Here is a 57,671-nt window from a genome sequence, read left to right on the forward strand (position 1 = left end):
TGTAATATTTACCGGTTCCCATGCAAGTCTAAGCTCATTCATTTTGCACCCACTGGCACTTGTTGATAAATAAATCTTGAATCTATCTGATTATGGAATAAATACTCCCGCTCAGGCAAGCCAATGCTCGGATTAATTTCGAAGAACGCTTGCGGGTTCTCGTAGTTCTGGACAGCATAGTTCGCAGCATCACGTGACTCCACACGGAACGTAGTGACGAAGCCATTTTGGTTCTGGCTGGGACCACGAGCGAAATACTCCGCAACGGACGGATTGTCCGAGACACCTATTGTAGGTAGGCCTTGGCTGCCTATCCCATGTTCTGCGTAGATATCGTTAAGTTGGGCGGATGAGCGACCACTCAGGAAATCATTGGTTGCCGGAACACCCCGCTCCTGAGCCATTGAAGACAGAAATTCCGATCTTAATGTCGCATCGCCGCGATAGAAATACTTCCATTCCACTGGGCCAACAAAATCGGCCGCATAGAGATCCCCGCTATAGGCCAAAATACGTCCTGCACTTTTTGCACTATTAGTCCATTCAGCAAAATCCGCGACCTTACCCAACGCTCCTATACGACCAGCAGGAATGAGGTAAAGCGCATCTTCAGCAATCTGCTTGCCTTTTAGCTCATTATAAGCCGAAGAGTACCCTTGCAAACTGGCAAGATAGTCAACTATCTGACCCTCGTTGCTTTTTGCTCTATAGCCATCCCAACCGGTTCCCGCAGCAACACCCAAAAGGCCATTTGCAACCTGGGAACTGGTCCCGGAAAAATCGCTTACAAGCCCACTTCCAAGCTCATATATACCTTTCCCCACCCCATAAAACCCGCTCCCTATCCCTTGCACGCCCTCCACCAGCCCAGAACCTAAAGAGCCTACAGATTCTAAAGAGGGAACATTGTACTTTAGATTCCTCTCATAGTAGTCGGCTTGACTATTCACCTCAGAATTTCGGTAGTTAAATACATTCCCGCTTATCAAGTACTCCCCATACACCAGAGGATCGTTATATGAGACAGCATGATTAACTTGATAGCCTTGCAGCAAGGCCGTGGTTTCTGCCGGAGTATAAGTTCTTGGCCCCTCAGACAGTTGAGGAACATCGCCGGTTGTTTGATTGACAGCGTACCGATCCGCCAAAGGTGCTAAAGCCGCCCCCAGATGCTCCAATGTCGACGTTTCGAACTGACTGCCCGCCCCTATCGTTTGTTTCCACTGAGCATCCGTATAGAAAGCAAACGCGCGCGCCATTCGCTGCTCGGCTTCGGCTGGACTGATGCCCAGCTCGACCGCCATTTTGGGGGCCTCCTCTTCAATCAGGCGCGCTTCTGTAGGGTGAGCCTGACGGTTGTATTTATCGATATTGCCAGCAATAACGGCCCCGCTCATCTGCGCAATCGAACCGCTGCCGCCTGCCACCGCAGCCCCCACCCCGGCGGCGATCCAGGTGCCGAGAGCATCGCGATTTTCCGGACCGATACCGTTATTTTTCAGCACCTGATCCAAGGTCGGCATAACGGCTGCCGATGTGCCCGCACTGAGCGCGCCACTCGCCGCCGTACCGCTGGATAAGCCCTGCAATGCACCGGCCAGGCTATGCAGCAAAATACGCGCCGAACCACCTTCAGCCCACACCGCTTGCAGGCTTGTGTCCCTGCTGCGCGTCGCGTCCGCCAATTGCTGATCGGCATAATCGCCGATTTTCTTGTAGGTATCCGCCGCCGTGGTATTGGCCACGATACCCACCGCCGTCGCCCCACCCGTGCCGCCCAACCCCGCAGCGAGCAGGCCCGTGGCGATATCGGCCATGATTCGCTTGTCGCCACCAATGTTCCAACTGGCCGCATCTGCCGCAGCAGCGTTCGCCGCTGGCTCTAGCGTCGTATCAGCTTTCGCCTGTTCTGCCAGTTTACTCGCGGCCTCCGACTTGGCCTTGGCGACCGCGTCTACGATGCCGGTGGACAATTGCACCGTGCTTTGAATAAGGTCGATGCGCTCCTGCATCGCCTTCTGGTCAGGTTTGTCCAGCTTCTGATTGGCGTTCGCGGTATCGCGGTTAAGCCCAACCAGATCATTTGCACCCTCGGCACTACGCACAACTATCGTGCCTTCGCTGACAGCACTGCGGGTTTTGCTGTGATCCGAGTCACTGAGCGCCAGCGGAACACTGCCCCCCACCGTCGACCCGGAGTTGCCGCCATAGGACAACGACAGGCCAGCCGACTGACTCTTGATGTCACTGGTGTTCTTGATGTCGCTGACAATCAACCGATTCGTATCGAGCAGGTTCTTGTCCGCGGACGCTTCACTGGCAATCACCGCGCCTTGCAGTGTGGTCTTGTCAGCGACATGAATGTTGTAACCACCCACGCCCGCGAATAGCCCGCTCTGATCGGTAACGGCCTTGTAGTTGCTGTTCATGTTGCTAGCGGCCAGGCTGGCGGAAGCCGCCACGGTCGAGCCGAAGCAGAACGGCGGAATGCAAATGCTCGCACCAAAACCGGCACTGCCCTGCTTGTTCTTCTGGGTCTCACTGTCCTGGCGCGAGGTGATATTGAGGTTGCCGCCGATATCCGCCTTGATGCTGTCCGCCCGTACCTGCGCACCAGCCAGGGTGGTGTCCTGGCCACTGCGCAGGATCAGCGAACCGGTATCCAGGGTGCTGTTGACCTGGGTGACCGAACCGCCAGTGCCCATGCTCTTGGCGATGGATGCCCCCAGGTCGAGGGTGAAACCATTCTGCTCACCGATATTGAAACTGGCGCCAATAGCAGTTTTGTCGTTATTGCTGTCGTTGGCCCAGTTCGCGGTGTCCTGAGCGCTTTCCAGGGTGATGTTGTTCTTCGCCAGCAACACTGTATCGGCCGCTTTCATACCACTGCCGATGATATGAATATCGCCCGCCGTTCCCGGCGCGCTGCCATCGGCGATGATCGTCAAGGTTTTACCCGCCGTGAGCGAGCTTTGCTTGGCCGTCTGGCTGTCATACTCGCTGGTGCTGGTGGTGTGGGTGCTCGCCAGCTCGGTGCCGATCTTGATCAACGAACCATTGCTGTTAGCACTGCCCGTCTTGTTGGAATAGCCCGATCGACCATCGTAGGCATCCGACGATGCCCCTCCCAGGTTGTAACCGGCCAAAGCCGCCTGCGCCCACTTCACCGCCTTGAGTCGAGGATCGTCCGCGCTGTTCGCGGCTTGTATCGCGCTGCGAATGGTGTTGTAGCTATCAACCACCGTGCCGCCCAGCACGCGACCCACCGCCAGGCTGCGGGTCTCGTCGGTGCTGCTCTGACTCGCGCTCTCCATACCGGCGGCAATAGTCACGTTGGCACCGGTCAGGCTCATGCTCTGGGTACTGACCAGATCGCTGGCGGTCACACTGAGCAAGCGACCGGCATTGAGCGACACATTGCCGGCACTGGAGCCGAGGGTGCTGCCGGTCAAGGTAGTTTCCGAGGACTGGCCGGTATGGTTCTGGCTGCTGATGGACAGGTGCTGGTTGCCGGTCATGTCATCGAGGCCCAGCTTGTTCCCCGTCAGCACACCGGTGAAGTCGTGGCTCTTTTCCTTGTGCAGTTCGTTGCGGGTGAAGGTGTTCTGCGCGGCATCGATCTGCAGGTCGCGCCCCGCGCTCACCGTCATGTCCGCCGTGCTCACCAGCGACGATCCACGGACCCGTCCATCCTGTCCGGCCTGGATATCGACGCTGTTGCCGGAGACCAGGCTGCCGACCGCCGTGGTCTGGGTTTCGCTGACCTTGTCGGTCACTTTGCTGGCCTTGAATCCACCCAGGCTGCGGCTGTTGCTGTCCTTGTCGTGGCGCGTCTGCGTGCTGTCGACAGCGGCAACAATCGAAATATCGTTGCCGGCCAGAAGTTGCGCCGCCCCCTTCTGCGCGATCACCTCGCTACCTTGAAGCACCAGGTTACGCCCAGCCTGGACCGCCAGTTGCTGTGCATCGAGGTGCGAGCCCTGGGCGGTGGTTTCATTGACGGAGTCGCGGGTGGCCGTGGTTTTGCTGGAGAGGAAGCCATTGCTGCCGGTGACCTTGTGCGCTTCATCGGCGCTGCGCATGTTCTCGCCGGAGCTCAGGTTGACGTCGCGCACGGCCTGGGCAATGACGGCACCCGCGGTGCTGCTGAGGCTGGCGGCTCGCGCGTTGAGATCGTTGCCGGCACGAAGCCCCAGGTCACCCTGGGTCTGCAGGCTGCTGCCACTTTCACTGCGGCTCGTTTCGCTACGCCAGTTGTCCGCGTCCCAGTGATTGCTCTGCTCACGGGTCTCGACAACCGTCGTCAGGTTGAGGTCACGACCGGCAGACAGGCTGGTAACCCCAGCGCTGCCGGTATTGACCACTTGCGCGCCCTGCAGGTTGATATCCCGTCCGGCAGTGGCCAGCAGGGTAGCCGCCGGATCGGAAACGAACAGGCCGGCGACCCGCGACAGATTGGTCTGGCTGCCCTGCGCACTCTGGGTGCTGATGGTGCTGGACTGCACATTCAGATCGCGCCCGGCACTGACCATCAGGCTCTTGTCGGCTTTGATCTGGCCACCGAGGTTGTTCACATCCTGCGTCGCATCGAGGCTGACGGTACTGCCTTGAATACGCCCTTCCAGGTTATTGAGGGTGTCGGCCTTGATGGAGACCACCTGACGACCCGACAAGCTGGCGCTGTTGACCAGATTGCCCGTCACGTTCAGGTTCAGTTGCTGTCCGGCCATCAAGCCGCCGGCGCCGTTGATGTCGCCGTCACGTACCCGCACATAGACCTGCGGTACCAGCACACTGCGTACCTCGCCACTGGCCAGCGTCACATCCTTGGCCACCAACCAGACGATATCGCTGGTCAACTGGGCCATTTGTTGCGCGGTCAAGGCCACACCGGGAATCAGCTTCCAGCTACTGGCATAGGTGACGGCGTTGTCGATAAGGCCTCGATACTGCGTTTCGTCACTGGCATAGCCGTCGACAAAACGGCGCCCCGTCAGCTGCGCCACCTGCTCGCGAATCAGTTTCTGCTCGTAGAAACCATCGCCTATTCGTTGCTGGGTTGTCGCCGGGTCCAGGTTGAGCCTGCCGAGCATGTAGTCCGAAGACAACCATTGGCCATAACTGGTGAAGCGCGGATCGGTTTCGATCAGATAACCGGAAGTGCTGCCGGGGACCGGGCGAAACAGTGCGTTGTCCGGCAAGGCACTGTTCACCCCGCCGGTCAGAATACGCTCGGGCACACCCCCGACATTGTTCGTGGAATTGGCCAGCACCTCGCTGATCGGCGTAAGGCTTGGCTCATGAATCGTGCGGCTGGACAGTTCGGTAGGGCCCACGGTCCCAACGCTCAGCTTTGTCAGCTGGGTACCACTGCCTTGAGGAGCTGTGTTCTGCTCATAAACCGTTGGCTGCAAGGAAATGGCCTGCACACCGGCCGCCGGGTTGTAGGCGGCAGCGTCGCTCCCCTGACGGTCGCGGCCTTTGCGCTGGATGCGATAGAAGTGCGTGAGTACGCCATTCTCCGTGGTGACCTGCTGTCCCGCGACTTCAGTGTTGATCAGGCTGTTGGCGTTGGTTTGCAACAAGCCACCGGCGATGATCCGACTGTTATCGTTGAGGACCTGGTTGGCATTGATACGCAGATTGCTGCCGGCGAGTATTTGCCCGGGGTCGGAGCTGGCAATCTGGGTTTGGGTCACGACGCGGGTCAGGTCGTAGCGGTTCCACTCGTCGTTGCTGCCTTCCGGTGTCACCAGAATGTCGACTTCGTTGTTATAGATCGAAATCTGATTGGGATCGTAGCGATTGGCCGAACCCGACAGTTGATACTGTTGCAGCGACTGGCGCGAGAGCTCCACCTCGCGGGTCGAGAAGTGCTCGTTGGTGTTGCGCACCGAGGCCGCGTTCAACGTCAGGGCACCGAGGGCCTCGATGGTCGCGCTCGCGTTATGGAGTTCGAGCGCCTGACCGGTCGCGTGGTAGGCGCTATCCAGCGCCCCGCCGATGGCCATGTCACCGGTGCTGAAGATCAGGCCGTGTTCGCTGTTGTTCAGGTATTGCGCACCGATATCCAGGCTCACGCGAGCGGCGATGACCGCCGCCGTACCATTTTCGACGGTATTGGTCAGGGTGTCCGCCGCCAGCGCCAGTTCGTCACCGTAGATGCGCCCGGTGCCCAGGTTGGTCAAGGTGGGCGCGCTCAGCCGAGTGTACTGGCCATCGATCAGGCCGCGGTTGACCAGCGATTCGCTGGCACTCAGTTGTACCTGCAAGCCACTGATCTCAGCGGCAGCGGTGTTATCGATTTGCCGTGCCGACAAGGTCAGCAGGTTACCCGCCTGCAAGCTGCCCTGGTTGCCCAGTAGCCCCGTAGTTGCCACGCTCAAGTTGCCGTTGGCCTGCAACAGGCCGGTATTGAGGTAATCGCCGTTGAGCGTGAACGACAGATCCCCCAGGCTCAATGCCCGGCCATTACCGGTATAGCCGGCGCTGTTGAGCGTCAACGAGCGCCCCGCAACCAAGGTCCCGCCCTGGTTGCTTACGGTTTGGGTTTTAGCCACCAGGTTGCGGTCGGTGAGCAGGAACTGGGTGCCGGCCGAGATTTTCCCCGACTGGTTGTCCAGCACGCCACTGCCGGTCACGGTCAAGGCCTGATCGGCAATGATCGAGCCGACCTGGTTGCCCAACTGATCGACGCTGAGGCTGATGGTGCGCCCTTCAATACCTTGGTCCAGGCCCTGGGTGCCGGCGTTGTCGATCTGCGCCGCCGTCATCAGCAGATCGGCACCGCTGCGAATCAAGCCGGCGCTGTTGTCGAGTTTGCCGTCAATATCGAACTTGAGGTTGCCCAGTGCCTCGATGCGCCCACCGTGATTGTCAAGGCTGACGCTGGCGAATGTCGCATCGGTACCGCTCTGCAGTTGCCCACCCGCACCATTGCCGATGCTCTGCGCCTTGATGTCCAGGCTCTGCCCGGCGCCGACGAAGCCGGCGTTATTGAGTAACTGCGCCGACACCAGTGCGATCGATTGCAGGGCTTCAAGGTGGCCGTCACTGTTATCCAGCACGCCACCGGTGGCCGTCAATGTCAGGCTCGAACCTACCGAACCGAGGCTGCCTTGGCGGTTGGTCAGTGAACCGGTGGTGATATTCAATGCGCCCTGACTGGCGATCACGCCTTGACTGTTATCCAGCGTCCCCTGCAATTCAATGCTCGTGACTGAAGGACCGCTCTGCAGCACCTGGCCTTTCACGTTGGACAGGTCATGGGCCTTGAGCCGTACCTGGGCAGCACTGACTTTGGCGCCATCGGTACGCAACGCGTTCGCGGCGGTGACGGTCAGCGCGCCCTTCGCAGCCATGCGGGCCCGGCTGACATCGACATCACCCTGGCTGCTGGTAAGCGTCAGTTGGGCCGCGGAGGTCTGGCTGTCGCTCAAGTCGACAGTCGCCGCCTGGGCCTGCAGACTTTCGGCGGCGATATTCTGCCCCTTGGCACTGAGCTGGCCGGAAGCACTCAGGCTCAATGATCCGGTCTGCCCCAGCTTGCCACTGCTGTCGACCCCGGCGGCCAGGGTCGAACCACTAGTGCTGCGCAGGTTCCCGGCTGTCACCCGGGTATTGCCCTGGGCGGCGACGATACCGCTGTTGTCGATATCGGCCGTGGTCTTGAGCGTCAGGTCGCCCTTGGCGTACAGCGTGCCACTGTTCTGGACTCCGCTGCCTGTCTCGACCTGCGTCGAACCGGCACTGCTGATCTGTCCGCTGTTTTCCAGACGCCCGTCGGCGCGGATCACCACGTCGCCGGCACTGGCGCCGATCTGCCCGGCATTACGCACCCCGACACCGGCGCCATTGCCCACCAGGACGATCTTGCCCGCATACATGCCGCCCAGTTGCGCGACATCGATACCGACCACCGGGGCATCGGTCGTGCCCTTGTCGGCGGCGCTCTTGCCGGCCTTGATGCTCAGGTCCTTGGCCCAGATGCCGGCGTTGACCTCGACGGTGCGCGCGATGACTTCGGTGTAATCGCTGTCACGGGTATCCATCCCGGCCCCCTTGATGGATACCTTGCCACCATCGACCTGATAGCCGCGCAGTTCACCGTTCTCGAATTGCGCCTTGCCCGTGGTGAGGGTTGCGCGGTTGGCGTTGATAAAACCGCAACCGTCACAGCTGATCCCGGACGGGTTGGCGATCACCACCTGCGCCCGGGAGCCGGCCACTTCGACATAACCGTTGAGTTGGCTCGGATTGCTCGAATTGACCTCGTTGAGGATCAACCTCGCCGTGCCTGCGCCCAGCGCCGGATTGCCGTCCACCCAGCCGCCGAGTTGGGTCTGACTGTTGGTCGCCGAGTTATTGAGGATCACGCCGCGCCGATCGACGTCGAACTGTTGATAGGTATTGCGCGACACACCGCCCGCGCTGGGCGCGGTGATATTGACCTGGGTGACCCCGCTGCCGGTCACCCCGATGCCCGGTTGCTGCGCGGCAGGCGCGCCTGGGTCGGCGACCACCGCCGCCTGTGCCGACGCGGCGCCCAGCGTGATCAGACCCAGTCCCGCCATCAAGGCAAATCGCAACGGTGTCAGGCGTACCACGCAGCTGGAACCAGACACTGTGCCTGTCACGCCGCCGCCCGCTGATTTCGAGCCGCCGCTCACATTTTCGGCCACGACCATCAACAGGCCACGAGCCTTGTTGAAAATGATCCGATACAGATGCTTGTTAATGTTCAATTCCTTTTGAGCGGCGCCAGGCCGCGAATACGCCGGACGCTGAAATAACGGGGTCGGGGACTACTGAGAGAGCGGGTGGGCGGCAAACCAGGCGCGCGCCTCGGCGGGCATAACGCCAATGCCCTTCCACGTCTTGATACTCAAGCCGCGCTCATTGCCTCGATGCCCCAGATGGCGGCCGACGCGCTGTGCCCAGAGCCGGCCAAGCACCAGCTTCGACAGTTGCCGGGTGTGTCCGAAAGGGGCCACCCAGTCGCTGATCCAGAGACGCTCGCCACTGTTCCAGTCGGCTTCGGGCATGAACACCGGAGGGTTGTTCAGATAGCGCTGTTCGGCCTCCGCACTGAGGTTCATCCAGGACATGAAAAACACCGGTGTGCCCTGCTCGCTGGCGAGCATGAACTGCCGCTGCTTGATCGCCGGCAGCAGCAATGCCGACAAGGTATGCAACGGCGCATCCCGATGGGCCGCCGACTGCATCCACAACCAGACGGCGGCACCGAGCACACTGGCTTCGTTCCAGGGTTCGTCGAACTGCTCGGGTGCAAGGATTTCAAGAGTGCCGAAGTGCATGCCCGTCTCCCTCAAAATGACCAGCTGAGATTAAAGCCAGCGGTCACATCGGCCGTCTCGAAGTGCTTGGGTTTCATCAGCGGTTGGCCGAGGAACAGGTCGTAGGACACCTGCTTGTAGCCACCGCGCATGCCGACTACGGCACCGGCCAGTCGGTTCCCGGACAGGTACTGGGTGGAGTGTCCGCCGACCTCGCCATAGTCGACGCCGAGATAGAGTTCCTGGCTGTTCTGAAAGACAAACCAGCCCAGGTCATTGCGCAAGGTCCAGCCCCGTTCGGCGGACAAGATCTGTTCGCCGTCGAACCCGCGGACGCTATAGCGCCCACCAATGGAAAAGCGATCCTGAGCCACCAGCGGTGAGCGATTCCATTGGCTGCGCCAGGCGCCGATGTAGCGGAATTGCTGCGTCCCTATCCGGAAAGGGGTTTGCAGCTGAGCGCTGGCGTTGATGATCTTCGACCGTGAAGTGCCCTCGTCGAGGTCTTCTTCCGGTGCGCGCAAGGCTTGGAACGCGCCGGTTCCACGTCGATAGCTCAGGCCCAGATCCAGGGTATTGCTGCCAATGAACTCGCGGTGATCAACCCCCAGTTGCCACCCCGCCATGCGCCGGCGCTGCACTTCAATTTCAGTGTCGTCGATATAGTTGCTGGAGGTCCGCGTCCAACCACTGGCCCAGACCGAGGTCTTGCGTACGGCGTCACGGTAGATCAGTCGAGAGAGTTTCAGCTCGTTGTTACGGCTGCGTCCCTGATAGTCATAACTCTGGTTGTTCCCAGCCACGGTCTGGTGATAGTCGTACTCGCTGGAAGTCAGTCCCAGTTGCCAGTAGTCGTACGGTATCGAATAGTACAGGGTGTGCCCTTGCGAACCGCGATCACCACTTTTGCCACCGCCCAGGTTGTGGCTGAAGCTGGCATAGAACAGGTCATTGAGACTCAGCGGGTTATCCAAAGACAGCGCGACGTTGCCCTGGTAGCGACCGGTGTCCTTGCTGCCCGAGTCGTCCGTCGACAGGCTCAGGCGCGCCACGGAAGCTTGCTTCCAGAGGATCACCACATCGCTTTCTCCCGGTTTGGCGTCAGCGTCGGTGGCCGGTGTGATCTGAACGTCGGCGTCGGCCGTGGGCACCCGCTTGAAGTTCTCCAGGGCTTGCTCGATGTCCCGCAGGTTCAACAGGTCGCCGGGTTGGGCCGGCATGGCATTCCACAAGGTCGCTCGCGACGAGGTGCCGTCGGCAAACCGAATGTGTTTGATCCGTCCCGGAATCAATACCAGGGAAAGCGTCCCCCGGCTCAGGTCCTGGGGGGCAGCCAGCACCCGCGTGGTAACGAACCCGCGCGCGATAATCAGGTTCTGTATGCGCTTCATGGTCAGGTTGATGCCCGCGGCCCCCAGGCAACGGCCGAGTGCGGGATCCGACGCGGGGTTGGCGGCACGCAGGGCCCATTGGAAGGCTGCCGACTCCTCGCCTTCGAGCACGATATGGCGAATGCTGAAGCATGGCGTTTCATTTACTGGCAACGTACCCCGGCCATCATCGGCGGAAGCCTTGAGGCGTACGTCAGGGGAAGATTCGAGCTGTTCACGCAGGACCCGCTCGCGCTCTTGCTGGCGCAGCAACGGCTGTTCCGGCGCCACAGGCTCGGCCGCCATGGCCGTGAGGCTGGCAGACAGGCTGAGGATTGCGAAGGGGTACAATGAATGTTTCAAAACTGACCGACCGGTCACATAGGCATGCAACCGGGCACACAAACGAAGCTTGAAAAACACGACACATCCCTGAGAGTAGAACTTCCTGCAACGTGCCGTTAATCAGCGCATTGTCGAACAGCTGTAATTAAAAACCGACAACGTAGAAACAATTAGATACATCGACCCGGAAAAGTTCCGAGTCCCAGAGAAACAAAAGAACCGGCAACGACAAACCGGCACCAACCAAAATCCACCCGTGGCGTCGCAAAGCCCTCCTTAGCCCCTTAGAATGTCGGCATCCGGTTCAGTTCAAGGACAGTGTCGATGTCGAGTTCCTCCCGTGTGCGTACCTATGGCATGCAGCAACGCAGCGACCGCCCGGACTTCTATATCCGTGACAAGCAGGCCCGCCCCGCCATCGTCACCCCGCACCGGCATGACTACTTCCAGATCCAGATCAACCTGGGCGGCGATACCGTGCAGCACATCGGCGGCGCCATCCGGCCTTATCCGCGCCAGGCCCTGGCCTTTATCCTGCCCCATCGCCTGCACCTGATCCCGCACCCGGAAGACGGCAACTTTGTCCTGATCAACTTTTCCCAGGCGTTTTTCCTGCCGCACCTGCACTGCGACCCGCTGGACCTGGAAGACCTGTCCATTCATGACCTGCCGGAGTTGTCGCCGTTCCAGCATCAGGAACACCTGGACTTTATCCTCGCCGACCACGACTTCGCTGAAGTCCTGCTCCTGCTGGAAAAAATGCGCGAGCTGGATCAGGGTCGCGATCTCGGAACCCGGCAAGCGCTCAAGGGCTGTCTGCTGCAACTGACCGGCAAGGTCTGCAGCCTTTATGCAGGCGAGTTGCAGGCCTTGTCAGCGAACAAGGCGGCACGACGTGGCCGACGGGATGCACTGGCGCGGGTCTCGAGTTATCTGCGCGAGCATATCGCCGACCCGGCGCTGAACCTAAAGGACACCGCCGAGGCGGCCTTTTTGTCGCCCAACTACCTGACCCACTTGCTGCGCAAGGAAACCGGCAGCACCTTCTCGGAACTGGTGCTGGAGCGCCGCATGCGCCTGGCCCGAACGCACCTGCTCAACAGCGAAAAGCCGGTGAGCCAGATTGCACAATTGTGTGGTTTTGCCGACGAGGCCTACTTTTCACGCCGCTTCAAGGCCACCCAGGGCCTGCCGCCGGGGCAATTTCGGCGCCGGAGGCAAGAGCCTGGAAGCAACTGAATCCCAACCACTGAGTTTATTTTTTCAAATCTGTAACAAAAAGCTACTCGCCTCTCTCCACAGATCAAACTCCGTGCAACCACGGGGGCCGACGCTCGCGCGGCGGTTCAAAAAAAGCTGGATGAGGTGGCGAGTTGATCAACACACGATTTTCCTGCGTGGGCTGCGGCAAATGCTGCAATGACCACTACGTTCCGCTGACTCTCGCGGAGTCCCGCCAATGGGCGGCGGACGGCGGCACGGTGATCGTCCTGGTGGAGGCGTTCCTGGAAAACGGTCACGGGGTGGCCGAAGCACAATTCGAACACGCCCGGCGCCGTTCGATCCTGGTCTCCAGCGGCACAACCCAGGCCTGGCTGGCCGTCACGTTCGCCGCCTACAACAACGGGCCCTGCCGCAATCTCGATGCCGACAACCGCTGCGGCATCTACGAAAGGCGCCCGCTGGTCTGCCGGATCTATCCGGCGGAGATCAATCCGCATATCCCGTTGCGCACGGACCGCAAGGACTGCCCGCCCGAATCCTGGGAGCAAGGCCCTGACCTGATCGTCGGTGGACAGCTGGTCGACCAGGAACTGGCCGGACTGATCGAGCGCTCGCGCCAGGCCGACCGTGAGGATATCGGTGCCAAAGCCGCCATCTGTGCCCGCCTCGGCATCCGCACCACCGCTCTCAAGGGCAACGGTTTCTCCACTTACCTGCCCGACATGCAGGCGTTCATGGCCGCCATCGACGAGGTTCGCGGGGAGCGGACGCCCAGCACCACTGGACAGCACTGGGCTTTTCATCTGGCCGATGAAAACAGCAGCCGGGCACTGCTCGCCCATGGCGCGGCAGTCACTCAATCGGGTACAGGACACTACCGCTTTATTCCCTTGCGATCGGCCGATTAAGGCGCTTGACTCAGTGAACGGCGGTCATCTGCGACAAAAGATCGGGCAATGACGTTTTTTCAGCCTCTACAGGCCGCTTTCCGCATCGTCTTCGCGGTATCCGTCTACGATTCTGTAAGAGCGCCACGATGGAGTGTGGCCCTCCCAAACAAGAACACCAAGAACAGCAAGAGAGAGCCGTCCATGAAAACCGTCGCAGAGCTGTTGAAACTCAAGGGTAGCCAGCATCAGGGCGTGCATACCATTGCCCACGACCATACTGTGTTCGAAGCCCTGATACTGATGGCCTCGAAAAATGTCGGCGCCCTTCCGGTACTCGAAAACGGCCAGGTCGTGGGCATCATCAGTGAACGCGACTACGCCCGCAAAGTGATCCTGCACGGGCTCAGTTCGGTCACCACCAAGGTCCACGAGATCATGAACGCCCCGGTGATCACTGTGGATTCACGCCAGAGCGTGGAAACCTGCATGAGCATCATGACCGACAAACACCTGCGCCATCTTCCGGTGGTCGAGGACGGGCAACTGATCGGCCTGCTGTCCATCGGCGACCTGGTGAAAGAAGCCATTGCCGAACAGGCCGACCTGATCCGGCAACTGGAACAATATATTCGCGGCGAGTAAGGCCCTCCCCGGGCCATGGAATGGCTCACGGCAGGAACGAGGCCACTCGCTCCTGCCATCTCAATGACCGCCCAATAAAGTATGTCAAAATGTTTATACAACCCAGGTAATACGGGGCTCCTGGCGATATTTCCGATTTTTTCACAACGCTTTCACTTCACTCCCACCTGCACCCCTCTAAATTCCCCCCCTGCCCTCACGCGGCCTTGTCTACTCTTTACAGTTTTAAACATCGAAACTCTGGATCGGACCATCAAGTCCATGCATTGTGCCTGCCCTGCTCAAACCCTAGCTGCGGCGCTTACCGCTAAGGTCGACCCATGAACCCTCACGTGTTTCCACTTTCCGCCGCGACGCTCAGGCGCTGGTCCGTGCCGGTGCTGCTGCTGGCCTTCGCGGTGTTCTACCTGTTGCCCATGATGGGCCACGGCTTGTGGATTCCCGACGAACCGCGCTACGCCCAGATCAGCCAGGAGATGCTGCTGACCGGCAACTGGACCGCCCCGCACTTCATGGGTCTGCGCTATTTCGAAAAACCCATTGCCGGCTACTGGATGATCGCCATCGGCCAGGCCATATTTGGCGAGAACTTTTTCGGGGTGCGTGTGGCTTCGGCCGTGGCCACCGGCCTCAGCGTGCTGCTGACCTACCTGATCGCACGCCGGCTGTGGAACGACCCGCGCAAGAGTTTCGCCTCGGCCTTGCTATTCATGAGCTTCGGCCTGATCGCCGGGCAGGCCGGCTACGCCAACCTCGACCCGCAATTCACCCTGTGGTCGAACCTGAGCCTCTTCGCCTTCTGGTTCGCGGTCGACAGCAAGGAACAACGCCATCGCCTGTACGCCTGGGCCGGACTCGGCGTGGCCTGTGGCATGGGCTTCCTGACCAAGGGTTTCCTCGCCCTGCTGCTGCCGGTACTGATCGCCCTGCCCTATATGATCTGGCAACGCCGCTTCGCTGAACTGTTGCGTTATGGCCCGCTGGCCGTGATCGTGGCGGTGATCATCGCACTGCCCTGGGTGCTGGCGGTCAACGCCCAGGAACCCGACTACTGGAACTTCTTCTTCTGGCACGAACATATCCAGCGCTTTGCCGGCGACAACGCCCAACACGCCCGGCCGTGGTGGTTCTACCTGCCGCTGCTGGTGGTGTCCTGCCTGCCGTGGTCGGTGATGCTGTTGCCAACGCTCAAACAGGCCTGGGAGCAAAAGCACCAGCCCGGCACGGGTTTCCTCTGGTTGTGGTTCCTCTTGCCCCTGGCCTTTTTCAGCCTGAGCCGAGGCAAACTGCCGACCTACATCATGCCGTGCCTGTTGCCGCTGGCACTGATGATGGGCAATGCGCTGATCGATCGCGTGGCCCGCGCCGAAGGCCGGATGCTGCGGATCAATGGCTGGCTCAATCTGATTCTCGGTGTCGCGGCCATGACGGCCCTGATCTACCTGCAAACCAGCCGTTCGATCTACGCCAACAGCCATGCGGAAGTCTTCAACCTCTCGCTGGTGTTCATCCTGCTGATGGGCTGGATCATCGCCAATGCCCTGCAAGCACTCCGTCCGCTCACCCTCTGGGCCATGCCGGCGCTGGGGATTGGCTTGCTGGTAGCGCTGCTGCCGGCAGGTATGCCGGCCAGCATCGTCAACAACCGGATGCCGGATCAATTTATTGCAGAACATGTCAACGAATTGCGCCAAACCAACCGACTGTTGAGCAACGAGCTGGGGGCGGCGTCCGCGCTGGCCTGGCGCCTGCAACGCCCACGGGTGGATTTGTTCAACGCAGCGGGTGAATTGAAGTACGGTCTCGACTATCCTGATGCCGCCGAGCGGCAGGTGAACGCCGCCAACGTCGAACAATGGATGACTGAAGCCCGTAAACAGGGCTCGGTCGGTGTAGTACTACGCGTCAAAAGCGTAGACGAAATGCGCGAAGTCGAGCAGCTCCCGCTGGACGGCAAGCGTTATCAAAAGGGTAATACCATCATCATGATCTTCCCGCAGACCCAACCATGAATCAGAGTTTCTGGAAAACTGACAAAGGCGCACTGACGCTTCTGCTTATCGTATCGGCCATCCTTCTACTGGTGGGCCTGGGCCAACGGGAGTTGTGGGGCGCGGAAACGCGCTGGGCCAACATCGCCCTGCAGATGCTGCAGTCGGGCAACTACTTCGACCCCTACCTCAAGGGCTCGCCTTATTATGACAAGCCGCTGCCTTCCTACTGGCTGATCACCGCCAGCGCCGGCCTGATGGGCGGCCTGGGCAATTGGTCGCTGCGCCTGTCGTCGGTGATTGCCGCCTGGCTGACGGTCTGGCTGGTCTACCTGATCGGCGAACGCCTGTGGCGCAAGGGCACCGGCCTGATCGCCGGCTGGATGCTGGCCACCACCTTCTATTTCGTGTTCTGGGCACGGGTGGCAACCGCCGACATCCTCACGGTGTTTGGCGTGGTCGCGGCCATCTGGTGGTACTGGCGCGGACCGGACGATACCCGTCTGGGTCGCTACACGGTGTTTTTCCTGATCCTGGCCCTGACTTCCCTGCTCAAGGGGCTGATCGGTTTCATACTGCCGGGCCTGATCCTGCTGCCCCACGTGCTGGCTGACGGGCGCTGGAAACGTCACCTCAACCCACGCCTGTTCGTCGCCCTGGTGATTGCCGGCGCGCTGTACTCCATTCCGTTCGTGCTGTCGCATTTCTATGGCTCGCCGACCTATGGCGAGAGCGGCCTGGCGCTGGTGTTCAAGGAAAACGTGGTTCGCTTCTTCAACCCCTTCGACCATATGGGGCCGATCTACACCTACCTGATCTACCTGCCGGCCTACACCCTGCCCTGGGCACCGTTCTGGATCCTCGGCCTGTGGGTTGCCATCCGCCAATGGAAGAAGATCGAGCCCAACACCCGCTGGCTGGTCTGGGCACTGGGACTGCTGTTCCTGTTCTTCACCCTCAGCGGCAGTCGCCGTAGCTACTACGTGCTGCCCCTGGTGCCGTTCGCCCAGTTGCTGGCGGCCTGGTGGGTGACCCGACGCCTCGAAGAGAAGCGTGCGGCCGGCAAGGTTGCGGGCCCGGGTTGGTCGAAAGGCTTCGCGGCGGCGGCGCTGCTCCTGCTGCTGGTGATCGGCGTGCTCTATCCGTGGACCAACAGCGGCGGCGGCGTGACCAGGTTCGCCGACGACGTGCGCACCAAGGCCAGCCAGCAAATGCCTTGGGACGAATGGAAAATCGTCATGATCGAGGTGGACAACAAGCTGCCGATGTACATGAACAACCAGGGCACGCCGTTCTACTATGTCAAAGACTCCCAGGACTACCCACGTACCGGCGACAGCGCGGCGTTCATGGCCTGGCTGGAGAAAACCAGCGGCCAGCGCTGGGACCCGTCGCGTACCCTGATCGTTACCAGCTACAGCAAGCACGACGAGGTGCCGCTGAGTTACCTCTCGGCCGATCATGAGGTGGTCACCACCGAGCTCACCAATGGAGCACGGCTGGCCAAGAAGAAAGAGAGTGGCAGCGTGGCCTATATCCCCAAGGCCAAAGGGATTTAACCAATAAACAAGGGCACCGAAAGGTGCCCTTGTTCATTTCAGCCTCAATAACCCAACGACAGCCCCGTATTACGACGCGGATCGTTCGCGCCATAGAAGCGGTTGTTGCCTACCGGCTTGCCACCGAGGGACGGTGCGCCGACCAGGATAGCCGCCAGGTGGTTGGCGTCCTGGGGACCGGAGAACTTCTGGCCCCAGCTCTCGAGGATCTTGCGGGTATCCGGACTGACCGCGAAGTTCTCCAGGTTGGTGGTCTCCGGCATCCACTGCTGGTGGAAACGTGGCGCGTCCACCGCTTCCTGGATGTTCATCCCGTAGTCGATGACGTTGAGCATGGTCAGCAGGGTCGCGGTGATAATCCGACTGCCGCCAGGCGTCCCCACCACCATGACCGCCTTGCCATCCTTGGTGACGATGGTCGGGCTCATCGACGACAACGGCGTCTTGCCCGGAGCGATGGCATTCGCCTCGCCCTGCACCAGGCCATACATGTTCGGCACGCCGACCTTGGAAGTGAAGTCATCCATCTCATCGTTGAGAATGACCCCGGTCTTGCTCGCCATGACACCGGCACCGAACCAGTCGTTGAGGGTGTAGGTCACCGACACCGCGTTGCCCCATTTGTCGACGATCGAGAAATGGGTGGTGTTGTTGCCTTCATGGGGCGCGACACCCGGCTTGATGTCCTGGGAGATCCCGGCTTTCTGCGGGTCGATGGCCGCGCGCAGTTTCTCGGCGTAGCCCTTGTCCAGCAGGTGCGCTACCGGGTTCTTGACGAAGTCGGGGTCGCCCAGGTAGCTGTTGCGGTCGACATAGGCGTGACGCATGGCTTCGATCTGATAGTGCAGCCCCTGGGCCGAGTGATAACCCAGGTCAGCCATCGGATAGCCTTCGAGGATGTTCATGATCTCGCAGATCACCACGCCGCCCGAGCTCGGTGGTGGTGCCGAAACGACGTGGTAGCCACGGTAATCGCACTCGACGGGCGCCAGCTCGCGGGTCTTGTATTTGTCGAGGTCGGCCTGGGTGATGATGCCCTTGCCGGCCTTGCTCGAATCGACGATGGCCTTGCCGACCCACCCCTTGTAGAAGCCGTCGGTGCCCTTGGCGGAGATTTCCTTGAGGGTCTTGGCCAGGTCTTTCTGCACCAGCTTCTGACCGACCTGCATCGGCTCGCCCTTGTTCAGGAAGATCGAGCCCGAATCGTGAATATCTTTCTTGAATTCATCGGTGGCGGTGTGCAGCAGATCGACATCGCCCTGCTCCAGCACAAAACCTTCGTCGGCCAGCTTGATGGCCGGGGCCATGACCTGCGCGCGCTTTTTCGTGCCGTATTTTTCCAGCGCCAGTTCCATGCCCGAGACGGTGCCCGGTACGCCGACCGCCAAATGGCCTTTCGAACTCAGGTCGGGGACGACGTTGCCGTCCTTGTCCAGGTACATGTTGGCCGTGGCGGCCAGGGGGGCTTTTTCACGGAAATCGAGGAAGGTCTTGCGACCGTCAGCCAGTTGCACGGTCATGAAACCGCCACCACCGAGATTGCCGGCTGCCGGGTAGACCACCGCCAGCGCATAAGCGACCGCGACCGCCGCGTCGACTGCGTTGCCGCCGGACTTGAGTACGTCGACACCGACATGGGTGGCCAGGTGCTGGGCCGTGACAACCATGCCATTTTCGCCCGCGACCGGGGCCTGGGAAGCAGCATAAGCAGGGGAAATAGCCAGAATCAACGCCGTCGCCAGAAGCGAACGCGCAAGGGGTTCAAACGTCATAAGCCGACTCTCTTGTTTTTATTTGCTGGGAACGCAGACTCCTGTCTGCGCAGGCCTCTACCAAGGTAGGCGCTCTCGCGGTATTTACCTAGTACCAATACACAACTTTTTACCGGTACCACGCCCCACCGGGGGGACACGGCAAACCCTTGGTGAAACCGGGAACAATCAACCCTGGCGACCCCAGCGGGCAACAAAACCGACGAACGCTTCGAGCTTGGGTACCGGTGTCCTGGAGCGCGGATAGACCATATGCACCGGCTTGGGCGCCGGGATGAAGGCCTCCAGCAAGCAGACCAGGCGACCCTCGGCGATCGCCGAAGCGAGCAGAAAATCCGGCTGCATCAGGATGCCGTTGCCGGCCAGCGCCGATTGCAGCAACACCTGCCCGTCATTGCTTTTCAGCACGGCTTTTTCCGGCCACGGGACCTCCTCCGTACCATCGCTCAACGGCCAGGCAAAGCGGTTGTGCCAGGAGGTGTGGGTGAGGATGCGATGGCGATGGAGGTCGGCGGGTTCACGCGGGGTGCCGTGCTGTTGCAGATAATCGGGCGATGCGCAGATCAGCATTTGATAAGGAGCCAAGGCCATCGACATCAGGTTGACATCGACCCCCTCCGAGACCCGAAACGCCAGGTCGAAGGCGCGCTCCTGCAGGTCGATGATCTCATTGCCGAGGATCAGCTCGACCTGGATATCCTCGAAGGCACGCATGAACGCCGCCACCAGTGGCGCTACGAAGGAGACCCCGAGCGTCATCGGCGCGGTTATCCGCAGCAGGCCGCCGGGTTTGTCAGCGGAGGACTCCAGGCGGGCAAAGGCGGCATCAACCTGCTCAAGTGCCAACCTGGCCTCGTCATAGAACAGCCGGCCTTCGGCGGTCACCGTCTGGCGCCGGGTGGTGCGCTGGATCAGGCGCACCTTGAGCACCTGCTCCAACTGCTGGACATGCCGTCCCACCATCACCGCCGACATCCCCAGCAGCGCCGCCGCCTCGGTAAAACTCCCCGCCTCCACCACGGCAACGAACACTTCCATTTGCCTGAGCTTGCTCATCACTGCCACCTTCGGCCGGGCAAAAATACGCTCGCCATCATGCCTGGCCGCAACCGCAAGTCAATCAAGCGGACACCTTGTTGATTATTAACCCAAGGTTAGCAATCAGCGAACGCAGGATGCCTTTATCCTCGCCCGGTCGGCCCCTACCCTGAACGGCACACTCACGGGAGACCGACCATGACCGCCTCGCTGGACAACACCCTCGCCACCTTCCCCCGCGCCCGACTGCTTGAAGGGCCGACTCCGATCCAGCGCGCGTATCGCCTAGAGCAGCATTTGGGGGCCGCGGCCAAGGGCGTCGGCCTGTATCTCAAGCGCGATGATTTCATGGCCCTTGGCGGCGGCGGCAACAAGTTGCGCAAGCTCGAGTTTCACCTCGGTGCGGCCCTGCACCAGCACATCGATACGGTCATCACCGTCGGCGGCGTGCAGTCCAATCATGCCCGGCTCACCGCCGCTGCCGCCGCACGCCTGGGACTGGACTGCGAACTGGTGCTGACACAATCGGCAGCGGTTTCCGGCCTCGACTACGAATCCAACGGCAATCGGCTGCTCGATGAGTTGTTTGGCGCCAAATTGCATCTGTTGCCCGCTGGCGCCGACTCTCTGGCTGTCGCCAATCAACGGGCCGCACAGTTGCAGGAGGCCGGACGCAAGGTCCTGGTGATCCCTGTCGGTGGCTCCACGGCACTGGGCAGCCTGGGGTACGTGAGTTGCGCCCGTGAAATCATCCAGCAGGCTGCGCAACTGGAGCTGTACTTCGAGCGGGTCTTCGTCGCTAACGGCAGTGCCGGTACCCATGCCGGGCTGGCCGCCGGTTTCGAGGTGCTGGGCCGGGGCGCGGCGCTGGTAAAGTCCTGGGCGGTGCTGGCCGAAGAAACCGTCTCGGCCGAGCGGACCTGGCAGTTGACCCGCGACACCCTCGACCTGCTGGGACATCCGCACGCATTGGAACGCGCATCGATACAGGTCGACGGCAGCCAACGCGGCTCCGCTTACGGCGTGCCCACCGAGGCCATGCTGGAAGCCGTGCGCCTGCTGGCCCGCAGCGAAGGGCTGCTGGTCGATCCGGTGTATTCCGGCAAGGCCCTGGCCGGGTTGCTCGCCGATCTGCGTGACGGCCGTTACCAGCCCGGCGACAACCTGCTGTTCGTGATGACTGGCGGCTCGCCGGGACTCTACGCCTATCGCGAGTCACTGCAGCAAGCTTGAAGCTGCCGTCAGAGCTGACTCATCCTGCTCGCCCAGCAACCTCCAGCGCCAACTCGGCAAAGTTGCGCGCCGCCACACTGGCCTGGGCCGGCAAGGCCACGCACACCGTGCACGGCGGCATATCGCGAATAATCGGAAACGACAGCCCGGGACGCGCATAAAACCGCGCCGTCGAAGACGCTGTGATGCTGATCCCGCGTTCCGAGGCCACCGCCTGCAACTCGCTCTCGACCGTCGAGGCTTCGTGGATGACCGGCGCACTGCGACCGTCGCGATACGCATCAGCGGTCCAGTAACTGCGCCACACATTGCTACCCGGCGCGGCCACGATCGGATCATCGAGGATGTCGTGGATACTGACGGTTTCCTGCCCGGCCAACCGATGGGTGCTGGGCAGGCAGGCGACGCAATCTTCTTCCACCAGGGTGATCAGCTCGACACCCGGCAACCCCAGGGGCGGACGCAGGATGGACACGTCCATACCCTCGGCGATACCGGCATGGGGTTCGGAAAAATCGAACTCCTTGACCAGCACCTTGACCTGGGGAAAGCGCTTGGCGAACGAACTGAGAATGCGCGGCATCAGGTCGACCCCGGCACCGATCAGGAAACCGACCTTGAGCGACCCGCGTAGCCCCACCGCATGATCGCTGGCGGTCTGGGCCATCTGCGCCAGCTTGGCAAGAATCTCCAGCGCCTGCGGCAACAGCGCCAACCCGGCTTCGGTCAGGGCGACCTTGCGGGTATTGCGCTCGAACAGCGGCACATCCAGCAGCGCCTCGAACTGCCGGATCGTCTGGGACAACGCCGGCTGGGAGACATGCAGACGGGTCGCCGCGCGGACAAAACTCAGCTCCTCGCCGACCATCACGAAAGCCCGCAACTGGCGAATATCCACCCCGTTGATCAACATCTGCCGCCCTCCCGTTCTTCGACGAAATCCGCGTCGATCATGCCACGACTTATAAGCCAGGCCAAATAATCAACGGCCCATCGGTCTTTCTAAAGCCCAGGGCCCCGGCGCTAGTATCGATCCAGCTCGATGCAGGCGAGCCACAAAACCAGTCACTGCAAAACCACGAACACTGCCCCGAACAAAAGAGATAAGCAGATGAATGACGTGATGAAATCCCCCGAGAACCTTTCCCCGACAGCGGCGGCGCATCCCGCCGACAAGATCAACCTGGTCAAGGCCCGCGGCTCCCTGGTCTGGGACGACCAGGGCCGGGAATATATCGACTGCACCGCCCAGGCCTGGTCCAACAACCTGGGGGCCAACGACCCGCGGGTGGTGGAAGCGGCCATTGCGCAACTGCGCGACATGACCCATATCCGCCCCAACTTCGGCTCCCTGGCCCATACCCGGCTGGTGTCCAAGTTGCGTGAAGTCTCCCCCGCCACGCTGAACCAGATGGGCTTCGCCCTGCATGGCAGCCTGGCCGGCGAGATGGCGATGAAACTGGCCTTCAAGAACCGTCCCGGCGCGCAGAACCTGATCGTCCTGCAGGACGGCTACCACGGCCGCTCTCTGGCTACCCTCGGTGCCAGCTGGCCGCACCCGAACAACCCGTTCCTGCCGATCCAGCCGCGCTTTACCCGCGTGCCCCATCCCAACCCCTATCGCACGCGCCTGGGCATGGACCCGGAAATGGAGTCGCAACTGTGCCTGGGGCTGCTGGAGGAAACCATCCTCAAGGGTGTCGACGGCGGCGTAGCGGCGGTGATGATGGAGCCGATCCAGGGCAACGGTGGGCATATCGAATTTCCGCGCTCTTACTACAAGGGCGTACGTGAGCTCTGCGACCGCCTCGGCGTGCTGTTGATCTTCGATGAAGTGCAGACCGGTTTCGGCCGCATGGGCACCATGTGGGCGGCGGATTACTACGACGTGGTGCCGGACATCATCGTCTTCGGCAAGGGCGTGGGCGGCGGTTTCCCACTGGCGGGGATCCTGGCCAACGATCAACTGAAGTGGTTCGACGAAGGCGAGGAAGCCCTGACCTTCGGCCACTTCCCGGTGTCGCTGGCCGCCGGTTACGCGGCGGTGCAAGCGATTGTCAGCGACGGCCTGTGCGAGAAGGCCCGGCTGGCCGGTGAATACACCACCGAACGCCTGCTGGAGATGCAGCAGCGCCACCCGTTGATCGGCGACGTCCGCTGCCCGGGGCTGATGGCCTCGATCGAGCTGGTCAAGGACCGCACCACCAAGGAGCCGGCCTGCCGTGAATCCCACGAGGTCTATCGCCTGGGCGTGGAGCGTGGCGTATTGTTCGGGGAAAGCCGTTACGCCGGGCTCGGCAACCTGATCAAGGTCAAGCCGCCGCTGGACATCGAACGCCCGTTGCTGGCCAAAGCCCTCGACGTACTGGACGAAGTCCTGGGCATCATCGAGGAGCAAGGGGCATGAGCACAGTCCTTGAAAGCAAGCGTCCGCTGAGCGCTGCCGAACCCACCGGGAGCGGACTGTCCAGCGACGATGCCGACCTCGCCAACCTCGGCTACGAGCAGAAGATGCACCGCACCATGAGTGCGTTCACCTCCTTTGCCCTGGCCTTTTCCATGGTCTCGATCAACACCGGCGTGGTCACGCTGTTCGCCGATCCCTTCAACCGGGTCGGCGGTATCGGCATCCTGCTCTGGTTGCTGGTGATTCCGCTGGTGTGCTGCATCGTCATGGTCTACTGCCATCTGGCCGGGCGCATTCCGCTGACCGGCTACGCCTACCAGTGGTCCAGCCGCCTGGCCGGCAATCACTTCGGCTGGTTTACCGGCTGGGTGGCGTTCATCTCCTTTGTCGCAGGGACGGCGGCCACCGCGGCGGCCATCGGTACGGTGTTCGCCCCGGAGATCTGGGCCAACCCGACCCAGGGGCAGATCCAGGGCCTGAGCATCGGCGCGACGCTGGTGGTGGGGTTGCTGAATATCTGCGGTATCCGGCTGGCGACGCGGATCAACGATATCGGCGCGATGATCGAGATCGTCGGCACGGTGCTGCTGGCGGTGGCCTTGTTCCTCGGGGTGTTTTTCTTCTTCGAGCACACCCAGGGCGTGGCGATCCTGACGTCGGCGGCGCCGGTCAGCGGTGGCGAGATCAGCTTTGCCACCCTGGCCCTGGCGACCTTGTTGCCGGTCTCGGTGCTGCTGGGCTGGGAAGGCGCGGCGGACCTCTCGGAAGAGACCAAGGACCCACGCCGGGCCGCGCCCAGGGCGATGATCCGCGCGGTAATGGTGTCCAGCGTGCTGGGCTTCGCGGTCTTTGCCCTGCTGAGCATCGCGATACCCGGCTCGGTGGGCGACCTGCTCAAGCAGTCGGAAAACCCGGTGATCAACATTGTCCGCCTGCAACTGGGCAACGCCGCCGGCAGCGTGATGATCGTGATTGCCTTCGCTTCGATCCTGGCCTGCCTGATCGCCAATATGGCGGTGGCCACACGCATGACCTTCGCCCTGTCGCGGGACAATATGCTGCCGGGGTCCAAGGTCCTGGCACGGATCAACCCGCACTTTGGCACACCGGTGGCTTCCATCGTGCTGATCACCGCCATTGCCGTACTGTTGAACCTGGCCAGCGGCGGTTTTGTCACGGCGATCTACTCGATGGTCGGGCTGACCTACTACTGCACCTACCTGCTGACCCTGATCGCGGCTTACCTGGCGTACCGGAACGGTCGGATGCCGGACGCACCGAACGGGGTGTTCAGCCTCGGGCGCTGGTTGCTGCCGATGATCGTGCTGGGCGGGCTGTGGGCACTGGCGGTGATCCTGACGCTGAGCGTGCCGGAGGAAAGCCATACCGGGGCGATCACCACCGGGATTACCCTGGCGGTGGGCGCGCTGTGGTGGGTGGTTTCGTTGCGCGGCAGATTGAATGCCGGCACGGCCGGGCCGAGCACCCGGCGGCTGGGCAAGTAGCGCTGGTTTGATAAGTGACAAGGCCCCATAAGGGGCCTTGTTCATCGGTTCGAAAACGCCCCGCGTCGCGAGCACGGGGGCACTGTCAAATCAACCGCTCGATCCGTTTGTGTCGCCATACGACCTTGTAGTACCCGGTCTGCAAAATCAGCATGCAGATGTAGGCCACCGGAAACGCCATCCAGACCCCTTCCAACCCGAAACGCACATCGAGCAGGTAAGCCATCGGCAACTCCACCCCGACGATGCAGAAAATCGAGATGATCATCGGCGCCAACACCGTACCGCTGGCCCGCATGATGCCACCCACCACCGCCTGGAAACCGAACACCAGGACACTCCAGAGCATGATGTGCAACAGATGCTCGGCCTGGGCGCGGGTCAGCGGGTCGGTGATGAACAGGCCCAGCAACCAGTGGGACAATCCATACACCAGGACAATCAGTGCACCGGTCAGGCAGGCGTTGATCATCAGGCCCGTGCGCAGGATCGGCCCCAGGCGCTCCAGGCGCCCCGCACCAATGGCCTGGGCCCCGAGAATCGACGCGGTAATGGCAATCGACAGCGCCGGGAACTGCACGTAGTTGACGATCTGGGTCACCGCGCCATACGCCGCCGTCGCCTGGGAACCGTGATGGTTGACCAGGGACAGGATCACCAGCTCGGACAGCGACAACACCACCATCTGCAAACCCGTGGGCAAGCCGATTTTCAGGACTTTGCTCAAGATACTCCAATCCAGGCGCATCGCCATCAGCAACGCCCGGTCCGGGGCCATGACACTGGCTTTATGCCGCAGGCGCAAGGCCAGGAAGAGCATCGCCAGCGCCGTGCCCACCAACCCCGCCACGGCCGCGCTCTGGATGCCGATCTGCGGCAGGCCGAGCCAGCCGCGAATCAGCGCCGGGGTCAGGAACAGGCCGGTGCCGGTGGAGACCGCCAGCGCCATCAGCGGCGACAGCGTATCGCTGATGCCCCGCAGCAACTGGGTGAAAAGCACGAAAACCAGCAACAGCGGCATGATCAGCATCATCACCTGGGCATAGCCGACGGCGTCGTCAAGCACATCGGCGGGCGTGCCCAGGCCGATCAGCGCCGGGCGTGCAAATACGCTGCCGAGCAACGCCGCGACCACGCCGATCAGGGCGCCCAGGGCCAGCGTCGTACCGGCCACCGCCTTGACCGCGTCCAGTTCACGGGCGCCCCAGGCCTGCCCGATCAACACCGAGGCCCCGGCCCCCAGCCCGATAATCAGGGCAATAAAGAAGAACATGATCGGGAACATCCCCGCCACCGAGGCCAGGGCCTGGGTGCCGAGCATCTGGCCGATATAAATGCTGTTGAGGGTGCCGGCGAGCGACTGGAGGAAGTTGGAAAGCACCATCGGTGCCAGAAAAACCAGATAAAGCCGCCAGAGCGGGGGCTGGGCATTTTTTTGCATGAAGGGGTCGAGTTCCGAATGATGGCATCTGCGTGCTCGCCGACTCTACCTTATAGAGACGCCCGTGTTGAGCTTTCATCGCCTTGATCAAGGATGCGGCGTCACTTTCGCCGGCGGCTCGACCAGCACCCGCTGTTCCACCGCCGTAGTCAGATACCCCTCTATCTGGGCCGCCAGGTAGTGAGTCGTGGCCGTCACCCCACCGCTCGGGTCCGACACCAGCTTGAGCCATGCCTTGTCGAAGGCCTCCCCCAGGATCTTGCGAATCCGCACCCGGGTATCCGGCTGCTCATGCTCGTGGACGATCGCGCGAATACCCGCCACCCCGAGGGAAATCATCGCCCCGGCGACCCGCCCGACCGCCGTCGCGACGGCGCCGGCCACCCCGCGACTGGTGAACTCGGACTGAAGCTTCTCGCTGGTCTGCTGGGCGACCGAATTGATCCCCGCACTCGATGTTCCGTCATTTGCGCCTCCGGCCAGGTGAGTACGCGCGTTCAAGGCGATATAAGCCGGCAACTGACTCAATGGCGCGGCATGTAACGCTTGATAGAGTGAGGCGTTGCGGGTGGCGGGCGGGGCCAGGGAGATCGCCGGAATCTGATTGATATGCCGGTCGAGCTGGTCCGCCGGTACGCCATACCGCTGGGCGATGACCGTCAGCTGTTTGCCCATCTGCTCGAGATAAAACTGCGCCGCCTGATCCATGATCGAGTCGGGATCGATCTCCACTGCCACCGGAGCCAGCACCCGCGCGCGATATTGCTCCTGCAGGTAACTCGCCAGGCGCTTGGCCGACGGGTTCTGCTCGCCCTGGTCATTGAGCCGATACCAACCGACCTTGATCGACAACCACTCCTGGGTCCAGTAACCGTCGAACCAGGGGATGAATTTTTCGTCAGTCTGCTGATAGATCAGCGTACGCCAATACTCCATGGTGTCGCGCGCCCAGGTGTCGGCTTGCACGGTGGCTTGCTCGGAAGCCTGGATCAGATCGACATCGACTTGCTGCCAGACCTGCGGCGAAACCACGATCGCCGCCGCTACCCCAGGACCGCGCTCATGGCCGGCGCACGCGGCCAGCAGCACCACCAAGGCAACAACCAGCACACGCGGGCTCAAGGTCGCAACTCCCGAAAACCGGCTCAGGCGCGGACGTGCCGCCGGTATCACCTGCCTTGAGTATAGGTCGTGAACCTGTCGGCCCGAGCGCTTGCCGAACTTGACCTGGCAAGCATGGGTACAGGCAGGTATCAAAAAAGTTACCCAACGGAGAAACGCCTGAAACCTGGCCCCTTGCAGAATGCGCCCACGCCTGAACGCCCAGGCACTCACATCAGCCCATGAGCGAGGCTTTCCATGATGGTGCGCACGCGTCCCCTGCAAGCGAATTACAGCATTGTGCTAGTCAACTATAAGACCCATGAGCTGACGCGGACCTGTCTGGAATTGCTGAAAACCGCTTTGCACGGAACCGATGTGCCGGTATTCGTGGTGGACAACGATTCGAACGACACGAGCACCGACTACTTGAATGGCCTGGACTGGATCAACCTGATCGAGCGCAAAAGCGGCGCACCTGAATGCGGAGCAGCAGCCCATGGACGAGCCCTGGACCTGGCCCTGGCGGAAGTCGAAACCGAATACCTGTTTCTCCTGCACACCGACACCTTTATCCACGACCCGGATGTGTTCAGCCTGATGATCCGGCAATGCTCGACCCCGGAGGACGTCGTCGCCGTCGGCTGCCTGGAGCAGTTGAATCGGGGCATGGTCCGCTCGGCCTGGCGGCTGACCTCACGTTTTGCCAAGCATTACACCCGGCGCGGCCTGCGCGCCCTGGGCCTGAATGCCAGGGCGCCGAGACCGTTCCGGGAAAAGCACCTGAAAAGCTTTTGCACGCTGTGGAACGCGCGGCTGATCAAACATCACGGGCTGCACTTCCATATGAACGGCGGCAACCCCGGCTACGAGCTGCAGGACCGCATGACCGAGCTGGGCTACCGGGTCGAGTGCATTGCGCCGCGCCAGTTGTTTCGTTATCTGGACCATATCCAGAGCGGGACGGTGGCGGCCAACGGCGGTTTTGCCAAGAACCACCGTCGGGTCAGGATGTACAACCGCCTGAGCCCGGAGCCCGTGGTGGCCATGCCCGTTTCGCCGTACATATAACCCGGCGTTTGAATCATCATTTCGATTGATCATTCAAATCGCAAAACAGAATTTTTTATTTTCCCGCGATCCGTCCAGGATGGGCTCGCCCCCAACAGTCCCGGACGAAGCCCCCATGAATCTCAACTTTGCCATTGCCTGCGCCGTCGTCGTGTCCTTCGCCATTGCCCTGCTTCACTCCTGAGCACGACTCAATGCGTGGCCACGGCCTCGCCCAGCCAACTCCTGAACGCCGCCATCGCCGAGGTTTCGGGACGCGACTGCAAACGCGTCAGCCAGTAGCTGCCGGTGGCAATCGCGATATCGAACGGTTGTAGAACAAGCTCCGCCTCCAATTGCCGGGAGAACATCATCACCGGCACCAGCGCCACGCCAGCCCCCTGAAGCGCCGCCTCCATCATCGCCAGCGAGGAATCGAAGACGATGCTCTCCGGCACCCGCCCCTCGTCCGGCAAGCCAGCGGCCTGAAACCATCGCGGCCACTCGTCCGTGCGATAAGAACGCAGCAGCGTCTGCTTCAGCACATCGGCGGGGGCCTTGAGTTGCCGGGCAATCGGCGCGGTGCACAGCACTGAAAGTGGCGTTTCCAGCAAGTGCATGGCCTCCGCCCCGTGCCAGGCCCCGGCACCGAAGCGGATGGCGAAATCAAGGCCCTCGGCAGCCACGTCGACACGGTTGTTGTGGGTCGACAGTCGCAAGTCGATAAACGGATGCCGGGCGCGAAAATCCGCCAGGCGCGGCAACAGCCAGCCCAGCGCAAACGTCCCCACCGCGCCCACCGTGAGCACCTCCCGATAATGCCCGCCCTCGAACCGCCCCAGGGTCTGGGCAATCCGGTCGAAGGACTCGTTGAGCACCGGCAACAGGCTTTCGCCTTCGGCCGTCAGCATCAGCCCGCGGGCAACGCGCTTGAACAGCGTCACCTTCAACTGACGTTCAAGACTCTTGACCTGATGACTCACCGCGGCCTGGGTCACGCACAGTTCAATCGCCGCCCGGGTGAAACTCAGGTGCCGTGCGGACGCCTCGAAGGCGCGCAGCGCATTCAACGGCAAGTGCGGTCGAACCATGATCAAGCCCCTAATTTTTCTAATAGCTAATCCGAAATTTCATTGTTTGTCGATTTCCCGCCCACTGACTACATTCGGCGTCCTGGCACTTGCATGGGCCGCTGAAACTCACGGGAAGCCACGTAAATCGGGGATTCCCCCGATTTATTAGCGCAGCCGGATAATCGCACCGGCGTATTTTCGACACAAAAAACCGCTCCTGGGCGAGCGGTTAACATAATGAAACATAATGGGAGCCTTTGAACCATGTTCAAGAAGAACCTTGCCAAACTGGAAGTCCTGGTGACTTCCCTCCTGCTGGTCGGCGCCAGCAACAGCTTCGCCGCGGGCACGTCCCAGGACAACGTCAAGTCCATTGTCGACGCCGCCATCGTTCCGATCATGCAGGAGCAGAATATTCCCGGCATGGCGGTGGCCGTCCTGGTGAACGGGAAGCCGTATCACTTCAACTACGGAATGGCCTCGAAGAGCAACCATCAGGCGGTGACCGATGACACCCTGTTCGAGATCGGCTCGGTCAGCAAGACCTTCGCCGCCACCCTCGCCGGCTATGCCCAGGCCCAGGGCAAACTCGTCCCGTCGGAGCGGGTCAGCCACTACCTGCCGGAGCTGAAAGGCAGCGCTTTCGACAACATCACCGTGCTGCAACTCGGCACCTACTCGGCGGGCGGCCTACCGTTGCAGTTCCCGGACGCGTTCGACGCCCAGGACAAGATGCTCGACTACTTCAAGCAATGGAAACCGATTTATCCCGCGGGCAGCCATCGGCAGTATTCGAACCCGAGCCTGGGACTCTTCGGTTATGTGGCGGCGAAAAGCCTGGGCGCCCCCTTCGATGAACTGATCGAAAAAACCCTGCTGCCGGCGCTGGGCATGAAGCACACCTATCTCCACGTGCCGCCGGCACAGATGGCCCATTACGCCGAGGGTTACACCCAGGATGACAAATCCGTCAGGGTCGGCCCGGGCGCACTGGATGCCGAAGCCTACGGCATCAAGACCACTTCGACCGACCTGCTGCGATTTGTCGAGGCCAACCTCCAGCCGGAAACCCTCGAAGCCCCGCTGCACAAAGCCGTCGACCTGACGCAAAGCGGCTACTACCAGGTCGAGGGGACCACCCAGGGACTGGGATGGGAGTTCTACCCCTACCCGGTCAAACTTGAACAGTTGCTGACGGGCAACTCCTCGGAAATGGCATACGAGGCCCACAAGATCACGACTCAATTCAACCCCGCGCAGCCACCGCAAAAGAACGCGCTGTTCAACAAGACCGGGGCGACCCGTGGCTTCGGCGCTTACGTCGTCTATGTGCCGGCGAAGAAAATCGGCATCGTGATGCTGGCCAACAAAAACTATCCCAACCCGGACAGGGTAAAAGCCGCCTACCAGATCCTGAACGCGCTGGAGGCCGTTGAGTAAGCGGATAGGCAAAGGCCAGTCGGGTTGGCTATGATCGGAGTCCATGACAGCCCTACCGATCCGTCAGCCCTGCCCACCCGGCGCCTGCATTTGCGAGCGGGAACAACTGCTGCAGATACAAGGCGCCGACCTGCGCATCCTGGGCCTGACCCGTCAGCAGGAAAAGGTTCTGCTCGAGCGCCTGGAAAACCTCAAAAGCCTGGCCGACCTCGAACACCTGCAACAACGGATATACGAGCAGTTGGGCCTGCGGGTCTCCGTCGTCCCGGGTTTCAATGAAGTACGTACCATGCGCGGCATCGACATCCAGATCGCCGAGCACCCCGGCCTGTGCCGCAAGACCCGCCAGTCGATTCCGGCGGCGATCCGCCGTGGCCTGGAGAAAAATCCGCAGATCGCCTACGCCCTGCTCAACGCCAATGACCTGTTGCGTGATGCCTGAGACACAGTCTCAGCGCAGCCGCTGGCCGCGCTTGAGGGTCTCGCTGGGCAGTTCGCCGAACAGCGCCCGATAGCTGTTCGAAAACCGCCCCAAGTGCCAGAACGACCAATTCATCGCCACCTCGGCCACCGTCTTGTCCAGGGCGTTGCGCCCGAGCAGTTCATGGCGGGCGCTGTTGAGCCGGCGCAAGCGCAGCCAATGGCTCGGCGTCATGCCTGTGTAGGCCTTGAAGGTGTGCTGCAACTGACGCAATGAAACCCCGGCGAAGCCGGACAGTTCCAGCAGGTTGAGGGTCTCATCAGGCGAATCGGCCGCCCACTCGCCGATGCGTTTCATGATCGAACGCTCCTCGGCCCGGCGCTGCAAGGAACCCGGGTCCAGACAGACAGCGTTGTCGAGAATGTAGAGACAGTCGTCCAGCAGTTGCTGCGTCAGGCTTTCCCGGCTCGGCGGATCGAAGGTCTGCGCCAGGCGGGTCAAGGTCCCGCTGAGCCAGCGACTGAACAAGCCGTTCTGTTGCGAGTTGAGCGGCGCCATGAACAACCCCTCCAGCCGCGCCACGTCCAGGCCATGGTGCTGCACGAACTCCGGACCGAACACCACCGCCACTTCCTGGTAGTTCTCGGGGGTGATCCAGATATTGCGGCTCTCGCCATTGAGCACATACAAGGCGTTGTCACTGCGATCGAAACAAAAAGCCAGCGCACCCGACGGCGCACTGAAGTTCTGCTCGACCCGGGTGTTCATGCATTCCTCGTAGATCTGCACCCCTTGCAGGTCCAGGTAACGAATCTGCCCGGCGAAATGCCCCGGCGACATCTGCTGGTAATGCTGCACCCAACCCGGCGTCGCACGTATCTGCTCGGCCACATCGGCGGTGTTGAACGCTTGGACCCGCAAGGCGGTTGAGTCTGTCATCGGATGACCGTTCGCACTCATTTGGTGCGTCTTATGCCGTCATAAAGTGGATAGATGGGACCCCCATCGCTCGCCCAAGATAGTCGTCAATGCGCCGCAGGGGAAGTCTCTCGCCGCTCGACCGGGATGCAGACCGATCACCCGGCGCAGAAAAAAACCAATAACGAGGTCTTTATGAATGCCCCTTTCGATCAGCTGTCTTCGTGGCTGAAAGAACACAAGATTACCGAAGTAGAGTGCGTGGTCAGTGACCTGACCGGTATCGCCCGCGGCAAGATCGCACCCACCAACAAGTTCCTGCATGAGCGAGGCATGCGCCTGCCGGAAAGTGTGCTTTTGCAAACGGTAACAGGGGACTTCGTCGACGACGATGTCTATTACGACCTGCTCGACCCCGCTGACATCGACATGATCTGCCGGCCGGATTCGTCGGCCATGTATGTGGTGCCGTGGGCCATCGAGCCGACCGCCATCGTGATCCACGACACCTTCGACAAGCAGGGCAACCCCATCGAGCTGTCGCCGCGCAACGTCCTGAAGAAAGTCCTCAAGCTGTATGCCGACAAAGGCTGGCAGCCCATCGTCGCCCCGGAGATGGAGTTCTACCTGACCCAGCGCTGCGAAGACCCGGACCTGCCGCTGAAGGCCCCGCTGGGTCGTTCGGGCCGCGCGGAAAGTGGCCGGCAGTCGTTCTCCATCGATGCCGCCAACGAATTCGACCCGCTGTTCGAAGACGTCTACGACTGGTGCGAAGCCCAGGGCCTGGACCTAGACACGCTGATTCACGAAGACGGCCCGGCGCAGATGGAAATCAACTTCCGTCACGGCGATGCCCTCGACCTGGCGGACCAGATCACCGTGTTCAAGCGCACCCTGCGCGAAGCCGCGCTCAAGCACAACGTCACCGCGACCTTCATGGCCAAGCCGATCGCCGACGAGCCCGGCAGCGCCATGCACCTGCACCAGAGCGTGGTCGACAGCACCACCGGCAAGCCGATCTTCGTCGATGCCGACGGGCAGATGAGCCAGCTGTTCCTGCACCACATCGGCGGTTTGCAGAAGTACATCCCCAAGCTGCTGCCGATGTTCGCGCCCAACGTCAACTCGTTCCGCCGCTTCCTGCCGGACACTTCGGCGCCGGTCAATGTCGAGTGGGGTGAGGAAAACCGCACCGTGGGCCTGCGGGTACCGACCTCCAGCCCCGACGCCATGCGCGTGGAAAACCGCCTGCCGGGCGCCGATGCCAACCCTTACCTGGCGATTGCCGCGAGCTTGTTGTGCGGCTACCTGGGCATGGTCGAGCAGATCGAACCCAGCGCCAAGGTCGAGGGCCGTGCCTATGAGCGCCGCAACCTGCGCCTGCCGATCACCATCGAGGACGCGCTGGCGCACATGGAAGACTGCCCGACCATCGAACGCTACCTGGGCACCCAGTTCGTCCGCGGCTACGTGGCCGTGAAGCGTGCCGAACACGAAAACTTCAAGCGTGTGATCAGCTCCTGGGAGCGCGAGTTCCTGCTGCTGAGCGTCTGATCCAGAACCTTTATCCAGACCGAAAAACAACCCCAACAAGAGGTGTCGAATGCGTCTATTGAAATCCGTCGTTCCGGTAGCACTGGCCTTGCTGTTCAGCGCCACCGCACAAGCCGAGCCGACCGTCAGCGTCTACAACTGGACCGACTATATCGGTGATACCACCCTCGCCGATTTCCAGGGCAAGACCGGTATCAAGGTGATCTACGACGTCTTCGACTCCAACGAAACCCTGGAAGGCAAGTTGCTGGCCGGCCGCACCGGCTACGACGTGGTGGTGCCTTCCAACCATTTTCTCGGTCGCCAGGTAAAAGCCGGGGCTTTCCTGAAACTGGATCGCTCGCAACTGCCGAACTGGAAGAACCTCGATCCCAAGCTGCTCAAGCTGCTGGAGAAAAACGATCCGGGCAATGAACACTCGGTGCCGTACCTGTGGGGCACCAACGGCATCGGCTACAACGTCGACAAGGTCAAGCAGGTACTGGGCATCGACCATATCGACTCCTGGGCGGTGCTGTTCGAACCGGAGAACCTGAAGAAGCTCACCCAGTGCGGCGTCTCGTTCATGGACTCGGCCGACGAAGTGTTCCCGGCGGTCCTCAACTACATGGGCATGGACCCGCGCAGCTCGAAACCCGAGGACTACAAGAAGGCTGAAGCCAAGCTGCTGACCCTGCGCCCCTATATCACCTACTTCCACTCGTCCAAGTACATCTCGGACCTGGCCAATGGCGATATCTGCGTCGCCTTCGGTTACTCGGGCGATGTGTTCCAGGCCGCCAACCGGGCCAAGGAAGCGAAGAACGGCATCAACATCGCCTACTCGATTCCCAAGGAAGGCAGCAACCTGTGGTTCGACCTGCTGGCGATTCCCGCCGATGCGACCAATGTGAAAGAAGCCCACGCCTTCATCAATTACCTGCTGGACCCGCAAGTGATTGCCAAGGTCAGCGCCACTGTCGGCTACGCCAACCCCAACCCGGCGGCCAAGCAATATATGGATGAGGCGCTGGTGAACAACCCCGAGGTCTATCCGTCCCAGGAAGTCCTCGATAAGCTCTACATCTCCACCACTCCGACACCTGAGATCATGCGCCTGATGACCCGCTCCTGGAGCAAAGTGAAGTCCAACAAATGAGTCAAGCCAGCCCAATGGAACATGCTCGCTCCTATTACGCGGCGACCGCCGGTTCGATGCCGGATTACCCCCGGCTCGAATCCCAGGTGATTGCCGATGTGTGCGTGATTGGCGGCGGATTTACCGGCGTCAACACCGCCATCGAACTGGCGCAGCGTGGGCTGTCGGTGGTGCTGCTGGAAGGCCGACGGATCGGCTGGGGCGCCAGCGGGCGCAATGGCGGGCAACTGATTCGGGGCATCGGCCATGATGTCAGCGGTTTCGCCAAATACGTCGGTGCAGAAGGTGTGCGTTATCTGGAGCGTGCCGGTATCGAGTCGGTCGAGGTGGTGGGCAATCGTATCCGCGAGCACGCCATCGACTGCGACCTGCGCTGGGGCTTCTGCGAACTGGCCAACACCCCGGCACAGTTCGCGGCGTTCCGCGCCGAGCAGGACCATCTGGCGGAATTGGGTTATGCCCATGAAACCCGGATTGTCGCGCCCGAGGACATGGCCCAGGTGGTCGCCAGCACGGCGTATGTCGGCGGTCTGATCGACCGGGGTTCGGGGCATTTGCACCCGCTCAACCTGGTGCTCGGTGAAGCGCGGGTAGCGCAGGCGCTGGGAGTGCGGATCTTCGAGCACAGCCCGGTGCTGGAGCTGATCCATGGCAGTACGGTGGAGGTGCGTTGTGCCACCGGCAGCGTGCGCGCCAACAGCCTGGTGCTGGCCTGCAACGCACACCTGGAAGATCTGGAACCACGTTTGAGCGGCAAGGTGCTACCGGCCGGCAGCTACATCATCGCTACCGAACCGTTGGCTGATGAGGTGTCGGCCGAGCTGATTCCGCAGAACCTGTCGCTGTGCGACCAGAAGGTCGGGCTGGATTACTACCGTCTTTCTGCCGACAAGCGCCTGTTGTTCGGCGGTGCCTGCCACTATTCAGGGCGTGATCCGGCGGATATCGGTGCCTATATGCGACCGAAGATGCTCAAGGTCTTCCCGCAACTGGCGGATGTGCGTATCGACTATCAATGGGGCGGCATGATCGGCATCACTGCCAATCGTTTCCCCCAGGTCGGGCGCCTGCAACAGCATCCGAATGTGTTCTATGCCCAGGGTTATTCGGGGCATGGCGTCAACGTGACCCACTGGACCGCGCGGTTGTTGGCCGAGGCTATCCATGCAGGGCAAAGCAAGGGCATGGATATCTTCAGCGCGGTGCCGCATATGACCTTCCCGGGAGGCAAGGCCTTGCGCTCGCCGTTGCTGGCGCTGGGGATGTTGTGGCATCGGTTGCGCGAGGCGCTGGGTTAATGCCCCCCTTGTAGGAGCCGGCTTGCTGGCGATCCAAGCGACGCGGTTTGACCAGACACCGCGTCGATCCCATCGCCAGCAAGCCGGCTCCTACAGAGGTTGGATTCAGGCCTTGGCCGCAATCACCATGATTTCCACCAACACCTCGGCATGTGCCAGGTTGGCTTCGACCGTGGCCCGGGCTGGCGCGCCGCCTTCCGGCAACCAGGCATCCCAGACCGCGTTCATCGCCGCGAAGTCGCGGTCGATATGCTTGAGCCAGATCTGCGCACTGAGCAGTCGGGTCTTGTCGCTGCCGGCCTGGGCCAGCAGCCCGTCGATCTTCTCCAGCACCTGGCGGGTCTGGGACTCGATATCGCCTTGCAGATCACCCGGCACCTGGCCGGCGAGGTAGAGCACATCGCCATGGCTGACCACACCGGACATCCGCGCATTGCTCTGGAAACGTTGAATCGTCATCGGTCTTTCTCCTTGGATAAACATCAGCCGGCCGCGTGTTCGACCAGCCGCACCAGGCGCTGCGCGCTGCCAAAGGCCAGGGTCATGCCCAGTGCGCCATGCCCGGTGTTGAGGTACAGGTTACTGCCTGCGAGGCGTTCAAGCACAGGCCTTCCGGTCGGTGTCGCCGGGCGCCAGCCGCTCCAGGGCTGGCAATCCGCGGTGTCCCAGCCGCCGCCAAACAACGCCTCGGTCGAGGCTTGCAACTGCTCGATGCGCGCCGCCGGAATCGATGCATCCATCCCGCACAACTCCACCATCCCCGCCACCCGCAGGCGATCACCGATGCGGGCGAACACGGTCTTGCGGCGCATATCGGTGATGCTGACTGTCGGCGCGCGGGTGTGTTCGGTAATCGGCAGGGTAATGCTGTAGCCCTTGAGCGGATAGACTGGCAGACGGCTACCCAGTTGCGCCAGCAAGCCCGTGCTGTAGGCGCCTGCCGCCAGGACCACCGCCTCGCTGTGCAGCACTTCAGTCCCTTTATCGGCATGCCTCAGGTTCAGCGCGGTGATCCGTTCACCACGGCGCTGGAAACCTTCGACCTTGCGCTCGAACAACAGCTGCACGCCCTCCCCGGCCATGATCCGGGCCATTTCGCGACACAGCTTGAGACCGTCCACCGCACACTCACTGTCGGTATGAATAGCGCCATGAAACGCCGACTGATAGCCAGCCAGCGCCGGTTCTATCGCCACCGCCTCACTGGCGCTGACCACCTGCTGTCGCGAACCCAGACCCGCCTGAAAGCGCACCTGACGCTGCGCCTTGTCCATCCCTTCGGCATCCGGGTACAGCACCAGCTTGCCGGTACGGGTGAAATCGCAATCCAGATGCTGCTCCTGCATAAACCCATCCAGGGCCTGGCGACTCTCGGTTGCCAGCGCCAACAACTCCACCGTGGTCTGGCGCGAGACCGAAGTCCGGCAGGCGGCCAGGAACTCCATGCACCAGCGCCATTGCTCCGGGCTCCATTGCGGGGTGAAGCGCAACGGCCCGCTACGGTCGAGCAACAACTTCGGGATCCCCGGCAACAACGACGGATCGGCCAGCGGCTGCACATAGCTGTAGCTCAACTGCGCACCGTTGCCGCTCACCGCGCCCATGCCGGGACCGGACGCCTGGTCGATCACCGTGACGCGATGCCCGGCCCGGTGCAGGAACCAGGCACTGCTCAGCCCGACGATGCCCGCGCCCACCACGCAAATCTCCATTACACCGCCTCCTTGTCCAGGGCCCAGCCGCTCGGCGTCAGTTGATGCCAGTCGGTCTGCTGCTGATAGGCATGACCGATGCGCAGGATCAGCGGCTCGGCGAACGCCTTACCCACGATCTGCATCGATACCGGCATGCCCTGACCGTCAAAGCCCACCGGCAACGCCACCGAACACAGATTGAGCAGGTTGGCGAAACGTCCCAGCAAAGCCAGCGGCGTACCGTATTCATCGACTTGATCCAGGGGCACGCTGCCGACGGCATTGGTCGGGAACACACAGGCATCGACATTCAGCATCGCCTCCTGCATGGCCTTGCGCGCGGCCCGGCGCTGGTTATGCAGATCGATATAAGCCGCCGAATCGATGGCCTTGCCGCTCAATACGCGACGCTGAACGTGGGGGTCGAAACGCAGGTCGCTCTGTTCGAACAGCGCACCGAGGCTGGCATACCCTTCGGCACTCATCAGCCCGCCGGCCACCCGCATGCACAATTCCAGCGAGCGCGGCAGAGGCTGCTCCACCAAATGCATGCCCAGCGCGGCCAGTTGCTCCAGCCCACGATCGTAGGCCGCCAGGATATCGGGGGCAATGGCGGCACGTTCGGCCTGGGGCAACACCCAGATTCTGAGCCCCGCCACCGCTTGATTGAGTCCCGCCGCGGCACTGAACACCGGGGCCTGGGCCGAGACAGGGTCCAGCGGGTCGGGGCCGAGCAAGGCATCGAGCATCCAGGCCGCGTCCTCGACGGTGTGGGTGATCGGTCCCACGGAATCCAGCGATGGGCAGAGTTCGATCAAGCCATGACGGCTGATCAGCCCACGGGTAGTCTTCAATCCCACCAGGCCGCACATCCCGGCGGGAATCCGCACCGAGCCACCGGTGTCGGTGCCCAGGGCGGCACTGGCCAGGCCGCTGGCCACCGCCACCGCCGAGCCGCTGCTGGAGCCGCCCGGCGCCCGATGGACCTCACGATCCCAGGGATTCCAGGGCGTGCCCATCACCGCATTGGTGCCCCAACCACCGAAGGCGAACTCCACCGTATGGGTCTTGCCCAGGATAATTGCACCGGCCCGCTCCAGGCGCTGCACAGCGGTCGCGGTAAGGCGCGAGATGCGCGGACGCTGCGCCAGCGAGCCACCGGTGATGGCCTGCCCGGCAATTTCAAACAGGTCCTTGATGGCCACCGGAATGCCGTGCAGCGGCCCGAGGTCGACCCCGGCGGCCCGCTGCTGGTCGGCAGCGATGGCCGCGCCCAAGGCACGCTGGGTGTACGCCTCGACATAGGCATTGAGCTGGCCGTTGAAGCGTTCGATACGGGCCAGTTGGCCGCGCACCAGGGCCTCGCTGGTCAGGCGGCCACTGCGCAGCGCCTGCTGCAACTGGCCGATACTGTGGAAAGTGCTGTGATCCAGGGAATTCATCCAGTCAACCTCTCAGGCTTTTGCGGCCACGGGAAAAGCGCTTCTCAAGCACTCGCGACAGCAGGGAAAGCGGGAACGCAATCACGAAATAGAACAGGCCGACCAACAGGAAGATGTGCATCGGCAGAAAGCTCTCCGAAGCAATCGCCCGGGCAGCCAGCATCAGCTCATCGGTGGCAATCAGGGCGCAGAGCGAACTGTCCTTGAGGATCGACACATAGGCGTTGAGCAGCGGCGGCAGCATCCCGCGAATCGCCTGGGGCAGGATCACCGCGGTGAACGCCTGGAACGGTGTCAGGCCGACGGCAATCGCCGACTCCCGCTGGCCACGGTGCAAGGCATCGAGGCCGCCGCGCAGGATCTCGGCGATATAGGCACTGCCCTGCAAGCCCAGCCCGAGGATGCCGGCCTCGAAACCGGACAAGGTCAGGCCCAGGCTCGGCAGGGAGAAATACAGCGCCAGCAGCAAAGCCAATAAAGGCAGCGCGCGCATGCCCTGGATGAAATACACCGCCGAGCGCCGCAGCCAGGCAAACGGGCTGCGCAGGGCCCAGGTCAGCAAGCTGCCGAGCAGGGCCGCCAGGGCAAAACCGCCCAGCGACAACTTCGCGGTCACTACGCCGCCTTGCAGCAGGCGCGTGGTCCAGTCGCTCCAGTACTCGGGGTATTGCGCAAAGAAACTGATCATCGTGCGCTCCCCCAATGCCGTTCAAGGCGGATAAAACCCAGGCCGATGGGCAGGATCATCGCCGCGTAGATGCACATCACCGCGAAGTAGATCAGCGAGGTCTGGAAGGTCGAGGTCACCAGGTTGCGCGCCAGGAACATGATTTCCGGCACGGCGATGGCCGAGGCGATGGAGGTGTCCTTGATCAACTGCGTGACGTAGTTGGCGAAGGCCGGCAACGAACGGCGCAGCGACTGCGGCAAGAGAATGTTGGCCAATATCTGCACCCGGGTCAGCCCGACCGCCAGGCCGGCCTCATATTGCCCGACATGCAGGGACTGCAGGCCGGCACGAAAAATGTCGCAGAGCACCGCGCTGCCCACCAGGCTCAAGCCGACGATGGCCGCCAGCCACGCGGGCAGATTGATCCCCAGGTACGACATGCCGAAGTAGATCAGGAACAAATGCGCCAGGGCCGGTACGTTACGCATCCATTCGATAAAACAGGCAATGCCCGCCTGCACCAGTCGCGAACGACTGAAGGTCAGCCACACCGCCAGCGCCAAGCCGCCGATACTGGCCAGCACCAGGGTGCACAGGGCGATTTCCAGTGCGGTCAGGGCACCGCTCAACAGCAGGGGCAACAAGCCGAAAAAGGTCTGGAGGCTGCTCATTCAAGCCTGCTCCATGGCCATGCGCCCGAGGAAACTGCGGGTGCGCTCGTGGCTGGGCGTGTCGATCACCTGGGCGGAAGGCCCCTGCTCGACGATATGGCCGCCGTCCATGAAGATCACCCGGTCGGCCACGTCGCGGGCAAAGCGCACTTCGTGGGTGACCATGATCATGGTCCGGCCCTCTTCCGCCAGTTCGCGGATCACCGCCAGGACCTCGCCCACCAGTTCGGGATCGAGAGCCGAAGTCGGCTCATCGAACAGGATCACCTTGGGTTGCTGCGCCAGGGCCCGGGCAATTGCTACCCGCTGCTGCTGGCCGCCGGACAACTGCTCGGGATAGGCATCGGCCTTGTGCCGCAGATGGACCTTCTCCAGCATCGCCTCGGCCAGCTCGTAAGCCTGCTTGCGCGGTATGCCACGGGCCTTGATCGAGCCCAACGCGACGTTGTCGCGTACGTTCAAGTGCGGCCACAGGTAGAACAGCTGGAATACCATGGCGATCTCCAGCCGCTGCGGGGCCATTTCCCGGTCACCCAGCAAACGCAGGCGCGAACCGTCCCGGGCTTGTCCGATCAGCTCATCGCCGAGCCAGATCTCACCCCGGCTAGGTTTCTCCAGGTAATTGATGCAGCGCAGGCAGGTCGACTTGCCGGAGCCGCTGGGGCCGATCAGCGACAGGGTTTCCCCGGCCTTGAGCTCCAGGCTGATGCCCTTGAGCACCTCCAGGTCGCCATAACTCTTGTACAGATCACACACGCGCAACAGCGCAGGTTCTACCAGGTTGGACATCTTGCTCACCCGCTATCTCTCGGTCTGGCGGTGGCTCGACAACACGAGCCACCGGATCACGCTTTGTTATTGGCAGCCGGGCAGTTTCCAGTCCGCCGGACGGTCGACGCTCAGGCGCAGGTCCTTGCCCTGGGGCATGAACCAGACATCCTGGGTCAGGCCATAGCGAGCGCCGATCTTGCGCATCTCACAGGTCTTCCAGAGTTCCTGGATCTGCGCATTGACCGCCGCCAGCAACTGCGGATTGTCCTTGTTGAAACCGAACACCACCTGCCCCAGCCCGGTCAGCAGGGGGAAATCCGGATCGTTGTCGGTGAAGGCGTTGAAGTGCAGGTGCCACTGGGCATTGCGCGAAATGGCGTACTGCATAACCGGCGGATCACCGATCACCGCGTCGATACGCCCGGCCAGCAGGTCCCGCACGGCAGCGTCCGAGGTGTCGTAGAGCGTAACTTGCAGCCCCTGGATCTTGCGCATTTCAGGAATGAAGGAGAACCCGGTGATGGTCCCGACCTTCTTGCCCTGCAGGTCCTTGAGGGTCTTCCAGTCGGTCTTGTCGGTCTGGGTGATGCCGTTCTTGAAATAGTGGATCGGATCGCTCAGGGCCATGATTTTCGAGCGCTGCTCGGTCCAGCCCATGGTCCCGGCCATGACATCGACACGGCGGGCCTGCACCGAGGCAATGGTCCCCGACCATTCCATCAGCGCCGGTTTGACCTTCATCCCGAGCTTCTCGGAAATTTGTTGAAGGATTTCACCGTCGTAGCCGACCATCTTGCTATCTTGATAACCGGTCCCTGGCATGTCACCGCTGAAGGCGATGGTCAGGCTGCCCGGCTCCACGGTGTCCAGCGCGAACGCCGGGCCCGCGGCCAGCAGGGACAGTATCAATCCGGCGCAAAGGCCGGTAAACCGTTGAATGTCAGGCTTGTTCATCGTGTGCACCTCGTTGGTTTTCTTATTGAACGACAGGATGTTGGGCAGGCCTTCATCCTAGGGCCGAGGGCACATAAATCAGTTGGATGCTTTGCACGAATGATTGAATATTTGCGACATCTGCATGAAACCGCGAACGAGGCCGGCGAGCCGAGCCTGGTGGCGCGCCTTGACCAGCAACCAGCGCCCTCTGCGCACAAGCGTCGCGGAACGGCCGAACTGTCGGTGGGCATCGTGCTCTGGCCGCGTTTTCCCCTGCTGTCGTTGTCCGGGCTGACCGATGCGCTGCGCCATGCCGCCGACACCGGTGACCAGAGCCGGCCGATCCGTTGCGAATGGAAAGTGCTGGGCACACCGGGGCAACGCGTCGCCTCCAGCGGCGGACTGGACGTGCCGATCGACAGCGAGATGGGCGACCCGCAACGCTTCGATTACATCGTGGTGATCGGCGGCCTGCTGGATTCCCTGGCCGATGTACCGAAAAGCTACCCGGCGTTCCTGCACCAGGCCGCGGCGGCGGGCGTGCCCCTGATCGGCCTGTGCACCGGCAGCTTCGTGCTGGCCCGTCACGGGCTGATGGAAGGCCACACCGCCTGCGTGCACGCCTACCATGCCGATGACTGGAAGCGCCTGTTCCCGACCCTGCGGTTTATCACCCATAACGATTTCCTGATCGACAAGGACCGTATCACCTGTGCCGGTGGCGTCTCGGTGATCGAGTTGGCGGTGCATCTGATCGGCATGCACTGCGGCCCGGACCGCGCCGGCAAGGTGGTGCACCAGATGACCGTGGCCAAGAGCGGCACCGGCAGCTTCCTCGAACGGCGCAAGGCCCTGGGTTATGCCAGCTCGTCCAACCGGCGCCTGCACGAGGCGGTGATGCTGATGGAAAAGCACATGGCCGAACCGCTGGAAATCGAGGCCATCGCCCATTGGGTCGGCACCAGCAAACGCCAACTGGAACGGCTGTTCATGGCGGAAACCGACACCAGTCCGGCGCAGTTCTATCGTCAGGTGCGGTTACGCTTCGGACGCTGGCTGCTGGTCAGCTCGGATCGGCAGATCGGCGAAATCGCCTTCGAATGCGGCTTTGCCGACGCGCCGCATTTCATCCGGCATTTCCAGAGCCTGTTCGGCCTGTCACCGGGTAAGTTGCGCAAGGCGTTGCTGAAGCACGCCGGCCCATGAGAGGGAAACAACTCGGTTCAGATTCACGCTGAAGATTTCATGACTGGGGTAATCTATTCTTCCCCGCAGGTCCAGGGTGCTTCGGAGTCAGTATGCTGCGTATCGGCTTCATTACCTTTCCCGGTTTCGGCGTCATGAGTTTCTCGGCCATTTCGGTGTTCGAGACCGCCAACACGCTCGTTGGCAAGCAACACTACGATGTGCGCCTGCTGTCGGAGCAAGGTGGCCTGGTGCGCAGTTCGGTGGGTATCCAGGTGCAGACCGAAGTCTTCGGCGCCAGCACCTTCGACACGGTGATCATCGGCGGCGGCGCCAACCGGCCCTTCACCCCCGCCCTGCTCGCCTATCTGCGCCAGGCCGCGGACAGCAGCCGACGTCTGGCGGCGACCTGTTCCGGCACCTTCTTTCTCGCCGAAGCCGGGCTGCTCGATGGCTCCCGGGCGACCACCCACTGGTTTTTCGCCGAGGAATTCCGCGCCCGTTATCCACGGGTCAGGCTGGAAGAGGAACGTCTGTTTGTGGTCGACGGGTCGCTGTGGACCTCGGCCGGGATGACGGCGGGCATCGACCAGGCACTGGCCATGGTCGAGAAAGACCTCGGTGCCGAAGTGGCCCGCGCCGTTTCGAAAACCCTCATTCTGCAAAACCGCCGGGCCGGTGGTCAGCCGCAGTCCTCGGCGTTGCTGGAAGAGCAGCGTTCCGACCGGATCCAGATCGCCCTGGCCTATGCGCAAAACCACCTGCACACCGAACTCAGCCTGGAGCGCCTGGCCGAAGCCGCGCACCTGAGCACGCGGCAGTTCAGCCGGGTCTTTCGCGAACAGACCGGCACCTCCCCGGCCAAGGCCATCGAAAAGCTGCGCATCGACGCGGCGCTGGTGCTGATCCAGGAAGGCCGGCATCCGATCGAGGCCATCGCCCGCCAGACCGGCTTTGGTGACAGCGAGCGGATGCGCCGCGCCTTTGTCCGGGCGTTCGGCGAACCGCCACGGGCCATGCGGCGTCATGCCCGGGTCAGGACCGAACAGGCACAACAACGCGAAGCCATGTCCTGAAACGAGGGTTAAACGACACTTTTCACGTTCCTCGGACGATTAGGCTGGTTCACAGATGAACACGCACTGTCCTTCGAATTGCAGAATGCCTGCCAGGAGCAACCATGAAGCTGTTTTCCACGACCCGTCTCGCCAGCTGTTCCCTGCTGCTGGGTGCACTGATCACCCTCTCCACCAGCGGCGCCTTCGCCGCCTCGAACGAGGACGAGGTGCGCGGGTTCTTCAGCGATTTCGTCAAGGCGCAGAACGCCCACGACCTCAAGCAGATCCGCTCGATGCTCTGGGATTCGCCGCAGATGCTCTGGTACGCCCGGGGCGGCGCGAGCTGGGGCCCGGATGCGGTGGTCGAGCGCTTGAAAGACTATTACCAGGGCGTCTGGCAACTGGACCCGGACATGAGCAAGTTCCGCACCACGCAACTCAACGACACCGTGGCGCAAATCCTGGTGCCGGTGACTTTTACCCGCAGCCACGCCGGTGAAGCGCCGCAGAAAAACACTTTCCTGATCAGCCAGACCCTGCTGCGCGACGCCAACGGCTGGCATGTCGCGACGATCATGCCGGTGGCCGATACCAACTTCAAATAAGCCCCGCCAGCCGCTCAGCCCGAGATCAAGCCAACCACCAGCGCAGCAGGAAAAAGAACGCCATGCTCAGTAACATGCTGAGCAAGGTGTTGCGGGTGTAGAGCACCAGGCCGATGGCGACCAGCGAACTGAGCAGGTACGGATTGTCGTACTGCAGGTTCAACTGGTGATCGGGCAGGAACACGATCGGCCCGCAGATCGCCGTGAGCATGCCCGGAACGGCAAAGCCGAGGAACTGCCGGGCATTGCTGCTCAGGCGCACCGGCAAGCGCGGTTCGAGAAACACGTAGCGGTTGAGGAACACCAGCAGCCCCATCCCGAAAATCACCGCCCAGACCATCATTCGCGCCCCCGATACAGCTTGTTGCAGAGAAATCCCGCCGTCATTCCCGCCAGCCCTGACAGCACCAGGGCCGAACCCAGCTGCCAGTAGCTGAACAGCACCGAACAGAACAACGACACGGCCACACAGACCACGGTGGGGACATTGCGCACCACCGGGGTGATCAAGGCGATAAAGGTCGCGGCGATGGAGAAATCCAGCCCCAGGTGTTCAAGACCGGGAATACTGCGACCCAGCACGATCCCCGCCAGGGTGAACAGGTTCCAGGCGATATAGAACGTCAGCCCCACCCCCAGCGCATACCAGCGGTTGAACTGTTGCTTGTCGTGCTGGCTGGTCAAGGCGAACAGTTCGTCGGTCAGCAGGAAGCCCAGGCCGATCCGCCAGCGGCCGGGTAAAGGGGAAATCACCGAGCGCAGGCTCATGCCGTACAACAGGTGTTGCGAGGTCAGCAGCGCGGTGGTGAGCAGGATCGAGAAAATCCCGGCACCGCCCTTGAGCATGCCGATGGCCACCAGTTGTGCAGCACCGGCAAACACGATGCTGGACAAACCCTGGCCTTGCAGCGGCGTCAGGTTGGCCTCGATGGCCATGGAGCCGGCCAGCAATCCCCAGGGCGCGGTTGCCAGGGACAACGGCATGATGGCCACGGCACCGCGCAGGAAGGCGGCGCGAGGTAACAGATGATCGGACATAAGACTCGGGCACAAAGAAAAAGACGCTGACTTTGCCAGCCCGCCGCGCGCCTGTCTTGAACATTTGTGCACAACACGACACTTGGGCAGCGCGTCGAATCAAGCGCCGTCCAGGTATCCCCGACCGGTCAGCGAATCGGCGGCACGCGCACCGGCCCTTGGCGGCATTGGTTTTTGACGCCTTTGCCGCACTCGCCAAAACCCAGGTCCCTGGTCAGGCACACACGCACCTCGGCCAGTTCCGGCCCGCTGCAACGTACCGTCACACCGCCCTCGGGCATTCCTGGATTGCTCTGGCGGAACAGTTGGACGATCTGGTCGGCGGAGTATTCCCGCGGTGTCGTCGAAGGTTGCAGGGCTTGCGGAACCACCACGGTCCCGAGCGCCTTGTCAGCCGCGTTCAGATAACCCGAAGCGCCCAACCCACTGCAGGTGCCGTGTTTGTCCCATTCATGTTCCAGAAGTTTGCCCGAGGGAAACAGCGTGAGGCCCTGCTGCCGCTCCTGCGGTGTCAAGGGTGTCAGTGGCGGGCAGGATTGCGGCCAGCCACCCTTGGCATACTGCGGCCACAAGCCATGGAGCACAAAACCGTAACCCTTGCCGCTGCATTGCTGATCGTTGGCATGGGTCAGGCAGAAGGTCGGCGACCAGGACAAGGTCAGCAGGTAGTAATCGAAGACCCCCGCCACCGACTCGGTCTGCTGCCTCGATTGCCGGGCTTCGCTGAGACTTGCATGGCCCACCGTCAGGGCGATGAACAAGAGGACTACAGAAGATAATTTCATTGGTTTTCCTATCCCATCGGGCGCCATCATGGCGCTCAAAACATCGTAACCATAGCTTCAGATCAAGGTTTGTCTTGAACAAAAACTGTTAAATGTCACTGCAAAACAGTAATATTCAGCACTTTTTTCCAGGCTTTGCCGCGCCGTCCCGGCGCACGCCACACATGACGTAGTCGCTCTAGGGAGCAGTGTTTCATGAGTATTCGCAACATCCGCAAGAAAGTCGTCTCCGCCCTTTGGACCCTGGCCGTACTCTTGCTGATCTACTGCTTTCCGAAAACCATCCTCGGCTTTCTGCTTCTGGTCGTGGTTTGCGGTGTCTATGACTTCCTGCGCAACGGCATCTACACCGCCGAGCTGGCGAAGAAGTATTTTATCGGCAACGGTCGCAACACCTGGGTGCTGTCGCCCTTCAACTCGCTGTTCGACCTGATCAGCAAGCCCAACCGCGGCGTCTACAAGATGCAGGACCTGCCGGAAGACTGCCAGCGCGACCTGCAGCAGGTCATCGACAAGGCGATGAGCCACAAGGACGAGATCATCGACTATCTCGACTCGCGGATGGCGGAAAACAAGCGCGGCATGCTGTTCTTCCAGTGGTACGGGCGCAAGATCGACACCGAGCTGGATATCTCGGAACTCCAGCAGAAGTTCCCCTATGTCAAGACCGTGGGCGTGTCGGTGTTCAATGAAAACCGCTCGACGTCCTTCCACTTCGGCCCGCTGCGCATGATGTTCCGTGTGCTCTACAACATGGCTCCGGCGCCACACCATGAAGGCGTCTATATCCAGTGCCGCAAGCAGAAACACTACTGGCATGACGATCCGCTGTTCATTTTCGATGACACGCTGCTGCACGCGTCCTTCAACAAGAACGACGCCAAGCGTTACTGCCTGTTCATCGATATCGTCCGTCCGTCCTACGCCCCGCGCATTATCAGCGGCGCGATCGCGGCGTTCGCCAGCGCGGCGTTCACCCTGCGTCAGGGCTTCTACAAGAACTGGAAGGTCATCAAGTAACAACGGCTGGAGGTTGTGCCGCGCCTTCGAAGCTGCGCGGCCAAACCCGGTAATAGCCTTGAGGCGCTGGATTGACCAGCCCCTCAAGCGCCCGCCCCAACCCCGCAGGACGCGGGCGCTGATTCAGGCCTGGATCAGATTGACGATCGGCACGTCCGGGCTGACGTCGGCATCGTAATCCACACCTTCGACCCCGAAACCGAACAGACGCAGGAACTCGGCCTTGTAGCCGGCAAAATCCGTCAGTTCGTTGAGGTTTTCGGTGGTGACCGCATCCCACAGCTTCGCCACCTGCGCCTGGACTTCCGGCTGCAGTTCCTTGTAGTCGGCACGCAGGCGACCGTCTTCGTCAAGGATCGGGGTCGGCGAGTACAGGCTGTCCTTGTACAGGCCGTAGACCTGCTCGATGCAACCTTCGTGGGAGCCCTGCTCCTTCATCACCTTGAACAGCAGCGACAGGTACAGCGGCATGATCGGGATCGCCGAGCTCGCCTGGGTGACCACGGCTTTCAACACCGAGACCCGCGCGTCGCCGCCTTTGGCTGCCAGACGCTCACGAATCTTCAGGACCTTCTGGTCCAGGTCCTTCTTGGCCGCGCCAATGGAGCCGTTCCAGTAGATGTCGTGGGTCAGCTTTTCGCCCAGGTAGGTGAAGGCGGTGGTTTTCGCGCCGTCAGCCAGCACACCGGCTTCGTCCAGGGCATCGATCCACAGCTGCCAGTCTTCGCCACCCATGACCTTGACGGTACCGTCGATCTCTTCCTGGGTCGCTTCGGCCAGCGTGGTGACGTTGACCTCTTCCTTGTCGGTGTTCAGGCCACGCTGGGTGACCGACTTGCCGATCGGCTTGAGCGTCGAGCTGTAGACTTCACCGGTTTTCGGATCGGTACGACGCGGTGCCGCCAGGCTGTAGACCACCAGGTCGATCTTGCCCATGTCGCGCTTGATGGTCTCGATGGTCAGGCGCTTGACTTCATCGGAGAACGCATCGCCATTGATGCTCTTGGCGTACAGGCCTTTCTCTTCGGCAAACTTGTGGAACGCGGCGCTGTTGTACCAGCCGGCGGTGCCGAGCTTGCCTTCGTCGCCTTCACGCTCGAAGAACACGCCCAGGGTGTTGGCACCGCAACCGAAAGCCGCGGTGATGCGTGCCGCCAGGCCGTAACCGGTGGATGCACCGAGCACCAGGACGTTCTTCGGTCCGTCGCTGACCGGGCCTTGCTGGGTGACGTAGTCAATCTGTTGCTTGACGTTGGCTTCGCAACCCACTGGGTGGGTGGTCACACAGATAAAGCCACGAACGCGTGGTTTGATGATCATAAGGTTCCCTTTTTTCATAGGCCGATATCGACACTGACGGTAAGCAGCGTCGCGGATTCTAGTCATAGACGTTCAAAAAGCCGATGCGTCACTGCTTTTACAACACCGGCTGGCGCGGGGAAAGCAAAATCCCTTGCCTTGTATCGCCCAAACCTTGATTACCGGCCGCACGCGCAACATTCTAGCGCCCATCTCCGCCAGCGAGCCCGATCGACCATGAGCACCACCTCCGCCGCCGAAACCGATAGTGACGTCTACAAGACCCTGCTCGAATCGACCAAGGCCATTCCCTGGCGGATCGACTGGCAAACCATGACCTTCAGCTACATCGGTCCGCAGATCGAGGCCCTGCTCGGCTGGACACCGGACAGTTGGGTCGGGGTCGATGACTGGGTGTCCCGCATGCACCCGGATGACCGGGAGTATGTGGTGAACTTCTGTGTCTCGCAGTCCAAGGCCGGTGTCGACCACGAGGCCGACTACCGGGCACTGACCCGTGACGGCGAGTACGTATGGATCCGCGATGTGGTGCATGTGGTGCGCAAGGACGGTGAGGTCGAGGCGCTGATCGGCTTTATGTTCGATATCAGCGAACGCAAGAAAACCGAGGAGCACCTGATCCGTCTGCAAAAGCAGTTGGAGGAGTACTCGTTCCAGGACGGGCTGACCGGTATTGCCAATCGGCGCATGTTCGACACCGTGCTCGCCAGGGAGTGGGAGTCTGCCCAGCGCAATCAATTGCCGTTGTCGCTGATCATCCTGGATATCGACTTTTTCAAGCAGTACAACGACCACTACGGGCATATCAAAGGTGACGAGGCCCTGCGCCAAGTGGCCCAGACCCTGTCCCAGGCAACCAATCGGCCACGGGACTTCATTGCCCGGATCGGCGGTGAGGAGTTTATCTGGCTATTGCCCGAAACACCGGCGGACAAGGCCCGGCAAGTGGCGGAGAAATGTTTGCAATTGATTCGCCAGCAGCAGATCGAACATGAGAAATCGGCGATTTCCGGGCTGCTGAGTCTCAGCCTCGGGGTCGGCACCATACGCCCCACCGTCGATGAACCGGCACTGGGTTTTGTCGAGAAAGTCGATGAGTTGCTCTACCGGGTCAAGCGCAACGGCCGCATGGGTGCCGAGTACGCTAACTTCAGCAACTGACTGATCGGTGCGCCGGAGAGTGAGGTCGAGGTTCGGCGAAAGCGGATCTTCTAGCGTGGTCGTCGATACAATTGTGCGGATTTGTATCAATAATGACTATCAATACGGCTGATAAGCCATCATCCGTCGGCAGTGGTACTGTTCGCGCCGATGGCAACGTTATGCCTCAACTATTCTCCGGCTACCTGCCGGGAACAGTCACTGAGTCATCTCGACTTCATCATCCCTTTGGTAAGTTTTAGCTACTGCACTTTGTGTTTTACACGTTGTGCGGTAGCTTTTTTTGGGTCACTTCAAATAGCAGAACTTGATCCCTTCAAGAAAATTTTCGCGGGCGTTACTTTTTCATTACACCGGGAACAGTGGATTTATCCGCAACTACCACTTCGCGGTCCGGCCAAACGCCGACAGGCACCAGAGTGGAAACGGCAAGGTCACCAGCAACAGCAACCAGAGCAAGGCATAGACCGCATCCACCCCTTCGTTCTGCAGGTTGACAAACAATTTGACCGGAATGCCCTGGGGGAAATAGGCAAAGACCATGACGATGCCGAATTCACCGATCACCCGCACCCAGACAATCGCCAGCCCGACGGCCAACGCGCGTGCCGCCAGGGGCAAGGTGACGCGCCACAGTACCTGGGCGCCGGAGCAACCCAGGCCACGGGCGGCCTCTTCCAGGGATAACGGCACCGCTTCGAAGGCCGAACGCGCCGCCAGGACAAAATAGGAAAGCCCGCCATACAACTGGGCCAGGACAAAGGCCGGGGCATTATTGCTCAGCGAGACACCCAACCGCGCCAGCGGCTCACCCAGGGTGCCGTAAGGACCGTAGGCCGAGACCAGCAGGATTCCCATGGCCAGCGGCGGCGTCAGCAAGGCGATCAACACCAGCGATTCCACGCCACGCTTGAAGACCGAGCGCGTCCGCGCCAGCCAGCGGGCCAACGGCAGGCCCAGCAGCACAATCAGCGCACTGGAAATCACACTCAACCCCAGCGACACGCCCAGGGCGCTCCAGTCGCCATAGGCAAGTTGCAGATGCCCCCAGTCGGTTTCCCGGGCCAGTGCCAGAAACGGCAGGCCCAGCAGCAAGCCCGCCGGCACGCAGAGCCAGGTCGAAAGCCGGTGACTCACCGCCGAGCCCCTCAGTTGACCAGCGCCTGGCCCTTGGGCTGGCCATAACCATCGCGGGCAAACAGCGCCTGGCCTTCGGCCGACTGCATAAAGGCGACAAACGCCTTGGCCTGCTCAGGATTCGGCGCGTTCTTCAACACCGCCGCATAGAACACCAGCGGTTGTGGATGCAGAACCTGATCCTTGCCGGCCTTGTCCTTGAGACTGAGGCTGACCGTGTCGTACCAGTCCTTGGCGAACTGCGGGTTGCTCAGGTTGATCTCGTCCGGCAGCGCCACATAGGGCAACCCCGCCGACAAGGTCGCACTCTCGTAACCCGAGGCCGCGTCCACCTGCCCGGCCTCCAGGCGTGTCAGCAGCCCGCCTTCGCCAAAGACCTGGGCCGGGTTCTGCACTTCGCCGAGGATTCGCCGGGCCAGGCCGGGCTGGCGGTAGTATTTCTCGGCCAACTGCATCGCGAAGACGATGTTCTGCCCCTGCGGATCGGTCGCTGCATCGGTGCGTCCGAAGCGCAGTCCCGGCTTTTGCATCACCTGCCACCAGGGTTCGCCGGCATTGGCCGCCTGGCTGGCTTCGAACGCCTTGGCGAACGAGCTCTTGGGGTTGTAGGCAATCACCATGCGCGTACTGGCCACCGGCACCGCTTCATCCACCAGGCCGGCCTGGCGGAGAATATCGATGGGCCCCGGGGTGATCGAGACGAACACATCGGCCACCACTTTCTTCGACGCCAACAGCCGCGCCAGGCCATAGGCGCCCTCGCCCTGCCCCTGATAGGTCAGCTGATGCTTTTGAGCAAAGGCAGGTCCCAGGGACTTGTCCATGACCACCCCCATGGAACCGGCATAGGTGACGTGCAGGGCCTGCGCCGCCTGGACTGCCAGGGACATCGACAGGGCCAGTCCACTCATCGCCATTTTCCACAGGTACTTGCTCATGCTGCCGCTCCACCGCTATAGGGTAATGTATATAGCGGTGCAGCCTAATGCCCCGTATACAGGCAGGGAACCGGATCGGGCCGGGAAAAGGCGATATTGGGACTTGGCCGCTATCTTTTGTCCGTTAGCCTTGGCCGGCGACCTGATCGTCCGACGGTTGGGACGGGGACGATCAAAGGCAGGACGCCGGCGTTAAAGACCGAGGGCAACTCAGCTGCCTTCGTTGCAGTGGTCGGAGAACTTGCGGTAGTCGAGGATGTGCTCCTGGTTCTGGGAGTCGAGATAGGTCATCCGAGCGTTGACGACGCTGCACGCGGCACCGTCGCCTTCGCTGACGGACAACACTTTGCGGACATCCAGGTGGCTGCCGTAGGTGTAGGTCTCAGGCTGCACCTGGGATTCGGCACGGGCCGACAACGTGCAGATATTAAGGGCGGCAAAAAGGCAGGCGGCGTATATGGATTTGCTGTTCATGGTGGATTCCTGTCGGTTCAAGGGTGTTTTGTTCAGTGAGGCCGAGGCGATCTGCATCGCCTCGATGGAGCTCATTGAATGCCCTTGAGGTATCCCGAATGTGTCGCGAACCGGCAGCCGTTAAAGCTCAAGTGTCCCAAGGACCCTGAGATACAGATCGATACAAATCCCTCCGCCAATGGCCGGCCTGGCCCAGCCGCCGCCAGGCGTTTTTGCATACCTGTGTATCCGTAGCCCGCCAGATACACTGCAATACAAAGGCCCGATGCCAGCCGCCACCGCCCTCGCTAGACTGGGTCCCATACCAATATTGACGGAGCTGCCCCATGGATCATGTCGATCACATCCTGATCGTGGACGATGACCGCGAGATCAGAGAGCTGGTGGGCAACTACCTCAAGAAGAACGGCCTGCGCACCACCGTGGTCGCCGATGGCCGGCAGATGCGCGCCTTCCTCGAAACCACCCCGGTGGACCTGATCGTGCTGGACATCATGATGCCCGGTGACGACGGTCTGCTGCTGTGCCGTGAACTGCGCGCCGGCAAGCACAAGGCCACGCCGGTGCTGATGCTGACCGCACGCAGCGACGAAACCGACCGCATCATCGGCCTGGAAATGGGCGCCGACGATTACCTGGTCAAACCCTTCGCCGCTCGCGAACTGCTGGCCCGGATCAACTCGGTGCTGCGCCGTACACGGATGCTGCCACCCAATCTGATCGTCACCGAAAGCGGTCGACTGCTGGGCTTCGGGCGCTGGAAACTCGACACCAGCGCCCGCCACCTGCTGGATGAAAACGGCACCCTGGTGGCCCTCAGCGGCGCCGAATATCGCCTGCTGCGGGTGTTCCTCGATCATCCGCAACGGGTCCTGAACCGCGACCAGTTGCTCAACCTCACCCAGGGCCGCGACGCCGACCTGTTCGACCGCTCCATCGACCTGCTGGTGAGCCGCCTGCGCCAACGGTTGCTGGACGATGCCCGCGAGCCGGCCTATATCAAGACCGTGCGCAGCGAGGGTTATGTGTTTTCGCTACCGGTGGAAATCCTCGGTGCAGCCCAATGAAACCGTTTCTGCACTGGCCGCGCACGCTGGGCTCGCGCCTGTCGCTGATCTTCCTCGCCGGCCTGATCCTCGCCCAGGCACTGTCCTTCGGCGCGCAGTCCTACGAGCGCTATCAAAGTGCCAAGAGCGCCATGCTCGGCAACCTGGAAACCGATGTCTCCACCTCCATCGCCATCCTTGAACGCCTGCCGGCAAACGAACGCGAAAGCTGGTTGCCACGTCTTGAACGGCACAACTACCGCTACCTGCTGAACGAGGGCGTTCCCGGTATTCCCATGCAGCCGGATGAAGTACCGATCGCCGTACCTTCGCTCAAGGAGGCCATCGGTCGTGACTACCCGCTGACCTTCAGCGACATTCCCGGCCCGCGCAAGCACTTCCAGGCCCACCTGAAACTGCGTGACGGCAGCCCTGTGACCCTCGACGTTACCCCGTCGGTGATGCCCATGTCGCCCTGGCTGCCCTTTGTCCTGCTCGGCCAGTTACTGCTGATGCTCGGTTGCGCCTGGCTGGCGGTGCGGATTGCCGTGCGCCCGCTGACCCGCCTGGCCCACGCCGTGGAAAACCTCGATCCCAATACCCACGGCGTACACCTGGACGAAGCCGGACCGACCGAAGTGGCCCACGCAGCAGCGGCCTTCAACGCCATGCAGGCGCGTATCGCCACCTATCTCAAGGAGCGCATGCAACTGCTGGCGGCGATTTCCCACGACCTGCAAACCCCCATCACCCGCATGAAGCTGCGGGCCGAGTTCATGGACGACTCCACCGAGAAGGACAAGCTCTGGCAGGACCTGAGCGAAATCGAACACCTGGTTCGTGAAGGCGTGGCCTATGCCCGCAGCGTGCATGGCGCCACCGAAGCCAATTGCCGCATCGACCTCGACGCCTTTCTCGACAGCCTGGTATTCGACTATCAGGACACCGGCCAGGCCGTGGAACTGATCGGCAAGAACGGCGGGCTGATCGACACCCGCCCCCATGCCCTGCGACGCGTATTGGTCAACCTGGTGGACAACGCACTGAAATTCGCCGGCAGTGCGCAGATCGTGATCACCACCCGGGAAAACCGGCGACTGTCGATCCTGGTCCTGGACCGCGGCCCGGGTATCGCCCAGGCGGAACTGGAGGAAGTCCTCAAGCCCTTCTACCGCGTGGAAAGCTCGCGCAACCGCAGCACTGGCGGGACCGGCCTGGGCCTGGCCATCGCCCAGCAGCTGGCGACCGCCATGGGCGGCACACTGACCCTGAGCAACCGTGACGGCGGCGGCCTGTGTGCGGAACTGGAACTGGACGCCCGCTTGAGTTGAGCACCGGCGACACGCCTGCGGGTTTCGCGGCGCGTTAAAATCCTGCAAGCTGAACCGACCGGCACCAACCACCTGGGTGCCCGATTTAGCTATGCTAGGAAAACGCGTGCGCGCGAAGCCTTTCTGGTGCAGCCGGCGCCTTAGCAGCCCGGCGACATCGCCTTGATGGAATAAAGCATGACCCAACGATCGGTAATCAACGCCTCGGTTAGCCCCAAGGGCAGCCTCGAAACCCTTTCCCAACGTGAAGTGCAGCAACTGAGCGAAGCCGGCTCCGGCAGCATCTATACGTTATTCCGCCAGTGCGCCCTGGCCATCCTCAACACCGGCGCCCATGTCGACAATGCCAAGACCATTCTCGAAGCCTACAAGGACTTCGAAATCCGTATTCACCAGCAGGATCGCGGTGTCCGCCTGGAACTGCTGAACGCTCCGGCCGACGCCTTCGTTGATGGCGAAATGATCGCCAGCACTCGAGAAATGCTCTTCAGCGCCCTGCGCGATATCGTCTATACCGAGAACGAACTGGAAAGCCAGCGCATCGACCTGGACAGCTCCCAGGGCATCACCGACTACGTTTTCCACCTGCTGCGCAACGCCCGCACCCTGCGCCCCGGCCTGGAGCCGAAAATGGTCGTGTGCTGGGGCGGTCACTCCATCAGCACCGAGGAATACCAGTACACCAAGAAGGTCGGCCATGAGCTGGGCCTGCGCAGCCTGGATATCTGTACCGGTTGCGGTCCCGGCGTGATGAAGGGACCGATGAAAGGCGCGACCATTTCCCACGCCAAGCAACGCATCACCACCGGCCGCTACCTGGGCCTGACCGAGCCGGGGATCATCGCCGCCGAGGCACCGAACCCGATCGTCAACGAACTGGTGATCATGCCCGACATCGAGAAACGCCTTGAGGCGTTCGTGCGGGTGGGCCACGGCATCATCATCTTCCCGGGCGGTGCCGGTACGGCCGAAGAGTTCCTCTATCTGCTCGGCATCCTGATGCACCCGGACAACCGCGAACTGCCGTTCCCGGTGATCCTGACCGGCCCGCGCAGCGCAGAAGCCTACCTTCAGCAACTGAATGCCTTTGTGGTCGCGACCCTGGGCGAGGAAGCGCAGAAACACTACGAAATCATCATCGACAACCCGGCCCAGGTGGCCCGGCAGATGGCCCACGGGTTGAAGGCGGTCAAACAGTTCCGCCGCGAACGCAACGACGCCTTCCACTTCAACTGGCTGCTGAAGATCGATGGCGGCTTCCAGCATCCGTTCGATCCGACCCACGCCAACATGGCGAGCCTCAATCTCAGCCGCAGCCTGCCACCCCACGAACTGGCGGCCAATCTGCGCCGGGCGTTTTCCGGGATCGTCGCTGGCAACGTCAAGGACAAGGGCATCCGCCTGATCGAGGAGCACGGGCCTTACGAGATCCATGGCGATGCAGCGGTGATGCAGCCGTTGGACAAGCTGCTCAAGGCCTTCGTCGAGCAACACCGCATGAAACTCCCCGGTGGCGCGGCCTATGTGCCTTGCTATCGCGTAGTAAGCTAAACCCGCGACAACGATCTGTTTGTGCCTGCCGAACGGGTGCAAACAGATCCCCCTCCTGCGCCCAGCACATCGTTCCTGTAGGACCCGTCCAGAAAGCCCCCAGGAAACGTAAGCAGGCCCGAAAACCCTCTT

Annotated in this window: 46 protein-coding genes; 22 read left to right on the top strand and 24 right to left on the bottom strand. The window is 61.7% G+C overall.

The genetic code is table 11. The annotated features are described in order from the left end of the window. Window positions 1–38 precede the first annotated feature (38 nt). From CWE01_RS24015 to CWE01_RS24025, 3 genes are read right to left on the bottom strand one after another with little or no spacing between them, the layout of a single operon-like run. Window positions 39–8,744 (bottom strand): hemagglutinin repeat-containing protein, encoded by an 8,706-nt coding sequence (locus CWE01_RS24015; RefSeq protein ID WP_100943037.1) that lies wholly within the window; start codon window positions 8,742–8,744, stop codon window positions 39–41. A 60-nt stretch (window positions 8,745–8,804) separates the two neighbouring features. Next, on the bottom strand, window positions 8,805–9,317 hold the full coding sequence (locus CWE01_RS24020) for a toxin-activating lysine-acyltransferase (RefSeq protein WP_100943038.1): 513 nt from the start codon (window positions 9,315–9,317) through the stop codon (window positions 8,805–8,807). Between the two features lie 11 nt (window positions 9,318–9,328). Continuing rightward, a complete protein-coding gene (locus tag CWE01_RS24025) occupies window positions 9,329–11,029 on the bottom strand; it encodes a ShlB/FhaC/HecB family hemolysin secretion/activation protein (protein WP_256579406.1) in 1,701 nt (566 codons plus the stop codon). 306 nt (window positions 11,030–11,335) lie between these two features. Here CWE01_RS24025 and CWE01_RS24030 point away from each other — a divergent pair, with 306 nt between their 5' ends. From CWE01_RS24030 to CWE01_RS24050, 5 genes are all read left to right on the top strand, one after another. Further along, window positions 11,336–12,250: an AraC family transcriptional regulator gene (locus CWE01_RS24030; protein WP_100943039.1), complete on the top strand. Its 915-nt coding sequence runs from the start codon at window positions 11,336–11,338 to the stop codon at window positions 12,248–12,250. A 137-nt stretch (window positions 12,251–12,387) separates the two neighbouring features. Further along, window positions 12,388–13,143, top strand: a complete 756-nt coding sequence (locus CWE01_RS24035) for a YkgJ family cysteine cluster protein (protein ID WP_100943086.1) — start codon at window positions 12,388–12,390, stop codon at window positions 13,141–13,143. Window positions 13,144–13,326: 183 nt separating this feature from the next. Further along, window positions 13,327–13,767, top strand: a complete 441-nt coding sequence (locus CWE01_RS24040) for a CBS domain-containing protein (RefSeq protein ID WP_100943040.1) — start codon at window positions 13,327–13,329, stop codon at window positions 13,765–13,767. Between the two features lie 320 nt (window positions 13,768–14,087). Further along, window positions 14,088–15,779, top strand: a complete 1,692-nt coding sequence (gene arnT, locus CWE01_RS24045) for a lipid IV(A) 4-amino-4-deoxy-L-arabinosyltransferase (protein ID WP_100943041.1) — start codon at window positions 14,088–14,090, stop codon at window positions 15,777–15,779. Continuing rightward, window positions 15,776–17,317, top strand: a complete 1,542-nt coding sequence (locus CWE01_RS24050; RefSeq protein WP_100943042.1) for a glycosyltransferase family 39 protein — start codon at window positions 15,776–15,778, stop codon at window positions 17,315–17,317. The genes arnT and CWE01_RS24050 overlap by 4 nt, the downstream gene beginning before the upstream one ends. 44 nt (window positions 17,318–17,361) lie before the next feature. On the opposite strand, the gene ggt is transcribed toward CWE01_RS24050, so the two are convergent. Together ggt and CWE01_RS24060 are read right to left on the bottom strand one after the other, a co-directional pair. Continuing rightward, window positions 17,362–19,089 carry a gamma-glutamyltransferase gene (gene ggt / locus CWE01_RS24055; RefSeq protein WP_100943043.1) on the bottom strand — a complete coding sequence of 576 codons (1,728 nt, stop codon included), beginning with the start codon at window positions 19,087–19,089 and terminating at the stop codon, window positions 17,362–17,364. 168 nt (window positions 19,090–19,257) lie between these two features. Next, entirely contained in the window at window positions 19,258–20,145 is an 888-nt protein-coding gene (locus CWE01_RS24060) for a LysR family transcriptional regulator (protein ID WP_100943044.1), read from the bottom strand. A 180-nt stretch (window positions 20,146–20,325) separates the two neighbouring features. Between CWE01_RS24060 and CWE01_RS24065 the strand changes: the two genes are divergently transcribed. Beyond that, window positions 20,326–21,360 (top strand): D-cysteine desulfhydrase family protein, encoded by a 1,035-nt coding sequence (locus CWE01_RS24065; protein ID WP_100943045.1) that lies wholly within the window; start codon window positions 20,326–20,328, stop codon window positions 21,358–21,360. Window positions 21,361–21,379: 19 nt separating this feature from the next. Here CWE01_RS24065 and CWE01_RS24070 read toward each other — a convergent pair whose 3' ends face one another. Beyond that, window positions 21,380–22,273, bottom strand: a complete 894-nt coding sequence (locus CWE01_RS24070) for a LysR family transcriptional regulator (protein ID WP_100943046.1) — start codon at window positions 22,271–22,273, stop codon at window positions 21,380–21,382. A gap of 198 nt (window positions 22,274–22,471) precedes the next feature. On the opposite strand from CWE01_RS24070, the gene CWE01_RS24075 reads away from it, so the two are divergent. After that, the gene (locus CWE01_RS24075; RefSeq protein ID WP_256346701.1) at window positions 22,472–23,767 is read left to right on the top strand and encodes an aspartate aminotransferase family protein; all 1,296 of its coding nucleotides are present in this window, start codon (window positions 22,472–22,474) and stop codon (window positions 23,765–23,767) included. Next, a complete protein-coding gene (locus CWE01_RS24080) occupies window positions 23,764–25,272 on the top strand; it encodes an amino acid permease (RefSeq protein ID WP_100943047.1) in 1,509 nt (502 codons plus the stop codon). Before CWE01_RS24075 ends, CWE01_RS24080 begins: the two co-directional genes overlap by 4 nt. A gap of 85 nt (window positions 25,273–25,357) precedes the next feature. Here the strand turns inward: CWE01_RS24080 and CWE01_RS24085 are convergent, their stop codons facing one another. Both CWE01_RS24085 and CWE01_RS24090 read right to left on the bottom strand, forming a co-directional pair. Continuing rightward, window positions 25,358–26,713, bottom strand: a complete 1,356-nt coding sequence (locus CWE01_RS24085) for an MATE family efflux transporter (protein WP_100943048.1) — start codon at window positions 26,711–26,713, stop codon at window positions 25,358–25,360. 87 nt (window positions 26,714–26,800) lie between these two features. Continuing rightward, complete coding sequence (locus tag CWE01_RS24090; RefSeq protein ID WP_157815266.1) at window positions 26,801–27,835, bottom strand: hypothetical protein; 1,035 nt, start codon at window positions 27,833–27,835, stop codon at window positions 26,801–26,803. 240 nt (window positions 27,836–28,075) lie between these two features. Between CWE01_RS24090 and CWE01_RS24095 the strand changes: the two genes are divergently transcribed. Continuing rightward, the gene (locus CWE01_RS24095; RefSeq protein WP_100943088.1) at window positions 28,076–28,885 is read left to right on the top strand and encodes a glycosyltransferase; all 810 of its coding nucleotides are present in this window, start codon (window positions 28,076–28,078) and stop codon (window positions 28,883–28,885) included. A gap of 191 nt (window positions 28,886–29,076) precedes the next feature. On the opposite strand, the gene CWE01_RS24100 is transcribed toward CWE01_RS24095, so the two are convergent. Beyond that, window positions 29,077–29,955, bottom strand: coding sequence for a LysR family transcriptional regulator (locus tag CWE01_RS24100; protein ID WP_100943089.1), 879 nt, complete (start codon window positions 29,953–29,955; stop codon window positions 29,077–29,079). Window positions 29,956–30,201: 246 nt separating this feature from the next. Between CWE01_RS24100 and ampC the strand changes: the two genes are divergently transcribed. Together ampC and CWE01_RS24110 are read left to right on the top strand one after the other, a co-directional pair. After that, the gene (ampC, locus tag CWE01_RS24105; protein WP_100943050.1) at window positions 30,202–31,377 is read left to right on the top strand and encodes a class C beta-lactamase; all 1,176 of its coding nucleotides are present in this window, start codon (window positions 30,202–30,204) and stop codon (window positions 31,375–31,377) included. Between the two features lie 43 nt (window positions 31,378–31,420). Continuing rightward, window positions 31,421–31,819: a hypothetical protein gene (locus CWE01_RS24110; protein WP_100943051.1), complete on the top strand. Its 399-nt coding sequence runs from the start codon at window positions 31,421–31,423 to the stop codon at window positions 31,817–31,819. Window positions 31,820–31,828: 9 nt separating this feature from the next. On the opposite strand, the gene CWE01_RS24115 is transcribed toward CWE01_RS24110, so the two are convergent. After that, window positions 31,829–32,737 carry a helix-turn-helix domain-containing protein gene (locus CWE01_RS24115; RefSeq protein ID WP_100943052.1) on the bottom strand — a complete coding sequence of 303 codons (909 nt, stop codon included), beginning with the start codon at window positions 32,735–32,737 and terminating at the stop codon, window positions 31,829–31,831. 174 nt (window positions 32,738–32,911) lie between these two features. Here CWE01_RS24115 and CWE01_RS24120 point away from each other — a divergent pair, with 174 nt between their 5' ends. The 3 genes from CWE01_RS24120 to CWE01_RS24130 are packed head-to-tail and all read left to right on the top strand — an operon-like array spanning window position 32,912 to window position 36,706. Next, on the top strand, window positions 32,912–34,270 hold the full coding sequence (locus CWE01_RS24120) for a glutamine synthetase family protein (protein WP_100943090.1): 1,359 nt from the start codon (window positions 32,912–32,914) through the stop codon (window positions 34,268–34,270). A 49-nt stretch (window positions 34,271–34,319) separates the two neighbouring features. After that, window positions 34,320–35,408 carry a polyamine ABC transporter substrate-binding protein gene (locus CWE01_RS24125; RefSeq protein ID WP_100943053.1) on the top strand — a complete coding sequence of 363 codons (1,089 nt, stop codon included), beginning with the start codon at window positions 34,320–34,322 and terminating at the stop codon, window positions 35,406–35,408. Then, entirely contained in the window at window positions 35,405–36,706 is a 1,302-nt protein-coding gene (locus CWE01_RS24130; protein WP_100943054.1) for an FAD-binding oxidoreductase, read from the top strand. Before CWE01_RS24125 ends, CWE01_RS24130 begins: the two co-directional genes overlap by 4 nt. A gap of 105 nt (window positions 36,707–36,811) precedes the next feature. On the opposite strand, the gene CWE01_RS24135 is transcribed toward CWE01_RS24130, so the two are convergent. The 7 genes from CWE01_RS24135 to CWE01_RS24165 form a co-directional block, all read right to left on the bottom strand. Further along, window positions 36,812–37,165, bottom strand: a complete 354-nt coding sequence (locus CWE01_RS24135; RefSeq protein ID WP_100943055.1) for a RidA family protein — start codon at window positions 37,163–37,165, stop codon at window positions 36,812–36,814. 23 nt (window positions 37,166–37,188) lie between these two features. Then, on the bottom strand, window positions 37,189–38,418 hold the full coding sequence (locus CWE01_RS24140) for a D-amino acid dehydrogenase (RefSeq protein WP_100943056.1): 1,230 nt from the start codon (window positions 38,416–38,418) through the stop codon (window positions 37,189–37,191). Beyond that, a complete protein-coding gene (locus tag CWE01_RS24145; RefSeq protein WP_100943057.1) occupies window positions 38,418–39,842 on the bottom strand; it encodes an amidase in 1,425 nt (474 codons plus the stop codon). Before CWE01_RS24145 ends, CWE01_RS24140 begins: the two co-directional genes overlap by 1 nt. Before the next feature lie 4 nt (window positions 39,843–39,846). Beyond that, window positions 39,847–40,530: an amino acid ABC transporter permease gene (locus tag CWE01_RS24150; RefSeq protein WP_100943058.1), complete on the bottom strand. Its 684-nt coding sequence runs from the start codon at window positions 40,528–40,530 to the stop codon at window positions 39,847–39,849. Then, complete coding sequence (locus CWE01_RS24155; protein WP_100943059.1) at window positions 40,527–41,183, bottom strand: amino acid ABC transporter permease; 657 nt, start codon at window positions 41,181–41,183, stop codon at window positions 40,527–40,529. The genes CWE01_RS24150 and CWE01_RS24155 overlap by 4 nt, the downstream gene beginning before the upstream one ends. Further along, window positions 41,184–41,972, bottom strand: a complete 789-nt coding sequence (locus CWE01_RS24160; protein ID WP_100943091.1) for an amino acid ABC transporter ATP-binding protein — start codon at window positions 41,970–41,972, stop codon at window positions 41,184–41,186. 66 nt (window positions 41,973–42,038) lie between these two features. After that, on the bottom strand, window positions 42,039–42,908 hold the full coding sequence (locus CWE01_RS24165; RefSeq protein WP_100943060.1) for an ABC transporter substrate-binding protein: 870 nt from the start codon (window positions 42,906–42,908) through the stop codon (window positions 42,039–42,041). A gap of 99 nt (window positions 42,909–43,007) precedes the next feature. On the opposite strand from CWE01_RS24165, the gene CWE01_RS24170 reads away from it, so the two are divergent. The 3 genes from CWE01_RS24170 (at window position 43,008) to CWE01_RS24180 (ending at window position 45,738) form a co-directional block, all read left to right on the top strand. Further along, on the top strand, window positions 43,008–44,096 hold the full coding sequence (locus tag CWE01_RS24170; RefSeq protein ID WP_100943061.1) for a GlxA family transcriptional regulator: 1,089 nt from the start codon (window positions 43,008–43,010) through the stop codon (window positions 44,094–44,096). 92 nt (window positions 44,097–44,188) lie between these two features. Then, window positions 44,189–45,151: a GlxA family transcriptional regulator gene (locus CWE01_RS24175; protein ID WP_100943062.1), complete on the top strand. Its 963-nt coding sequence runs from the start codon at window positions 44,189–44,191 to the stop codon at window positions 45,149–45,151. A gap of 104 nt (window positions 45,152–45,255) precedes the next feature. Continuing rightward, window positions 45,256–45,738 (top strand): DUF4440 domain-containing protein, encoded by a 483-nt coding sequence (locus CWE01_RS24180; protein ID WP_100943063.1) that lies wholly within the window; start codon window positions 45,256–45,258, stop codon window positions 45,736–45,738. Between the two features lie 25 nt (window positions 45,739–45,763). On the opposite strand, the gene CWE01_RS24185 is transcribed toward CWE01_RS24180, so the two are convergent. The 3 genes from CWE01_RS24185 to CWE01_RS24195 form a co-directional block, all read right to left on the bottom strand. After that, window positions 45,764–46,078: an AzlD domain-containing protein gene (locus CWE01_RS24185; protein WP_177143884.1), complete on the bottom strand. Its 315-nt coding sequence runs from the start codon at window positions 46,076–46,078 to the stop codon at window positions 45,764–45,766. Continuing rightward, window positions 46,078–46,776: an AzlC family ABC transporter permease gene (locus tag CWE01_RS24190; RefSeq protein ID WP_100943065.1), complete on the bottom strand. Its 699-nt coding sequence runs from the start codon at window positions 46,774–46,776 to the stop codon at window positions 46,078–46,080. The genes CWE01_RS24185 and CWE01_RS24190 overlap by 1 nt, the downstream gene beginning before the upstream one ends. Window positions 46,777–46,904: 128 nt before the next feature. Then, window positions 46,905–47,561 (bottom strand): ribonuclease T2, encoded by a 657-nt coding sequence (locus tag CWE01_RS24195; protein WP_100943066.1) that lies wholly within the window; start codon window positions 47,559–47,561, stop codon window positions 46,905–46,907. A gap of 195 nt (window positions 47,562–47,756) precedes the next feature. On the opposite strand from CWE01_RS24195, the gene CWE01_RS24200 reads away from it, so the two are divergent. Continuing rightward, window positions 47,757–48,581, top strand: a complete 825-nt coding sequence (locus CWE01_RS24200; RefSeq protein WP_100943067.1) for an aspartyl/asparaginyl beta-hydroxylase domain-containing protein — start codon at window positions 47,757–47,759, stop codon at window positions 48,579–48,581. Window positions 48,582–48,704: 123 nt separating this feature from the next. On the opposite strand, the gene fabV is transcribed toward CWE01_RS24200, so the two are convergent. Next, window positions 48,705–49,901: an enoyl-ACP reductase FabV gene (gene fabV / locus CWE01_RS24205; protein WP_100943068.1), complete on the bottom strand. Its 1,197-nt coding sequence runs from the start codon at window positions 49,899–49,901 to the stop codon at window positions 48,705–48,707. 216 nt (window positions 49,902–50,117) lie between these two features. Between fabV and CWE01_RS24210 the strand changes: the two genes are divergently transcribed. Further along, complete coding sequence (locus CWE01_RS24210; protein WP_100943069.1) at window positions 50,118–51,062, top strand: sensor domain-containing diguanylate cyclase; 945 nt, start codon at window positions 50,118–50,120, stop codon at window positions 51,060–51,062. Window positions 51,063–51,440: 378 nt separating this feature from the next. On the opposite strand, the gene CWE01_RS24215 is transcribed toward CWE01_RS24210, so the two are convergent. The 3 genes from CWE01_RS24215 to CWE01_RS24225 form a co-directional block, all read right to left on the bottom strand. Next, complete coding sequence (locus CWE01_RS24215; RefSeq protein WP_100943070.1) at window positions 51,441–52,199, bottom strand: molybdenum ABC transporter permease; 759 nt, start codon at window positions 52,197–52,199, stop codon at window positions 51,441–51,443. 11 nt (window positions 52,200–52,210) lie between these two features. Next, entirely contained in the window at window positions 52,211–53,137 is a 927-nt protein-coding gene (locus CWE01_RS24220) for an extracellular solute-binding protein (RefSeq protein WP_100943071.1), read from the bottom strand. Window positions 53,138–53,347: 210 nt separating this feature from the next. Further along, on the bottom strand, window positions 53,348–53,611 hold the full coding sequence (locus CWE01_RS24225) for a DUF2790 domain-containing protein (RefSeq protein ID WP_100943092.1): 264 nt from the start codon (window positions 53,609–53,611) through the stop codon (window positions 53,348–53,350). A gap of 326 nt (window positions 53,612–53,937) precedes the next feature. On the opposite strand from CWE01_RS24225, the gene CWE01_RS24230 reads away from it, so the two are divergent. From CWE01_RS24230 to ppnN, 3 genes are all read left to right on the top strand, one after another. Continuing rightward, on the top strand, window positions 53,938–54,678 hold the full coding sequence (locus CWE01_RS24230; RefSeq protein ID WP_100943072.1) for a response regulator: 741 nt from the start codon (window positions 53,938–53,940) through the stop codon (window positions 54,676–54,678). After that, window positions 54,675–55,988, top strand: coding sequence for a HAMP domain-containing sensor histidine kinase (locus CWE01_RS24235; RefSeq protein WP_100943073.1), 1,314 nt, complete (start codon window positions 54,675–54,677; stop codon window positions 55,986–55,988). Before CWE01_RS24230 ends, CWE01_RS24235 begins: the two co-directional genes overlap by 4 nt. Window positions 55,989–56,165: 177 nt before the next feature. Then, window positions 56,166–57,539 (top strand): nucleotide 5'-monophosphate nucleosidase PpnN, encoded by a 1,374-nt coding sequence (ppnN, locus tag CWE01_RS24240; RefSeq protein WP_100943074.1) that lies wholly within the window; start codon window positions 56,166–56,168, stop codon window positions 57,537–57,539. Window positions 57,540–57,671: the final 132 nt, after the last annotated feature.

It is taken from the genome of Pseudomonas sp. QS1027 (assembly GCF_002814235.1).
Taxonomy (GTDB): Bacteria; Pseudomonadota; Gammaproteobacteria; order Pseudomonadales; family Pseudomonadaceae; genus Aquipseudomonas.

What these genes read in the sequence shown, in the direction of transcription:
- CWE01_RS24115 (WP_100943052.1), bottom strand. Translation starts at nt 32,737, where the DNA reads ATGACAGACTCAACCGCCTTGCGGGTCCAAGCGTTCAACACCGCCGAT.
- CWE01_RS24135 (WP_100943055.1), bottom strand. Translation starts at nt 37,165, where the DNA reads ATGACGATTCAACGTTTCCAGAGCAATGCGCGGATGTCCGGTGTGGTC.
- CWE01_RS24160 (WP_100943091.1), bottom strand. Translation starts at nt 41,972, where the DNA reads ATGTCCAACCTGGTAGAACCTGCGCTGTTGCGCGTGTGTGATCTGTAC.
- CWE01_RS24040 (WP_100943040.1), top strand. Translation starts at nt 13,327, where the DNA reads ATGAAAACCGTCGCAGAGCTGTTGAAACTCAAGGGTAGCCAGCATCAG.
- CWE01_RS24120 (WP_100943090.1), top strand. Translation starts at nt 32,912, where the DNA reads ATGAATGCCCCTTTCGATCAGCTGTCTTCGTGGCTGAAAGAACACAAG.
- CWE01_RS24080 (WP_100943047.1), top strand. Translation starts at nt 23,764, where the DNA reads ATGAGCACAGTCCTTGAAAGCAAGCGTCCGCTGAGCGCTGCCGAACCC.
- CWE01_RS24070 (WP_100943046.1), bottom strand. Translation starts at nt 22,273, where the DNA reads ATGTTGATCAACGGGGTGGATATTCGCCAGTTGCGGGCTTTCGTGATG.
- ampC (WP_100943050.1), top strand. Translation starts at nt 30,202, where the DNA reads ATGTTCAAGAAGAACCTTGCCAAACTGGAAGTCCTGGTGACTTCCCTC.
- ggt (WP_100943043.1), bottom strand. Translation starts at nt 19,089, where the DNA reads ATGACGTTTGAACCCCTTGCGCGTTCGCTTCTGGCGACGGCGTTGATT.
- CWE01_RS24190 (WP_100943065.1), bottom strand. Translation starts at nt 46,776, where the DNA reads ATGTCCGATCATCTGTTACCTCGCGCCGCCTTCCTGCGCGGTGCCGTG.
- CWE01_RS24140 (WP_100943056.1), bottom strand. Translation starts at nt 38,418, where the DNA reads ATGGAGATTTGCGTGGTGGGCGCGGGCATCGTCGGGCTGAGCAGTGCC.
- CWE01_RS24165 (WP_100943060.1), bottom strand. Translation starts at nt 42,908, where the DNA reads ATGAACAAGCCTGACATTCAACGGTTTACCGGCCTTTGCGCCGGATTG.
- CWE01_RS24195 (WP_100943066.1), bottom strand. Translation starts at nt 47,561, where the DNA reads ATGAAATTATCTTCTGTAGTCCTCTTGTTCATCGCCCTGACGGTGGGC.
- CWE01_RS24170 (WP_100943061.1), top strand. Translation starts at nt 43,008, where the DNA reads ATGATTGAATATTTGCGACATCTGCATGAAACCGCGAACGAGGCCGGC.
- CWE01_RS24130 (WP_100943054.1), top strand. Translation starts at nt 35,405, where the DNA reads ATGAGTCAAGCCAGCCCAATGGAACATGCTCGCTCCTATTACGCGGCG.
- ppnN (WP_100943074.1), top strand. Translation starts at nt 56,166, where the DNA reads ATGACCCAACGATCGGTAATCAACGCCTCGGTTAGCCCCAAGGGCAGC.
- CWE01_RS24210 (WP_100943069.1), top strand. Translation starts at nt 50,118, where the DNA reads ATGAGCACCACCTCCGCCGCCGAAACCGATAGTGACGTCTACAAGACC.
- CWE01_RS24075 (WP_256346701.1), top strand. Translation starts at nt 22,472, where the DNA reads ATGAATGACGTGATGAAATCCCCCGAGAACCTTTCCCCGACAGCGGCG.
- CWE01_RS24220 (WP_100943071.1), bottom strand. Translation starts at nt 53,137, where the DNA reads ATGAGCAAGTACCTGTGGAAAATGGCGATGAGTGGACTGGCCCTGTCG.
- fabV (WP_100943068.1), bottom strand. Translation starts at nt 49,901, where the DNA reads ATGATCATCAAACCACGCGTTCGTGGCTTTATCTGTGTGACCACCCAC.
- CWE01_RS24155 (WP_100943059.1), bottom strand. Translation starts at nt 41,183, where the DNA reads ATGAGCAGCCTCCAGACCTTTTTCGGCTTGTTGCCCCTGCTGTTGAGC.
- CWE01_RS24095 (WP_100943088.1), top strand. Translation starts at nt 28,076, where the DNA reads ATGGTGCGCACGCGTCCCCTGCAAGCGAATTACAGCATTGTGCTAGTC.
- CWE01_RS24150 (WP_100943058.1), bottom strand. Translation starts at nt 40,530, where the DNA reads ATGATCAGTTTCTTTGCGCAATACCCCGAGTACTGGAGCGACTGGACC.
- CWE01_RS24030 (WP_100943039.1), top strand. Translation starts at nt 11,336, where the DNA reads ATGTCGAGTTCCTCCCGTGTGCGTACCTATGGCATGCAGCAACGCAGC.
- CWE01_RS24085 (WP_100943048.1), bottom strand. Translation starts at nt 26,713, where the DNA reads ATGCAAAAAAATGCCCAGCCCCCGCTCTGGCGGCTTTATCTGGTTTTT.
- CWE01_RS24125 (WP_100943053.1), top strand. Translation starts at nt 34,320, where the DNA reads ATGCGTCTATTGAAATCCGTCGTTCCGGTAGCACTGGCCTTGCTGTTC.
- CWE01_RS24060 (WP_100943044.1), bottom strand. Translation starts at nt 20,145, where the DNA reads ATGAGCAAGCTCAGGCAAATGGAAGTGTTCGTTGCCGTGGTGGAGGCG.
- CWE01_RS24230 (WP_100943072.1), top strand. Translation starts at nt 53,938, where the DNA reads ATGGATCATGTCGATCACATCCTGATCGTGGACGATGACCGCGAGATC.
- CWE01_RS24110 (WP_100943051.1), top strand. Translation starts at nt 31,421, where the DNA reads ATGACAGCCCTACCGATCCGTCAGCCCTGCCCACCCGGCGCCTGCATT.
- CWE01_RS24175 (WP_100943062.1), top strand. Translation starts at nt 44,189, where the DNA reads ATGCTGCGTATCGGCTTCATTACCTTTCCCGGTTTCGGCGTCATGAGT.
- CWE01_RS24100 (WP_100943089.1), bottom strand. Translation starts at nt 29,955, where the DNA reads ATGGTTCGACCGCACTTGCCGTTGAATGCGCTGCGCGCCTTCGAGGCG.
- CWE01_RS24050 (WP_100943042.1), top strand. Translation starts at nt 15,776, where the DNA reads ATGAATCAGAGTTTCTGGAAAACTGACAAAGGCGCACTGACGCTTCTG.
- arnT (WP_100943041.1), top strand. Translation starts at nt 14,088, where the DNA reads ATGAACCCTCACGTGTTTCCACTTTCCGCCGCGACGCTCAGGCGCTGG.
- CWE01_RS24180 (WP_100943063.1), top strand. Translation starts at nt 45,256, where the DNA reads ATGAAGCTGTTTTCCACGACCCGTCTCGCCAGCTGTTCCCTGCTGCTG.
- CWE01_RS24235 (WP_100943073.1), top strand. Translation starts at nt 54,675, where the DNA reads ATGAAACCGTTTCTGCACTGGCCGCGCACGCTGGGCTCGCGCCTGTCG.
- CWE01_RS24185 (WP_177143884.1), bottom strand. Translation starts at nt 46,078, where the DNA reads ATGGTCTGGGCGGTGATTTTCGGGATGGGGCTGCTGGTGTTCCTCAAC.
- CWE01_RS24200 (WP_100943067.1), top strand. Translation starts at nt 47,757, where the DNA reads ATGAGTATTCGCAACATCCGCAAGAAAGTCGTCTCCGCCCTTTGGACC.
- CWE01_RS24225 (WP_100943092.1), bottom strand. Translation starts at nt 53,611, where the DNA reads ATGAACAGCAAATCCATATACGCCGCCTGCCTTTTTGCCGCCCTTAAT.
- CWE01_RS24145 (WP_100943057.1), bottom strand. Translation starts at nt 39,842, where the DNA reads ATGAATTCCCTGGATCACAGCACTTTCCACAGTATCGGCCAGTTGCAG.
- CWE01_RS24020 (WP_100943038.1), bottom strand. Translation starts at nt 9,317, where the DNA reads ATGCACTTCGGCACTCTTGAAATCCTTGCACCCGAGCAGTTCGACGAA.
- CWE01_RS24065 (WP_100943045.1), top strand. Translation starts at nt 20,326, where the DNA reads ATGACCGCCTCGCTGGACAACACCCTCGCCACCTTCCCCCGCGCCCGA.